The organism is Bacteroidia bacterium (assembly GCA_033391075.1).
Lineage (GTDB): Bacteria > Bacteroidota > Bacteroidia > J057 > J057 > JAWPMV01.
The window spans coordinates 7841568-7899238 of sequence record JAWPMV010000001.1; the positions used below are offsets into that span (position 1 = coordinate 7841568).

The 57671-nt window shown below is 42.6% G+C and carries 49 protein-coding genes (1 of these 49 only partly in view); 32 read left to right on the plus strand and 17 right to left on the minus strand.

Translation table 11 applies throughout. From position 1 onward, the window contains the following. Window positions 1-139: 139 nt before the first annotated feature. A complete protein-coding gene (locus tag R8P61_31160) occupies window positions 140-658 on the minus strand; it encodes a DinB family protein (GenBank protein MDW3651581.1) in 519 nt (172 codons plus the stop codon). A gap of 99 nt (window positions 659-757) precedes the next feature. Here R8P61_31160 and R8P61_31165 point away from each other — a divergent pair, with 99 nt between their 5' ends. Next, window positions 758-2152 (plus strand): oligosaccharide flippase family protein, encoded by a 1395-nt coding sequence (locus tag R8P61_31165; GenBank protein ID MDW3651582.1) that lies wholly within the window; start codon window positions 758-760, stop codon window positions 2150-2152. Window positions 2153-2158: 6 nt separating this feature from the next. Continuing rightward, window positions 2159-3280: a glycosyltransferase gene (locus R8P61_31170; protein MDW3651583.1), complete on the plus strand. Its 1122-nt coding sequence runs from the start codon at window positions 2159-2161 to the stop codon at window positions 3278-3280. Window positions 3281-3365: 85 nt separating this feature from the next. Here R8P61_31170 and R8P61_31175 read toward each other — a convergent pair whose 3' ends face one another. After that, window positions 3366-3824 carry a RidA family protein gene (locus R8P61_31175; protein ID MDW3651584.1) on the minus strand — a complete coding sequence of 153 codons (459 nt, stop codon included), beginning with the start codon at window positions 3822-3824 and terminating at the stop codon, window positions 3366-3368. A 365-nt stretch (window positions 3825-4189) separates the two neighbouring features. Continuing rightward, the gene (gene lysA / locus R8P61_31180) at window positions 4190-5449 is read right to left on the minus strand and encodes a diaminopimelate decarboxylase (protein ID MDW3651585.1); all 1260 of its coding nucleotides are present in this window, start codon (window positions 5447-5449) and stop codon (window positions 4190-4192) included. Between the two features lie 334 nt (window positions 5450-5783). Between lysA and R8P61_31185 the strand changes: the two genes are divergently transcribed. The 5 genes from R8P61_31185 (at window position 5784) to R8P61_31205 (ending at window position 10746) form a co-directional block, all read left to right on the plus strand. Then, window positions 5784-7571 carry an acyl-CoA dehydrogenase gene (locus tag R8P61_31185; protein ID MDW3651586.1) on the plus strand — a complete coding sequence of 596 codons (1788 nt, stop codon included), beginning with the start codon at window positions 5784-5786 and terminating at the stop codon, window positions 7569-7571. Next, the gene (locus R8P61_31190) at window positions 7568-8119 is read left to right on the plus strand and encodes an HDIG domain-containing protein (GenBank protein ID MDW3651587.1); all 552 of its coding nucleotides are present in this window, start codon (window positions 7568-7570) and stop codon (window positions 8117-8119) included. Before R8P61_31185 ends, R8P61_31190 begins: the two co-directional genes overlap by 4 nt. A 325-nt stretch (window positions 8120-8444) precedes the next feature. Continuing rightward, window positions 8445-8768 (plus strand): YegP family protein, encoded by a 324-nt coding sequence (locus R8P61_31195; protein ID MDW3651588.1) that lies wholly within the window; start codon window positions 8445-8447, stop codon window positions 8766-8768. Window positions 8769-9054: 286 nt separating this feature from the next. Next, a complete protein-coding gene (locus R8P61_31200) occupies window positions 9055-9465 on the plus strand; it encodes a DUF805 domain-containing protein (protein MDW3651589.1) in 411 nt (136 codons plus the stop codon). A 129-nt stretch (window positions 9466-9594) separates the two neighbouring features. Next, on the plus strand, window positions 9595-10746 hold the full coding sequence (locus tag R8P61_31205; protein MDW3651590.1) for an aminotransferase class V-fold PLP-dependent enzyme: 1152 nt from the start codon (window positions 9595-9597) through the stop codon (window positions 10744-10746). 235 nt (window positions 10747-10981) lie between these two features. Here the strand turns inward: R8P61_31205 and R8P61_31210 are convergent, their stop codons facing one another. From R8P61_31210 to R8P61_31225, 4 genes are all read right to left on the minus strand, one after another. Beyond that, window positions 10982-13852 carry a CHAT domain-containing tetratricopeptide repeat protein gene (locus tag R8P61_31210; protein ID MDW3651591.1) on the minus strand — a complete coding sequence of 957 codons (2871 nt, stop codon included), beginning with the start codon at window positions 13850-13852 and terminating at the stop codon, window positions 10982-10984. Between the two features lie 62 nt (window positions 13853-13914). Continuing rightward, window positions 13915-14802, minus strand: a complete 888-nt coding sequence (locus R8P61_31215) for a T9SS type A sorting domain-containing protein (protein ID MDW3651592.1) — start codon at window positions 14800-14802, stop codon at window positions 13915-13917. A 157-nt stretch (window positions 14803-14959) separates the two neighbouring features. Next, on the minus strand, window positions 14960-15844 hold the full coding sequence (locus R8P61_31220) for a T9SS type A sorting domain-containing protein (protein ID MDW3651593.1): 885 nt from the start codon (window positions 15842-15844) through the stop codon (window positions 14960-14962). Between the two features lie 165 nt (window positions 15845-16009). Beyond that, complete coding sequence (locus R8P61_31225; protein ID MDW3651594.1) at window positions 16010-16798, minus strand: T9SS type A sorting domain-containing protein; 789 nt, start codon at window positions 16796-16798, stop codon at window positions 16010-16012. Window positions 16799-17115: 317 nt separating this feature from the next. Between R8P61_31225 and R8P61_31230 the strand changes: the two genes are divergently transcribed. The 3 genes from R8P61_31230 (at window position 17116) to R8P61_31240 (ending at window position 19155) form a co-directional block, all read left to right on the plus strand. Next, window positions 17116-17682: a sigma-70 family RNA polymerase sigma factor gene (locus tag R8P61_31230; protein MDW3651595.1), complete on the plus strand. Its 567-nt coding sequence runs from the start codon at window positions 17116-17118 to the stop codon at window positions 17680-17682. Between the two features lie 22 nt (window positions 17683-17704). Next, window positions 17705-18460 carry a hypothetical protein gene (locus R8P61_31235; protein ID MDW3651596.1) on the plus strand — a complete coding sequence of 252 codons (756 nt, stop codon included), beginning with the start codon at window positions 17705-17707 and terminating at the stop codon, window positions 18458-18460. Window positions 18461-18657: 197 nt separating this feature from the next. Next, window positions 18658-19155: an N-acetyltransferase family protein gene (locus R8P61_31240; GenBank protein MDW3651597.1), complete on the plus strand. Its 498-nt coding sequence runs from the start codon at window positions 18658-18660 to the stop codon at window positions 19153-19155. On the opposite strand, the gene R8P61_31245 is transcribed toward R8P61_31240, so the two are convergent. Beyond that, on the minus strand, window positions 19152-19664 hold the full coding sequence (locus R8P61_31245) for a GNAT family N-acetyltransferase (protein MDW3651598.1): 513 nt from the start codon (window positions 19662-19664) through the stop codon (window positions 19152-19154). The genes R8P61_31240 and R8P61_31245 overlap by 4 nt on opposite strands. Before the next feature lie 98 nt (window positions 19665-19762). Then, complete coding sequence (locus R8P61_31250) at window positions 19763-20524, minus strand: nucleotidyltransferase domain-containing protein (protein ID MDW3651599.1); 762 nt, start codon at window positions 20522-20524, stop codon at window positions 19763-19765. A 118-nt stretch (window positions 20525-20642) separates the two neighbouring features. Between R8P61_31250 and R8P61_31255 the strand changes: the two genes are divergently transcribed. The 6 genes from R8P61_31255 (at window position 20643) to R8P61_31280 (ending at window position 27496) form a co-directional block, all read left to right on the plus strand. Next, window positions 20643-20981: a metalloregulator ArsR/SmtB family transcription factor gene (locus R8P61_31255; GenBank protein MDW3651600.1), complete on the plus strand. Its 339-nt coding sequence runs from the start codon at window positions 20643-20645 to the stop codon at window positions 20979-20981. A gap of 46 nt (window positions 20982-21027) precedes the next feature. Further along, window positions 21028-21564 (plus strand): DUF6428 family protein, encoded by a 537-nt coding sequence (locus tag R8P61_31260; GenBank protein MDW3651601.1) that lies wholly within the window; start codon window positions 21028-21030, stop codon window positions 21562-21564. Window positions 21565-21573: 9 nt separating this feature from the next. Beyond that, window positions 21574-22203, plus strand: coding sequence for a hypothetical protein (locus tag R8P61_31265; protein ID MDW3651602.1), 630 nt, complete (start codon window positions 21574-21576; stop codon window positions 22201-22203). Window positions 22204-22308: 105 nt separating this feature from the next. After that, window positions 22309-23715: an MATE family efflux transporter gene (locus tag R8P61_31270; protein ID MDW3651603.1), complete on the plus strand. Its 1407-nt coding sequence runs from the start codon at window positions 22309-22311 to the stop codon at window positions 23713-23715. Window positions 23716-24051: 336 nt separating this feature from the next. Continuing rightward, the gene (gene mutS, locus R8P61_31275; GenBank protein ID MDW3651604.1) at window positions 24052-26649 is read left to right on the plus strand and encodes a DNA mismatch repair protein MutS; all 2598 of its coding nucleotides are present in this window, start codon (window positions 24052-24054) and stop codon (window positions 26647-26649) included. Next, window positions 26639-27496 (plus strand): DMT family transporter, encoded by an 858-nt coding sequence (locus R8P61_31280; protein ID MDW3651605.1) that lies wholly within the window; start codon window positions 26639-26641, stop codon window positions 27494-27496. Before mutS ends, R8P61_31280 begins: the two co-directional genes overlap by 11 nt. On the opposite strand, the gene R8P61_31285 is transcribed toward R8P61_31280, so the two are convergent. Next, window positions 27493-27945, minus strand: a complete 453-nt coding sequence (locus R8P61_31285; protein ID MDW3651606.1) for a hypothetical protein — start codon at window positions 27943-27945, stop codon at window positions 27493-27495. The two genes, R8P61_31280 and R8P61_31285, sit on opposite strands and share 4 nt — an antisense overlap. Before the next feature lie 255 nt (window positions 27946-28200). Between R8P61_31285 and R8P61_31290 the strand changes: the two genes are divergently transcribed. Continuing rightward, window positions 28201-28923 (plus strand): Crp/Fnr family transcriptional regulator, encoded by a 723-nt coding sequence (locus R8P61_31290; protein ID MDW3651607.1) that lies wholly within the window; start codon window positions 28201-28203, stop codon window positions 28921-28923. 114 nt (window positions 28924-29037) lie between these two features. Then, window positions 29038-30042 carry a hypothetical protein gene (locus R8P61_31295; GenBank protein ID MDW3651608.1) on the plus strand — a complete coding sequence of 335 codons (1005 nt, stop codon included), beginning with the start codon at window positions 29038-29040 and terminating at the stop codon, window positions 30040-30042. Here the strand turns inward: R8P61_31295 and R8P61_31300 are convergent. After that, window positions 30017-30931: an alpha/beta fold hydrolase gene (locus tag R8P61_31300; GenBank protein MDW3651609.1), complete on the minus strand. Its 915-nt coding sequence runs from the start codon at window positions 30929-30931 to the stop codon at window positions 30017-30019. The two genes, R8P61_31295 and R8P61_31300, sit on opposite strands and share 26 nt — an antisense overlap. 142 nt (window positions 30932-31073) lie before the next feature. Between R8P61_31300 and R8P61_31305 the strand changes: the two genes are divergently transcribed. Further along, window positions 31074-32327 carry a kelch repeat-containing protein gene (locus tag R8P61_31305; protein ID MDW3651610.1) on the plus strand — a complete coding sequence of 418 codons (1254 nt, stop codon included), beginning with the start codon at window positions 31074-31076 and terminating at the stop codon, window positions 32325-32327. A 109-nt stretch (window positions 32328-32436) separates the two neighbouring features. Here R8P61_31305 and R8P61_31310 read toward each other — a convergent pair whose 3' ends face one another. Next, a complete protein-coding gene (locus R8P61_31310) occupies window positions 32437-33918 on the minus strand; it encodes a Do family serine endopeptidase (GenBank protein ID MDW3651611.1) in 1482 nt (493 codons plus the stop codon). 275 nt (window positions 33919-34193) lie between these two features. Beyond that, window positions 34194-34679 carry an Lrp/AsnC family transcriptional regulator gene (locus R8P61_31315; GenBank protein MDW3651612.1) on the minus strand — a complete coding sequence of 162 codons (486 nt, stop codon included), beginning with the start codon at window positions 34677-34679 and terminating at the stop codon, window positions 34194-34196. A 158-nt stretch (window positions 34680-34837) separates the two neighbouring features. Between R8P61_31315 and R8P61_31320 the strand changes: the two genes are divergently transcribed. Together R8P61_31320 and R8P61_31325 are read left to right on the plus strand one after the other, a co-directional pair. Next, window positions 34838-35401: a MarC family protein gene (locus R8P61_31320; GenBank protein ID MDW3651613.1), complete on the plus strand. Its 564-nt coding sequence runs from the start codon at window positions 34838-34840 to the stop codon at window positions 35399-35401. Between the two features lie 128 nt (window positions 35402-35529). Then, on the plus strand, window positions 35530-36336 hold the full coding sequence (locus R8P61_31325) for a mechanosensitive ion channel (GenBank protein MDW3651614.1): 807 nt from the start codon (window positions 35530-35532) through the stop codon (window positions 36334-36336). Between the two features lie 152 nt (window positions 36337-36488). Here R8P61_31325 and R8P61_31330 read toward each other — a convergent pair whose 3' ends face one another. From R8P61_31330 to R8P61_31340, 3 genes are all read right to left on the minus strand, one after another. Beyond that, window positions 36489-39368, minus strand: a complete 2880-nt coding sequence (locus tag R8P61_31330; protein ID MDW3651615.1) for a T9SS type A sorting domain-containing protein — start codon at window positions 39366-39368, stop codon at window positions 36489-36491. A gap of 278 nt (window positions 39369-39646) precedes the next feature. Further along, the gene (locus tag R8P61_31335; protein MDW3651616.1) at window positions 39647-43024 is read right to left on the minus strand and encodes a M56 family metallopeptidase; all 3378 of its coding nucleotides are present in this window, start codon (window positions 43022-43024) and stop codon (window positions 39647-39649) included. Then, window positions 43021-43407 (minus strand): BlaI/MecI/CopY family transcriptional regulator, encoded by a 387-nt coding sequence (locus tag R8P61_31340; protein ID MDW3651617.1) that lies wholly within the window; start codon window positions 43405-43407, stop codon window positions 43021-43023. Before R8P61_31340 ends, R8P61_31335 begins: the two co-directional genes overlap by 4 nt. Window positions 43408-43746: 339 nt before the next feature. Here R8P61_31340 and R8P61_31345 point away from each other — a divergent pair, with 339 nt between their 5' ends. From R8P61_31345 to R8P61_31355, 3 genes are all read left to right on the plus strand, one after another. Next, entirely contained in the window at window positions 43747-44628 is an 882-nt protein-coding gene (locus R8P61_31345; protein ID MDW3651618.1) for a permease-like cell division protein FtsX, read from the plus strand. Further along, window positions 44621-45025: a DUF3098 domain-containing protein gene (locus tag R8P61_31350; protein ID MDW3651619.1), complete on the plus strand. Its 405-nt coding sequence runs from the start codon at window positions 44621-44623 to the stop codon at window positions 45023-45025. Before R8P61_31345 ends, R8P61_31350 begins: the two co-directional genes overlap by 8 nt. A 152-nt stretch (window positions 45026-45177) precedes the next feature. Continuing rightward, window positions 45178-45987 (plus strand): undecaprenyl-diphosphate phosphatase, encoded by an 810-nt coding sequence (locus R8P61_31355; GenBank protein ID MDW3651620.1) that lies wholly within the window; start codon window positions 45178-45180, stop codon window positions 45985-45987. Here the strand turns inward: R8P61_31355 and R8P61_31360 are convergent. Next, window positions 45984-47171: an aspartate aminotransferase family protein gene (locus R8P61_31360; GenBank protein ID MDW3651621.1), complete on the minus strand. Its 1188-nt coding sequence runs from the start codon at window positions 47169-47171 to the stop codon at window positions 45984-45986. The two genes, R8P61_31355 and R8P61_31360, sit on opposite strands and share 4 nt — an antisense overlap. Before the next feature lie 146 nt (window positions 47172-47317). Between R8P61_31360 and R8P61_31365 the strand changes: the two genes are divergently transcribed. From R8P61_31365 to secA, 8 genes are all read left to right on the plus strand, one after another. Further along, window positions 47318-47878: an RNA polymerase sigma factor gene (locus R8P61_31365; GenBank protein MDW3651622.1), complete on the plus strand. Its 561-nt coding sequence runs from the start codon at window positions 47318-47320 to the stop codon at window positions 47876-47878. Between the two features lie 12 nt (window positions 47879-47890). Next, the gene (locus R8P61_31370) at window positions 47891-48469 is read left to right on the plus strand and encodes a hypothetical protein (protein ID MDW3651623.1); all 579 of its coding nucleotides are present in this window, start codon (window positions 47891-47893) and stop codon (window positions 48467-48469) included. Between the two features lie 149 nt (window positions 48470-48618). Next, window positions 48619-49341: a head GIN domain-containing protein gene (locus R8P61_31375; protein MDW3651624.1), complete on the plus strand. Its 723-nt coding sequence runs from the start codon at window positions 48619-48621 to the stop codon at window positions 49339-49341. An 830-nt stretch (window positions 49342-50171) separates the two neighbouring features. After that, on the plus strand, window positions 50172-52580 hold the full coding sequence (locus R8P61_31380; protein ID MDW3651625.1) for a histidine kinase: 2409 nt from the start codon (window positions 50172-50174) through the stop codon (window positions 52578-52580). Window positions 52581-52750: 170 nt separating this feature from the next. Next, window positions 52751-53518 (plus strand): LytTR family DNA-binding domain-containing protein, encoded by a 768-nt coding sequence (locus tag R8P61_31385; GenBank protein MDW3651626.1) that lies wholly within the window; start codon window positions 52751-52753, stop codon window positions 53516-53518. 70 nt (window positions 53519-53588) lie between these two features. Then, on the plus strand, window positions 53589-54263 hold the full coding sequence (gene rsmI, locus R8P61_31390; GenBank protein ID MDW3651627.1) for a 16S rRNA (cytidine(1402)-2'-O)-methyltransferase: 675 nt from the start codon (window positions 53589-53591) through the stop codon (window positions 54261-54263). 96 nt (window positions 54264-54359) lie between these two features. Continuing rightward, the gene (locus R8P61_31395) at window positions 54360-55196 is read left to right on the plus strand and encodes an inositol monophosphatase family protein (protein ID MDW3651628.1); all 837 of its coding nucleotides are present in this window, start codon (window positions 54360-54362) and stop codon (window positions 55194-55196) included. 46 nt (window positions 55197-55242) lie between these two features. Continuing rightward, window positions 55243-57671: the 5' portion of a preprotein translocase subunit SecA gene (secA, locus tag R8P61_31400; GenBank protein ID MDW3651629.1), read on the plus strand. The gene runs 859 nt beyond the window's last position; 2429 of the gene's 3288 nt are visible here — the first part of the coding sequence; its start codon is at window positions 55243-55245; its stop codon lies off the right edge, out of view.

A 57671-nucleotide genomic window follows, 5' to 3' on the forward strand; every position in this document is an offset into this window, starting at 1 on the left:
TTGCACTCGATAATCCCTTTAATCAAGTTGAGATAAGGGGGGAGCTAAATGTTTTGTGGAAAGAATTCGCGATAAGAGGGCCTTTTTTGGGCTAAGGCCAAGAATATGTGTCACAGATCAAATATCCATGTCTGACTATCTATTCATTTTTAACTTCCAGATTTTGCCCATCATAATAGCCAGTTGAAATATCTTTCCTGGCTTTGACGAAATAGGTGATTTGGCCAATATGCCCTGAAAAGTGCTCAACAATATGGATGAGAATGGAGAGTCCGGTCTCCGAATAGCCCTGTACACTATAAGGCTTGATCAGGATTTCGGGCTTAGTCTGATCCAACACTTTTTCGGCATCTGTCTGTAATTGGTCTAATTTTGAAATGAGCTCAACAGTCGGAATTGGTCCCCTTTCGTCAAATTCCAATTGTCTCTGTCGAGTATCGGCTTCTTCTCCTATAGCACTGATGAGCCATTGACGGACATTGCCACATAAATGCAGAATGAGATTGCCTACACTATTGCTATTCTCATTGGGTCGGTACCAAATATCTTCATCAGATAATAAATCCAGACATTTCTTTGCCCTGGGGATGGACTCTTTGAATAAACGTCTTTTTACTTCTGCGATCATCAAGCTGTGTACCTGTTCCAAAGAATCCATATTTCTTCTATTTGCTAGGTGTATTATTTTCTCCCCTAAGTAAGAAATAATTTCGCAATCGGGGACTATCTTAGCAGGATCAAAACACTTTTTGCAAATATCAGCCTCATCGTTCTGCTCAATTTGCTGATCAAACCTATATGGGTATTGGTCGAAATGGAGATACAGGATGTAGTCGGGCATGAAGCATGGGGTATGTATGCGGCTCTTTTTGCCCTGGGATATTTGTTCCTGGTATTCGCTGATCTGGGGATCAATCCCTACACCACGCAGAAATTGGCTTCCCAACCGGAATTGATGAAGACCCATGCACCGGGCTTACTTTCCCTCAAGATCATCCTGATGTTTTTTTACCCCTTTCTCATGTTGGGAGTAGGTTTGATATTGGGGTATAGAGGAACAGAGCTTTATTTTCTGGCCATCATTTGCCTCATTCATGCAGGTAGTCAATTGATGAGTTTCTTTCGAGCAAACTTTCGCGCCTTGCAGAGATTTCAGATTGACGCCTATCTCTCTGTTTTTGATCGGATTTTTCTATTGCTGCTGGTTCCACTTCTCTTCTATACTGGCATGACGATAGATGGATTTATCTATATGCGGATATTGAGCGTTGGGGTAGGGGCTCTCTTGTTTTACATCTTATTGGTGAGGATGTATGGGAAAATAAAGGCCAGTTTTGATAAAAGTTTGCTAAGGAAGAGCCTGAAATCCAGTATGCCTTTCGCCCTCATGACCCTGCTTTACTCTGTCCACGATAAAGTAGATCAGGTAATGATCGAACGTATGGCTGGCCAATTGGAAACGGGACTCTATGCTGCGGCCTACCGATGGATAGATGCTTTTAGTATGTATCTCTGGATCGTACTTCCCATTTTCTTTGCCCGTTTCGCTTTTTATATAAAAGACAAAAAAGAGCAAGAAGCTTTATTGAGCTTTGGGCAGGCGATAGCCAGTTTGCCGATTATATTTATTTCGATCTTTGGCCTCTTTTATGGAGATAAATTGCTTTTTCTGTTCGACAATAGCAGTCCGGAAGAACTGGAAGTGATGCAAGCTTGTTTGCGCATTCTCTTTATGGCTCTATTGATCAATGGGAGCTTCACCATTTTCAGTACCCTGCTCACCTCCACAGGATATGTGAAATTTGTCAACCAGGTGATCCTAATCAGTATTCTCTTAAACATTGGACTCAATGCCTACTTTATTCCCCAATACGGAGCCATTGCCAGTGCATGGACTACATTACTCAGTTTTAGCCTGGCTAATATTGCCTATGTAGTATATGCGGGTATCCACTTGAATATCTATCTCCCGGTCCGTCAGTTTTTCTTATTGGTCTTTTTGGGAGGCGGCTTATATGGGCTCTTTTATGTATTGGGGGAAATGTCAGATAACTGGCTGCTCATTAGTTGTATCGCAGGAATCATGTATGGTGGTTTGGCTTTTGCACTAAAGTTGATATCTTTTGAGCAAATCCGATCTTTCAAAGTCTGATCTGTTTTGGCTGCACATATCTGTCATATAAGCGTACTGAATCCGGCTCTCCATCCTCGGATCTATTACAAATTGGCAAAGTCCCAACTCAAGATGGGCTACATGCTCAGTATTTATGCTCAGGATGCTGCCGAAGAAGCTTATGAGAAAGATGAAATCAATATTCATCCGGTAAAACCATTTCACAGACTAAGTTTTCAGCGATTTTTTTTTAGCATACTTCATTTCCGCAAACTCAAAAGATTGAGGGCAGATATCTATACCCTCCACAGTCCTCAGTTATTACTGCTGGGAGTTTTGCTGAAATGGACGACGGGAGCAAAGATCATTTACGATGTACATGAAGATTATGCCCTGACCATTCGACAGGTTTCTCATTATCCCGGTTTTTTGGGGAACTTACTGGCTTCCTGTGTTCGACTAATAGAACGATGGGCAGTCAAAAGAATTCATGCGGTGAGCTATGCGGAGGATTGTTATGATGATGTGTTGAAAGCGGGCTGGGAGAAGAAATTTTTCCTGAGAAATAAGTTCTACATGGGAGATAAGGAGGAACTTTCTGAAAAAAAATCAGCCTTTGATTCCTATATGCTCTATACGGGTACTTTTGCAGAGGATTGGGGCATTTTTCGCAGCATCGATCTTTGGGCGAAAATGAATGAGCATAAACCACTTTATTTCATCATGGCAGGGGTCAGTCCTCATAAGGAACTGATTGAAGAGATCAATAAACGAGTAGCCTATACTCCCTATGTGGATCGCTTCATCATGGTAGGGGGGAATGAATATGTTCCTTATGCAGAAATCCTGGACCTCATCCGCAACTGTAGATTTGGAACAGCCCTTTATTCCTTAAAACCTCATATCAAAGGCAAGATGCCCACCAAGTTTTATGAATACATGGTTTTTGATAAACCCCTGATCTATACCAAAGAAGAAAGCTGGGATGCTTTTAATTATGAAGAAAAACTAGGCTTACCATATAGTGGCGTTGAAAGTGGCCGCTACATCTGGCAGATGTTGGAAGCCTGGGAAAAACAGTCTTTCCAACACGAAGCAGAAAGCTACTCCTGGGAAGGAGAAGAATCTGAGTTGAAACGGATGTTGGAGTTTGTAGAGAGGGGATAAAGTTTGGGAGTTTTGTGGTGTTATAGTGCGATAGTTGAATAGTAAGCAAAATGAACTACAACACTAAAACACCACAACACACTCTTTACGCTATCTCAAAAATCGCCTCAATCTCTACCGCCGCTCCCAGTGGTAGGATCATACCCACCGCGCTTCTCGCACCCACGCCAATTTCAGGCCCGAATACTTCCCGCATGCATTCGCTATATCCGTTGATGACCAAATGATGCGATTCGAAGTCCATCGTACTATTGACCATGCCCAGGGTTTTGACCAGCTTTTTGACTCTGCTCAAATCACCGAGATTTTCTTTGAGGGTAGCAATCATAAGCAGAGCTACTATTTTGGCGTATTCCTGTCCTTGCTCAATGGTATATTCTCTTCCCAGTTTCCCTTTTATGACCTTGCCTTCGCTATCCAGAGAAACATGGCCAGATAAGTAGATCCTGTTTCCGGTGATAACGGCAGGTTGGTAGACAGCTCCGGGTTTGGGAGCTTCTGGTAGACTCAATCCGAGTTCTGTGAGTTTTTGTTCTGGAGTCATGGGGCGGTTTTTAACTTGGTTTCTTTTACTTTCTAAACTTAGGATGTTTGGGAGGCTTTTCCTATAATTTTTGAAGAGGAAAATGGGTTCTCTTTCCCCTTTTTTAGAAAAAGGGGGAAAAATCGCAGCGCCCAAAGCCAGCCGCACTTGCCGCCCCGACTCCCGATGGGCACTGCCGGACCATCGCGCTTTGATTTGTCGATAATCTATTGGCACGTGGGAGATGAAACGAGCACTTAGGGGACGGAATATGTGCCGGCCTTCTCTGCTCGTTTCGATTCTTTAGTCCTGAGGGGAACGAAGGATCAGCCAAACTTTTTTCTAAAAAAAGTTTGAACATCCCTCAAGAAAATTCAAAAATAAAATTAGAAGTCTATCTCCTTCTGCCCCTTTAGCAAATCATCAAAGGTCTCTCTTTCTCTGATGAGATGCGCTTTGCCTTCCCAGATCATTACCTCAGCAGGCCTTAGACGGGAATTGTAATTGGAGCTCATTGAAAAGCCATAAGCCCCTGCATTTTTGAGACAGATGATATCGCCTTCACGTACTTCATTGAGTTTGCGATCCCAACCGAAGGTATCCGTTTCACAGATGTATCCCACGACCGTATAGATGCGGGGAGTTCCTTCCGGATTGGAAATATTGAGCATCTGGTGATAGCCATCATACATCATCGGGCGGATGAAATGGTTTAATCCACTATCAACTCCGACAAAGACAGTAGAAGGCGTAGGCTTTATGACATTGGCGCGCATGAGGAAATAACCCGAATCGCTGACCATGTACTTACCCGGCTCAAACCATAGCTCTACTTCCTTGCCATAGTCACGGCTAAAGGCTGCATAGGATTTGCGAAGCTGTTCTCCTATAGAAAAGACATCTGTATGGGCATCATTTTCTTTATAGGCTACTTTAAAGCCACTCCCAAAGTCGATAAACTCCAGCCCCTCGAACTCATGTGCAATTTCAAACATGATCTCAGCGCTCTGGGTATAGCTGCGTGGATCGAGTATGTCTGATCCCGTATGTACATGGAGGCCAATCACACGAATATTCTCGGATTGGATCACCCGCTGCACATGCCGCCTTTGGTATACTGAAATCCCAAATTTAGAATCAATATGTCCCGTCTGAATCTTACTGTTTCCTCCCGCATAAATATGAGGATTGAAACGGATACAGCAGGGAACGCTATCTCCATAGGTATGTCCAAACTGCTCCAGGATAGAGATGTTGTCAATATTAATGACTACTCCTAATTCTACCGCTTGTTGGATCTCTTCAAAGGAAACACAATTGGGGGTGAAAATGATCTCTTTCGGATCAAATCCAGCTTTCAATCCTAGCTTTACTTCCTGAATAGATACGGTATCCAGGCCAGAACCCAGTTTCTTCAAAAGTTTCAGGACATTCAGGTTGCTGAGGGCTTTGGTAGGATATTTCACCTTACAGTTCAATCCTTCAAATGCCTTGACCATCTGTTTATACTGGTGCTCAATCTGAGCGCCATCATAAACATAAAGCGGGTGGCCGAACTGCTGTATAAGTTGCTCAAGGCCCACTCCCTGAATTTGGTACTGGTTGTTTTCCAGTTGAAGTCCGATTTCTTTTGTCAAAACTTCCATGGGTTATACATTAATTATAAGGAGGCGCAAGTTACAGGCTTTTTGGGGGAATTCTTGTATAAATGCTTGCATTTTTTATGGTGTTTGTGTGCTAGGGTGCCAGCCTGTTAGAGCTGGTGAATGATGCTGCCCTCCTCGCTAACACACAAATACCCTAGCACCCAAACACTTCTCCCCTTCCATTAACCCGTTTAATAAATTCTCTCAATCCACTTTTCGTCTTGATAAAGTCTGCTCATCCTCAGTATCTTGAAGCTATCCATTCATTTTTAATAGACAAATAATGCAAGCTCCCGCTCCAAGTACAGATGTTCTTGAGAAAAAATATGTCAGCATGGAAAACCTTCGATTCATTCTATTCGAAGTGTTCCAGGCAGAGAAACTGGCAGAAAATCCCTATTTCTCCGAGTATGATAAAGAATCCATCGAACTGATGGTGGCATCAGCCAAGCAGATTGCAGATACACATATGTTTCCCATTTTTCAGGAGATGGATCAGTTTGGTTCAAATCTGGAAGATGGTGTATTGAAAGTTCATCCCGGATTGAGAGCGATCATTGATGCGATGGGAGAAGGAGGCTGGATCGGTGCTCAGGCTCCAGCGGAAGTTGGGGGGATGCAAATGCCGAGTATGGTCTATATGGCTGCCGAGTTTATTTTCAATGCAGCGAATAATTCGGCTGTTGGATACTCAGGTTTGACAGCAGGAGCGGCTAAACTGATTTATTCTTTTGGTTCGCAAACGCTGATCGATACCTATGTAGATAGAATGTTGGGAGGCGAATGGCAGGGAACCATGGCCCTGACTGAACCTCAGGCAGGAAGTTCACTTTCTGATGTGATCACCAGTGCGACTCCTACGGAGGAAGGCCATTATATGATCGAAGGTCAGAAGATCTTTATCTCTTCCGGAGACCATGATGCGACCAATAATGTCATTCACCTTATGTTGGCCCGTATTCAGGGAGCTCCAGCGGGTACCAAAGGAATTTCTCTCTTTGTAGTGCCAAAATATCGTTTGGATGAAAGTGGCCAATTGGTGGACAATGATGTACAGACGGCTGCTGCGATTCATAAGATGGGGCAGAGTGGGTATTCCAATGTACAGTTGATGATGGGAGAGAAAGGGAATTGCAGAGGCTATCTGGTTGGCGAGCCTCACAGAGGGCTACGCTATATGTTCCAGATGATGAATGGAGCAAGACTTGGAGTAGGAATGAGTGCAACCGGAACAGCCAGTGGGGCTTATTATGCTTCTTTGAAATATGCCTACGAAAGGGCGCAGGGACGCCGTTTGAACAATCGTGATCTGAGCAAACCCCAGGACCTCATTGCACATCATCCGGATGTGAGAAGAATGCTTTTCCTACAAAAAGCTATAGTGGAAGGTTGTTTGAGTCTGGTCATGCAATGTGCGCAATACGCGGATATGATGAAGGTTACCGATGGAGATGAAAAGGAAAGAAATCATTTGCTCCTGGAAATCCTGATTGGTATTGCCAAAACTTATCCATCAGAAGCCGGCAATCGCTCAGTAAGTAATGGCCTTCAAGTATTGGGAGGATATGGCTATGTGAAAGATTTTCCCCTGGAGCAGTACTACCGGGATATGCGTATCATGGCGATCTATGAAGGTACGACCGGCATACAGTCTCAGGACCTGCTGGGAAGAAAGGTGATCCTGGGAGAAGGGCAGATGCTTAAACAACTGATGGTAGAAGTGCAAAAAACTATGAAGGAAGCTGCACAAATTTCTGCTTTGCAAGAGCATGTAGCTACTTTCGAAAATGTATTGAAAAGACTAAATGAAGTAACCCAACACCTGATAGGGATTGCGATGAAAGGAGATAAGGAAATCTTTCTTTCGGATGCCAATCTATATATGGAAGTATTTAGCAATGCGGTGATCGGATGGCAATGGTTGAAGCAAGGAATAGTTGCTGCTAAAGCCCTGGAGAATCCAGGTGAAGCAGTAGAGGATCAGGATTTCTACGAAAGTAAGCTTCATACGCTTGCCTTCTTCTTTGCTTATGAGTTGCCTCGCAATGAAGGCCTCATCAAAAGATTGATGGATCCCAGAATTTATACCGTATTGGGTACTGATAAAGATTTGCTCCGATGATCAGTCGCAAAGAAGCCCAGGATATTTTCGATGAACTCATAGAAAATCCCAGTCTCCGCCGTCATTGCCGGACGGTGGAACTGGTGATGGAAGCCTATGCTAAAAAACTGGGTGAGGATTCGGATAAATGGGCAATCACAGGTTTGCTGCATGACGCAGATTATGAAAAATACCCGGAGGAGCACCCCAAGATTATTGTAGCTAAACTTAGAGAAATGGGGGAAGAGGAAATTGCCTATGCGATCTCGGCGCATTATACCAAATGGGGCGTTTCATATGATCACTTACTAGATAAAGCGCTCCTGGCCTGCGATGAACTTACGGGTTTTATTGTGGCTTGTGCATTGGTTCGACCTACCAAGATCGAAGGGATGAAACCCAAGTCTGTTCGAAAGAAGCTCAAAGACAAAAAGTTTGCAGCCAAAGTAGAACGGGAGGAAATCAATGCCGGAGTAGAAATGCTGGGCGTAGAACTCAGCGAGCATATTGCATTTATTATAGCTGTACTGGAGGAGAATAAGGAGGAGCTAGGATTAATTGCAGAGTAGTATTGTAGTGTTGTGGTGTTTTAGTGTTGTAGTAGGATTGATTATCCAAATTCAACTACAACACTAAAACACCACAACACTTCCCTTTAAAAACTCGAACACCAGAACACCCGCGCACTTCCCATTTTCCTTCTTCTTTCAAAATTTCCGAAAAATGGATGTGACCTAAGAAGAAAAGTCTGTCTAAAGTATTGAATAGCAAAAAAATAGTGAAATATCTGACTGGATATTAGGGTGAGCAGGCTAATCGATAGGAAAAAAAAATATTTTTTGCTAAATAAAGCAGTCATCGGAAATTCGAACCTTTTAATATTTGCTTAGGACTATGTTTGAACTTTATCAAAGCGAGAAAAACGACAAGTACTACTTTCGTCTCAAAGCCAAAAACGGGCAAGTTATTTTGACTAGCCAGGGCTACGCCAGTAAATCTGGTGCCAAGAATGGAATTGAATCTATAAGAAAGAATTCAGGAGACGATGATCAATTTGAAAGAAAAGTGGCTTCTAATGGGAAGCACCATTTCAATTTGACCGCCAAAAACGGTGAGATCATCGGATCTAGTCAGATGTACGCATCTAAAGACGGCATGAATAACGGGATCAAATCTGTTGCAGCAAATGCTCCCGGAGCAGAAGTGAGAGAGGTATAGTCCGACTCGCACACACAGCAAAATAATAACCGACTTCTTTGGGAGTCGGTATTTTTTTTGCTCTATTTTTGCCTGGTTTTATACTAATTAGTTGTGTTAATGTAAAATTTGTGAAAATAATTTGACTTTTTAATTGAAATACCTATCTTTGTACAGCACAATCAATTCAAGCAATGAAAACACAAAGAATCTCTGTATGATGATATTGCTTCCTGTTCGGAATTGATGGATTTGTACAGAGATTCTCATTTAACCAACATCAACCAACCATAAAAGCACAAGACCCATGAATTATTATTTAATGGCCTTCAAGCGCTACGCAGATTTTAGTGGCCGTTCAAGACGAAAAGAATACTGGTATTTCGTCCTCTTCAATTTCCTTATCTATATCCTTCTCTTTGCCGCAGATATGGCAATTATCAGCAATAGTTCCTCAGCAGGATTAGGCATTTTTAGTGGCATTTATGCCCTGGCTACTCTTATTCCTTCTTTAGCTGTTGCAGTGAGAAGATTGCATGATATCGGGAGAAGTGGATGGAGCATTCTTTTTGGCCTGATTCCTTTGATCGGAGCTATACTCTTGCTTATCTGGTATACCACAGATAGCCAGGTAGGTAGCAATGCCTATGGACTCAATCCCAAAGACATAGGGGAGGACCAACTGATAGAACAAATTGGCGGAGCAAGGGCATATTGACTGAGCGAAGTGTCTGGCTGTTGCCTTGGACGGAACAGTCAACACTTATTTTCAATGTATTTCATCCGGGTGAAAGCCCGGATGATTTTTTTTAGGGGCTTTCCTATCTTGCTATTGTAAAATTGACCTATGCAAAATCAGAAAGCTCTCTTTAGCCTCGATCCGGAAGTCCATTACCTCAACTGTGCCTATATGTCTCCGATTATGAAATCGGTCGAACAAAAAGGAATAGAGGGATTGATTCGGAAAAGAAACCCCTATCACCTGGCCCCGGAAGACTTTTTTACTGAAGTGGCTGAAGCCAGGAACCTATTTGCTGAGATGATCAATTGTCGTCCCAGTCAGATTGCCCTTATTCCTTCTGCTTCCTATGGCTTAAGTGCTGCCATCTCCAATATTCCCGCTGAAAGGGGGAATCATGCCCTTACCCTGGATCAGGAATTCCCGAGTGATTTTTTTCCTCTACAACGCTGGTGCGACAAATATGATAAAGAACTTAAATCCATTCGTATCGATGCTCCAGCTGGAAAGCAGGGAGAGGCATGGAATAAGACCATCCTTGAGAGCATTAATGAAGATTCGGCCGTATTGGTCATGTCTTCTGTACATTGGATGAATGGGATTCGTTTTGATTTACAAGCGATAGGAGAGAAATGTAGGGCAAATAATTGCCTGCTAATAGTTGATGGAACCCAATCTTTCGGAGCCTTGCCTATAGATGTGCAGGAATGCAAGATTGATGCCCTGGTCTGTGCCAGCTACAAATGCATGATGGGGCCTTATTCTATTGGACTTGCTTATATGGGCGAAGCATTCAATGAGGGAATTCCTTTGGAAGAAAGCTGGATGAACCGAACCAATGCGATGAACTTCCGGGATCTCACAGATTATGAGGAGCATTATACAGAAGATGCAGGCCGTTATAATGTAGGCGAATTCAGCAATTTTATTTTGGTTCCCATGCTCATTGAAGCATTGAAACAATTGAAGGAATGGCGACCTGATCAGGTGCAAGCCTATTGCCGGGCACTCGTCCAAGCCCTGCTTGAGTATTGTGAAGGGATAGGGGTTCAGCTGGAGAAAGAGGAAAATCGCTCCGCGCATATTTTGGGATTGCAGCTTCCTGATTCCATTGATTCAGAAGAATTACTCAAACGCCTGAAAGCTCGAAAGATCATAGTATCTGTTAGAGGAAGCACCATTCGAGTTTCTCCCAGTGTCTATAACACTCCGGAAGATATTCAGGCACTCATAGACACCATCGAGTCTTGTCGTCAATAAACAGGCCTGCGAAAAAAGGAAAAGCGGTTTCGCCAGAAACCGCCTAACATGAACAATTATATATGTTCTGCTTACTTATACATTGTTGAGGACAACAAAAGAAAGCCGATCCTCCTCAGGAGGATCGGGTCTTGCTAATTGCTGTATATGTACATGAGATTCTTTGCAAATTTTTTGGGCTGTGCATGATCGTGTATGTTTTCTTTAATAAGACGCAAGCCCTCAACTTATCTCATCAACTCAGCTTAATTTTTTTATTTCTTAGGCTAAATACCCAATAAAGGAGCATCGCGGCCAATAAAAGTAGCAGCCACATGCCATAGGTTTTGAAAAAGGGATTCCAAACACTTATGTCCTGACCTGTCAAAACATAGGTTGACCAGAAATAGGGATGGGTCATATCGGGACTTGCGGAAGCCAAAAATTCCAGTTTTGCCGTCTTTAAGGCTCTGGAAGGTTTTTGTCCTTCTTTCAAAAATCTATAGAAAGATTCCGATATGGGAGCAGCAGCACGACCATCAGCTTTCCAAAGACTGGTCATGATACTTTTTGCGCCTGCCATTCTAAAAGCTCTGGCCAAGCTCATGACGCCTTCTCCTTTTTGAAGCTTTCCATAACCCGCTTCACAAGCAATAAGACTCACAATCCGGCTATCTAAAGAAAGAGAGTAAAGCTCATGCACATAGAGTTTCCCATCATCATCTTCCTGTTCTTTGCCAAAATCAAGATAGGCTTTTATCGGATCTTCTACATTTGCATTTCCGTGGACAGCCAGGTGAACGGCTTTGAAATTGTTGGCTTCGGACTTGAAGGTCTTTTCAGAAGCATCCTGATCCAGATAGGTTTTTCCTCCCAGCAATTTTCCAATTTCCTGAGCAGAAGCCTTATTGTGTTTGAGCTGCAAAAGGCCTTCATAATTTGGGGCGAAAGCAGCCAGATCTTGTAGGATTGGACCCTGTCTGTCAGCTTCTTTTTCTATGAGGGAAGCAGCGTGCAGGTATTGGATATGTTGACTTTTGAGTAAATATGGGAGTTTCCTGTAGGCCTGTGCGGGAATGCGGGAGCTAAGTGTTTGCTCCGGGTAGCTACTCAGCAAAACCTCAAATGGAACAAAGGCCAAAGGACCATCAGGAACGATATACCAACTATCATAGATGGCAGAATCGGGAAGGGGAAGCTTTAAAACCTGAAAGAGCTCATGTGCATTTTTACAAAAACCAAGTAATCCTTCCTGAGACATATCCGGTTTGCGGGTATGCGCAGCTGTTTGATCCAGGGCGAGCAAAATTTCATCACTAAGAGGGATGCTTTCAATGGAAATATCCGTCACATTCATTTGGAATCGATAGGCCATATTCTCTCCCCAGAAATATTCGATAAGTAGGCTACGTTCCGGTAAACTTTCTTTAATAAAAGCTGCATCGAGCCGCTTATCATTCAAGTTCTTTTTCCGGTAGCCCGGATATTTCCTGACGACTTCATCTGTCAATTCTTTCTGTTTAGCTTCGAGTTCCGCTATGAGTGTCGTCCATTTTCCTGCTTGTATAGAATCTTGTGCTGACTGTTGCTCAGTATTGGTCAGGCGATTTTTATAATATTCGATGTCCGCTTGCAGTCCATCGAGTTGCTGCTGAACAGAATCTGGTAAAGCTTCAAAAGTAATGGCTCTGGATTCCAGAATTTCTTCGATCAGCAAACGAGATTTTATGGCTTCGGCAAATGAAAAAGCATCCCAAAGATAGCTTTGATCCCGGCTGAGCTTATATAATTCTGTGCTGATCTCTATTCCCAGTTCCACCAAAGAACGGGAGCCCTCGCTCAACTTCAACTTACTTTCCTCGCTTTCCTGAATCGCCTCAATTTCCGGGATCAGATCTATGCCCCTTTCGATATGTCTGTGTGCCAATTCAAGCAGAGATTGCTCCTGAGATGACTGGTAGAGGGTAAATAAACTGAAGGCCTTCAATTCCATCAGTTTGATCATATCCCGGGGAATCTTGATGGCTGTTTTATCCGGAAGGATTTTCCAATCACTACTATCCGGCAAATTTCTACTCAATACACTCACACTTTGTTGAAATGATCCTAGACTTTCCTCCCATAAATTTTGTGCTGCCTGAATTTCTCCTATCCGTTTATACCCTCTGGCAATATCGATCATCAAAGATTTTGCATTCTTCTGCTGCAGCCTGATTTTCTGAGCTTCTTTCAAATGAAAGAGGGCTTTTTCCGGATCAGCCGTTTTGAAGTACATTTCTCCCAGCAATTCTTCTCCCACTTGTTTGTAGGCATTCCCTGCACCTGTTTCGATGGAATTTCCTTTCTGGATAAAGAAAACACAGCTATCATATTTCCCCATGCCCAAATAGGAATTTGCTATCCCATAGTATGAGCGGGCAATTCCGAGAGGGCTGGCGAAACTCAGGCATTTGCGGAAAGCAGAAAGAGAGGACTGCCAGTTTTCTTCCCGGTTTTGTATCCATCCCAGGGCGAGGAAGAGGTTTTGGGCAGAACGATCTGAGATAGAAGCTTCGTTCATGAGAAGTGCTTCGGCTTTTTCATAAAATTCTATCGCTTTCAGGTAATCTCCACCTCTATCGTAGGTGGTAGCTATTTCATAAAGCGAGAGAAAAATAGCTTCGGGATTTCGCTCTTTTTTGTTTTGGTGAATGTCCAGGAGTTCCCGGTAGATTGCCAGGGTTTCCTTGAACTTTCCTTTCTCCCGTAGAAAAAAGGCCAGATTATAATAAGGATCCGTGTATTGGAGGTGATCTTTGTCTAGGCTTTTTTGGGTAACTTCTATTCCTCTTCGGGCATAGGCTTCTCCTTCTTCATAGTTTCCCAGCACCATGTGGATTTGACTTAGGGCATTATGGGAACCTGTATAGCCATTCATGAGCTCATAGTGTTTGAAGAACGGGATCATCTCTTCAAAATGGGCTATGGCTAATAGAGGCTTGCTACGCACCAATACAAAAGCAGTATCATAGCATGAAATTACTGCATCCTTACTAAGGGTATCGCCATTGACTTGTGCTTTTGCGCCAAAGGGTAGTAGTAATGCCAGCAGGATTGCCCAGCTAGTATGTGTAGTTTTCTTGACCATGTTTATGCATATAAGCCCTTATTGAGAAATCTCAATAAGGGCTGAAAATAAAGCTTTATCTCTTAGTATTTCACAATTTTCTTGTTGAATACTTCGCTTCCATTGCTCACGCGTATCAAATAAAATCCGGGACTGAGTGCTTTAGTATTTATAGAACCCAACCACTTATCTGCTCCTGTGAATTTGCTTTGATACTCCAGCTTCAATTTTTCTCCATTCAAATTGTAGACTTCTACCGAAGGCTTGATTCCCTGATTTCCTGGAATGCTTAATTCCACATAGTCTGTGAAAGGATTGGGAGAGGCGTCAAAAGAATCCGATCGATCGATTCCCGTTCTGCTATGGCTAGCTCCTCCCTGGGATGCTGCACCTGGACTAGTATTAGTACATAGTTCAACCGTATAACTTCCCCAGGCTTCTCTTTGAAATCCGTCCCAATGAGGCATAGGATTTGTGAAAATATCCCTTACGAAAAGCTCTAAATTTATCACCATGAGATTTGCTTGAGGATACCCCAAAGGGAGTCCTGTGCTAAAATTAAATGGGATTTCCAGTGTATAGGCATCTATTTGGTTCAGATCAGCCACTTGATAGGTAGCTGAATGCGTCAGGCCTCCGCTTACATAGGGATGGTCTATACTAACTTCTACTCGAATAGCTAGCAGATCTTCAATGGGATCACTCGGTCTATAGGTAATTATTTCATTAAAAATTACCTGATTCGGCATTCCTTTAATGTATAGCACCGGTTGGCAGCCAACATTAGGATCTTTGGGGTTTTTGGGATTTCTGTCAAATTGCTGAGGAGAAGTGTGGGCCCCGTTCCCGGTTCCATGACCATTATCTGTAACGATGATTATCGTCTGAGGAGTTTGGGCATAGAGAGAATTGATCGAAAAGGACAAGAAGACTGCAAAAAAGCAGAGGGTAACATGTGTTATTGTTTTCATGTCATGAGATTAAGTAGCGAACAAAATAAAAATTCAAGTGTATTACAGCCCCTTTATCGTCAAAAGGCCTGCAATAAGCGTAAGCAGAAATTTAGCTTCCTTGTGCTTAATACGATAGGACGTATGAAAGCAAAAAATCTAAACAGAAAAATGAAATTTATTTTTTCAGCAACTTGATTACTTCTGGATCATCGTCAGAAAGCAATTGTATGAGATACATGCCCGGGGGTAAATCTTGGGTAGAGAATGAGCCAATCCATTGACCGTCTCCCATAAACTTAAGGCTTGTTTGCATAGGAAGCTGACGGCCTTGCATATCCATAAGTTTGATTTTTGGTTCTTTACTTTCCGGGGCAGTTATCCGCAATTCGAGGTAGTCCTGAAAGGGATTGGGGAAAGCCTGAAAGCTATCTGAAATATCTTGAGAAATAGAGCTTCTATGATTACCGGCTCCCGGACAAGCATGATGTTGGCCTTGTCTGCAAATCCGGGTGTTGTAGACACCTGCGGATTTAAATTCGAATGTACCAGATGGGAGATTACTCAGGCCTGTGGGGCGAGTGGAGATTTCAATTTGAATTTGCATCCTTCTTCTAATTCTCCTTCTCCTGCGAAGTTCTACCCTAAAGCTGAGCGGGATTTCTATATACTCGGTATTCAAGCCTTTTACTACATTAAGATCCGTTCGGTTAAATACTTCGGTGTAGGTAAAACCTCTGGGAATATTTCGGTGCTGAATCTCTAGCTTTATCTCAATTTGAGAAATAGAAGATACAGGATCGGTTGGGGTATACTGGATAAGGTCATTAAAATCAAGCTGAAACCTCCTGCGCCTATCGGTAGGAATCAATTCCTGACAGGGAGGATTAGTCAAAGCTTCATCAAAAGGCTCAAGTTCATAATCTTCAAACATTTCCCCTTCATTTCCTCGCCCATTATCAGAAGCAATAATAATGGTACGGGGCATTTGGGCAAAGAGAAAGACGGGACTACAAAAGAGGAATAAAAAGAGAACTCTGAGATAGCTTTTTGATATCAACATCAGATACAGATTTATCAGGGGTTTCGAATAAAAAATACCTTAAAAGATAGCTTTTTTTACGCTTGTAAGCAGTTTTTTAGTCCGAACGCGCATTACTTCTGCATCAGAGGTCGAAAAAATCCACATACCCTTTCGGGCATGTGGATCGAGCTCATTGTGTATCGCTTATTCTATGACAAGTCTTTGGCTAAATGTCCTTTCCGAAGTTCTGACATGGAGCAAATAAATGCCGCTGGGAAGTTGTGCTGTAGGAACAGATGAAATCCAGGTATTATTTCCACTGTATTTACTGGTTGGGGAAATAGATTGTGCTTTTCCGGATAGGTCGAAGAGAGTAATCTCGGGCATCTGATCCCCATCTGCAGGAATCTGAAGACTCAGGTAATCCTTTACAGGATTTGGAAATGCAAGGAACTCCATTTCTTGTGCTTCTTCGATCCCTTCCCGAAATCCAATGCCCGATTTTATGCTTTTCAAGCAAATTCTTGCAGGATAAAAGCCAAAGGATCGAAAATCAAAATTGGAGCCATCAACAGCAGGAGTCAAGCCATCGTCGAGTGTAGCGATCTCCAGATAGATATCGAGAGTCGATTCTATGAAATAGAAAGGAAGAATTTCTACCACAAGTTGTAAGGGAATCTCGAGGTATCCATTTGGGTTCACCACCAGGTCCGAAAGTCGGTAAACATGCTCGGCATTATAAGGAACACTTAGCATAGGATCATCTATGCTGACTTTTACCCTTACATAATTTAAAGAGGAAATCGATGAACCTGGCGTATAATATATGATATCATTCACCGTCAGGTCCAGGTTGCGACCGTTTCCATTTCGGCTTAGTGGCTGGCAGGGAACTTCAACTTCCAAATCGTCAAAGGGTTCCGCCTCGTAAACAAAGTTTACTTCTTCATCACCAGTACCATGTCCATTGTCAGACACAATAATAATGGTCATGGGTTGTTGCCCAAACACAGCAGAGCATGTACATCCTAGAATAATGAATGCAAATAGTAGTTGAAAGCAAGTCTTACAAAGATTCATTCTTAAAGTATTAAGCAGAAAACAATAAAAGTTCATGAAAACAGAGTAGCAGTGAATTTTTTTTCCAAATTTCGAATAATGAGTAGCTTCGCATATTGGGAAAAGGAGGAAAACCCTATTGCTCCATTTTTCTCTATCAGACGCAAAGGGGGACTTTATCTCAACAGAAATTCAATTTTTTTTTCCATTTTTAATGTTGGATGAAATTTAAAACAGGCAAATAGCGGAACATGCTTCCATCGGATCAGGACATCATTGACGGTATCAGACAAGGGGGGACGGCCCGCCAAAGACTCGCATCCCAGATTTATAAACAATTTATGGGCTATGTCTATAAAGGTCAGCAACGCTACAAGTTGAACCTGGAAGAGGCGCTGGATGCCTATGCAGATGCTATAACGGGAGTTTGCCGTCATATTGAAGCCGGGAAATTTCGAGGAGAAAGCAAGCTCTCTACTTATCTTTTTAAATCTTTTTCCAACAGATGTGTTGATAAACTCAGAAGGCGCGCGTCTAATGCAAATGTAGAATGGGAAGACCTGACACCGACGATGCCGGACAAGGCTAAAACCATGATACAGGAGCTTGTCGTAAAAGAAGATACGCAAAGACTATTGTCCCTAATGGATGAATTGGGAGAAAACTGCAAAAAGATTCTCGTCGATTCTGAATATTACGGATTCAATATGGAAGAGATCGCAGAGCGTATTGGATTTAAAAATGCTGCCAGTGTATCCAGTATGAAATACAGATGCCTGGATAAATTGAAGAAACTGATCGGCAAGCGGAATAGCTAAGAGAAACACAGCAAAAGATATTATGGCCAAAAAAGACATTTATACTCCTGATCCTGAGCGTATACAATTGTATCTGTCTGGAAATATGTCAAAAGCCGATCAAGTGGCCTTTGAAAATGAGATAGATACGACTCCTCAACTGAGGGATGCTGTTCAGGAAGCTGCCCTTGCCAAATGGACCATACATGCCTATGCCAATCAGGAGGAGATGAAAGCACTGAATGAGCTCTACGAGGATAATGCGCAGAAAGCGAAGCTGATAAACTTGATGCATTATCGCTGGATGGCTGTAGCTGCGGCTATAGCACTTTTGCTGGTAGCTTACTTCATCTTTAAACCTGCTCCCGTCAAAAATATGGAGCAAATCATCGCTTCTTATTATGAGGTACCGGCTTCTCCTGATATCATGGCCATTGATACAGAAGAAGCTTTGAGAAAGGCAGATAAGGCTTATGGTGATCAGGACTGGCAAACAGCTATTGATGCCTATGAGCAGATTCATGAAGACTCTATTTCCAGTTTTCAGATTTCCCGTATAGCATTTTTTAAGGGGATCAGCCAAATGGAATTAGGGAAATGGGAACAGGCTGAAAATTCCTTATCAACTGCAAATCAACATCCAGAGCAAAGTCAATGGTATTTGGCTTTACTTGCTCTGAAAAAAGGAGATCGGGAGAAAGCCAAAGAACGTCTCTCCGCCATCAGTTCCAATGCTGATCATTACTTTGCTTCACAGGCAAATTCCTTATTGGAAGAGCTTGAGGCTCTGAAAGAATAATATCTCTAACATCTATTACATAGAAACCCGGCTTTTCAGTCGGGTTTTTTATTGATATACCTGCCTGGCTTTTGGCTCTATCTATTTCTAAATAAGATGGAATTATCCCTCAGAACATAAACCTCCATTTTTACCCGGACTGAAAGGAAGCGAGAGGAAATTATTATCCTTTACTTTGCTAAAGAAATTAAGGCTAAATGAAGATCCAACTCAGAAAAATGACCGCTACAGACTGGCCCAGGGTAAAAGACATTTACCAAAAAGGCCTGGATTTGGGCTATGCTTCTTTTGAAACGGAGGCGCCTGCCTGGGAAAAATGGGATGCAACACATCTGACTGATTGTCGATATGTAGCAGAAACTTCCGAGGGGATATTGGGTTGGATTGCGTTGAGTAAGGTATCAGCCCGTGAAGTTTATAAAGGAGTTGCTGAGGTCAGTATCTATATCGATCCGGCGCAATCGGGTAGGGGATTAGGAAAGAAGTTGATGGAGAAAGTGATAGAAGAAAGTGAAAAGCGAGGCTTCTGGACCTTGCAATCTGGTATCTTCCCTCAGAATACGGCCAGCATTCACCTACACGAAAAAATGGGCTTTAGAAAAATCGGCTACAGAGAAAAAGTCGCCAAAAGAGTGGGCATCTGGCAAGACAATGTACTTATGGAAAGGAGGAGTAAGAAAGTGGGTTTGGATTAAGGCTTACTTCTTAAATCCTTGGTCAGGTATAAAACGAGCCCATCATCTACTTCTATTTTTGTATGGTAAACGGCTGGCTTTCCATGATAAAACAGTCCCTTTCCATCCGGAACATAGCCTCGCCGGACATACATGACCTGAGCTGCTCCATAATCCGGAGGCATTCCCACACCAATTCCCGCAAAATCTGATATGAGACTCATTCGCCTTTCTGCCTCATCCATCATTGCACTCGCGATTCCTTTCCGATGAAATTTTTGTAGAACATTCAAATCAACGATCTCCGGGATTCCTTGCGATTTGAAAAATGTATAACCTGAAATCCATTGGATGGTCAAATAGCCCGCAAATTCTCCCTCCCATTCTGCTAGAATGATATCTCTTTCGCCCTTTTCTTGAAATTGGAAATATCGTTCGTATTGGCTGGCTGGTTTTTTCCATCCTTGTGCGTTAAAGGCTTGTTCGATAGGCAATGCATCCCCTTCGCTAAGGGCTCTCAAATGGATCATGGAAATAGGTATTGGGTCGAAAGAAAAAATCGACAGAGTTTGTATCTAAGGGAAGAGGTTTTTGATTCCTCCATTGCTTCTTCTTTGTTTTTATATCATCAGGCAAGGTTCAAATTTCCCCTGAAAATCCATTCCCGAGGCCTTGGTCCGCCCAGTCGATCCTCGATATGACTGATAAGTGCAAGCAGGCTTTTCTCTTCATCTCTTCTACAGCTAGCCTCAATGGCTTCTGCCAGGATTCGTCCAAATTCCGGATCATCTTTGCTTAGGAAAGGGATAAGTCGCTTTTTCTTTTGGGGAAATTGTTGTTTTAGCTGAAAATGGAGCTTAATGCAATCCTCAATGATTCCTGCAGCAACGAGCCGAGCTCCCAGCATATCCCCATTATCCAGACAGTCCCAATAGTCTTTTCGCTGATCGTCCAAGCCATACTTGGCCAATTCTCTTTGCACATCTGTGATGGGTTCCGCCTTTTTCTTCAGTCTTGCCCTTGCCTCATTCACCAGTTCGGCTATGACGGGATCTCGCTCCAGGCGACATTCACCATGAGCCATGATATGAGCAGTATGAGGTTTATCTCCTTCTTGTCTAAAATAGGCACGTATTTGCTCGGGGGGATTGTGGAAATACTCAATCTCGACTCCTCCAATCCAGGTATTGCCTCTTTCCCTAAAGTCAATCCCTTCCTTTAGTATCACATATACATCTATGTCAGAATGCTTGTCCAGTCTACCGTGTGCATAAGATCCACTGGCGATGATCCCGATCACTTCCGGATTTTCACTTACTTGATCTATGTAGGTTTTGAGGGCTTTGTCGAAAATTTGTTTTCGCTCTCCCTCCCGACTAGTGTGCTGCATTTGTCTGTCTGTTTGCGTGTAATTTATACTCCTGAACGATAGGAAAGGTTGAGAAAATGAAAAAAAATTGAAACTTAATTCTATTTAATCGTATATTTACGATATATAATGAATTGCAATGGCGATCAATAAAAAACATAGTTTCGAAAGTAGGCAGATTGAGTTGGCAGATTTCGCAAAAGCATTGGCGCATCCTGCCCGCATAGCCATCATTGAAGTATTGATAAAAAGGCAGAGTTGTATATGCGGAGAGATTGTAGAAGAACTGCCTTTATCCCAATCAACGGTTTCCCAGCACCTGAAAGAATTGAAGAAAGTCGGTTTGATTACTGGCGAGATTGAAGGGGTACGGACCTGTTATTGCCTGGACCTGACGGTTTTTGATCAGTTCATTGGACTCTTCCAACACCTCAAAGGAGAGATCGATACCTATAAAGAGAAAATTAATTGTTGTTAAATTTTGCGGCGAATTATATTGCCGCAGCGAAATCATATATACACCTATGAATTGGCAAAGTTTTAAAGATAGCCTATCTGCTCATCCGGAAGCTCCTCTTCAGTTTGAATATGCTTCGGAGCAGTATGTTAGTCCTGCTTATCACATTACCGAAATCAAGCAGGCCCAAATCACCTCTGTAGATTGTGGAGGGAAAATGAATGCGTGGAACGAAGTTGTCGTACAACTTTGGGTTCCCGAAGGCAAGGCTGAAGAAGTACCTATGTCTTCAGCTAAGGCACTCAAGATCATTGATCTGGTAGAGAAAAGTTTACAAATCCACCCGGATGCACCGGTGAAGATTGAATATGGGGACGCTGCTTTCCCCACACGCCAAATGTTGATAGAAGAAATAGGAACCCAGGATGGAGAAGTACGGGTAAGCCTGGTTGCTGATAAAACTCAGTGCAAAGCCAATGATAGAGGAGGGGAGTGCGGTCCTAAGAAAACAGAAAAGCCTAAAGTCGTATTACAAAGCCTGGGGAGTAGCCTGAGTGTCGCCAATGAAGGCGATTGCTGCACTCCCGAGTCGGGCTGTTGTTAATTTATTCCTATGAAACAGCATCTCTTTCCTCCTCTGCTCGAGTTTATGAATGATCGGGCGAAAGAATTTGATCAAATAAGTGCTGAGCGTAAGGTCCTTTTGGGCCAGCTCAGCACTTATCTTTCGACTAAATACCAAAAAGCTGAGACTCCAAAGCTCATTGTTATCTGTACCCATAATTCCAGGAGGAGCCATATGGGGCAAATCTGGCTGTCGGTCGCAGCAGAATATCTTACTTTACCCCATTTAGAATCATATTCAGGAGGAACGGAGGCCACCGCTTTTAACCATCGATCTGTAGCTGCTTTGCAGAAAAGTGGATTGGAGATCCGTACAGAAAATGCCGATAGCAAGAACCCTGTGTATCAGCTAAGTTGGAAAGCAGATATGGATGCTTATCGGGCCTTTTCCAAGAAATTTTCGGATCCTCCAAATCCTGAGCAAGCTTTTGCAGCCATTATGGTATGTACGGAAGCTGATGAAGCCTGCCCTTTTGTTCCGGGCGCTGAATTTCGACTTGCGCTGCCTTTTGTGGATCCGAAAGCTTTCGATGATACTGATTTGGAAGCGGAAAAGTATGAAGAACGGTCCCGGCAAATAGCTCGGGAAATACTTTTTGCACTAAAAGAGGCATCTTAATTTTAGTTTCCCCGTAAGACCCCTTGTACCCACCTCTCATCTGCGCGGCTTTTTGTTTCAAAAAGCTCATGTCTAACGCGTACCTTTGCGCACCTATACACATTTATGTCGGAACCTAAATCTAGCTTTATTAAAGTTTTTGATCTTATTGTTGACGCAATAAGGGGAACAGATGAGGACCTAACCAAAATCAGCATTAATCGTGCGATTATTTTGTTGGCCATTCCCATGGTCATCGAAATGATGATGGAAGGAATCTTTGCTGTGGTGGATGCATTTTTTGTTTCCCGAATCAGTGAAGAAGCCGTAGCAACTGTTGGAATTACGGAAAACGTAATGTCCATCATTTATTCCATTGCCATTGGTGTGAGTATCGCTGCTACTGCCATGGTAGCTCGCCGAACAGGAGAAGGAGATAAAAAAGCAGCAGCGAATACAGCTGCTCAGGCAATTCTACTGGCTGTGGGTTTGGCCGTTTTGATCGGTATTTTTGGAACCATCTTCTCTGAAGATATCCTTCGTCTGATGGGGGCCGAAGACAAAGTCGTCCAACAGGGAGTGGGTTATACCCGCATTATGTTTGGAGGAAATGTGGTCATCATTCTCCTTTTTCTCTTAAATGGGATTTTTCGGGGAATAGGAAATGCAAACATTGCCTTACGAAGTCTGATTGTTTCGAATGGGCTCAACATCATTCTTGACCCTTGTCTGATATTCGGCCTGGGTCCCTTTCCTGAAATGGGAATCGAGGGAGCTGCAATTGCCACCAATATCGGTCGAGGAACCGGAGTTTTATTTCAGCTCTACATCCTCTTCAATGGGAGCGCCATCATCAAATTGCTGGCTTCTGATTTTAAGGTGCAATTGAGCATCATCGGCCGAATGGTGAAAGTAGGAGCTGGTGGAGCCGGACAATACATGATCTCTTCTGCCAGTTGGATTTTTCTGATGATGATTATCACAGATTTCGGAACGCAGGTGGTTGCAGGATATGTAATCGCTATACGGGTGATTATTTTCGCCATACTTCCTGCCTGGGGAATGTCCAATGCCGCAGCTACGCTGGTGGGTCAGAATTTAGGTGCGGGGCAACCCGATCGGGCAGAAAAATCTGTTTGGATAACCGCCATGTATGCCTCCGGACTCTTATTGGTAATATCTTTTATTTTCTTCTTTTTCGCTCCGGAGATCGTTGATTTTTTTGAAGGGGGAGAATTGGCGAAACAAACCGCAGTGGACTGCCTCAAGATTGTTTCCCTGGGCTATTTCATCTTTGGCTTTGGCATGGTCATGTCTCAATCGCTCAATGGAAGTGGAGATACAAAAACTCCTACCTGGATCAATTTCTTTTGTTTTTGGCTCTTGCAGGCTCCATTGGCCTACTATACAGCCATTTATCTGGGATGGGGCGTAACTTTTATCTATTGGTCTGTCTTTTTCTCTTATGTGGTATATGCCATCATATTCGCCATCATTTTCAAGAGAGGAAAATGGAAAGCAATCCAGATCTAGAAAAGCTGGATGTATTATAAATACAGCCCAAAAACAGTCATGGCGAGGGTACCGAAGTGGTCCCCCTGGGATAAATAAAGCCTTTGAATCAAGGAGATTGCCCAGGTCCTTCGCGATGACAGATCTGCTATCTTTCTTATTAAAATTATCCCCCTTCTCACTTTTCCACAGGATGGGGAAAAACTAGCTGTAGTGGACAGATAGATTTTTCTATCTTCGTAAGTTCAATATGAACCACATAGGATATGCCCTGTATATCCTCTCAAACGGAAAGAGACCTTGGCCAGACCACGAAAGAGCGGAACCGCTACCAAAACAAAGAAGGAAACCCCTTTGATGAAGCAATACTATGCCATTAAGGCAAAGTATCCGGGGACCGTTCTTCTGTTTCGGGTAGGAGATTTTTATGAAACATTTGGAGAAGATGCGATAGAAGTTTCGCAGGTATTGGGCATCGTCCTGACCAAGCGAGCCAATGGTGCTGCTTCTCATGTTGAACTGGCAGGTTTTCCCCATCATTCTCTTGATACCTATTTGCCCAAGCTTGTGAGAGCCGGAAAGCGAGTAGCTGTTTGTGATCAATTGGAAGACCCCAAACAGGCCAAGGGTATCGTAAAACGAGGAGTAACAGAACTCGTAACTCCCGGAGTTACTTTCAATGATAAAGTACTGGAGGTAAATAAGAGTAATTACCTCGCTAGTGTATATTTCTCCAGCCCCACAGAATTGGGTCTGGCCTTCGTGGAGGTATCTACCGGTGATTTCTTTTGTTTCTCTGGTAGCCCGGCTTATGCAGATAAAGTGCTTGGAACACTCCAGCCTTCGGAGGTATTGGTACAAAAGAGGGACTATCGGAAGTTTATCGAGACCTTCAATGATAAATACTACCTCAGTCGTCTGGACGAATGGGTGTATCAGGAAGACTATGCCCGAGAGAAACTATTGGGACTACTCAAAACCAATTCGCTTAAGGGTTTTGGAATAGAGAAAGAAACCAGAGGGATCATTGCTGCGGGTTCTGTAGTTCATTACCTGAACGAAACCCAGCAAAAGGAACTGGGGCATATTTCCCGCATCTATCGCTTTGATGATTCTCATTTTGTCTGGCTGGATCAGTTCACGGTAAGAAATCTGGAGTTGATTCGACCCTTACATCCGGACGGCAAAGCTTTGGTAGAGGTACTGGATCATTGTTTGACTGCTATGGGAGCGAGGATGCTCAGACGGGCCCTGCTACTTCCTTTGAAAGATCCCAACCAAATCCAGGGCAGATTGGATGTGGTAGAAACCTATATTCGCCATGCCCTTCCCCTCGGAAGATTGGAAGAACAGTTTGGGCAAATGGGAGATTTGGAAAGACTGGCCTCCAAAGTAGCTACTTTGAGGCTTTCGCCCAGAGAAGCTGCCCTGCTCAGAGATTCTTTCGCCCTCATCCCACACATACAGGATACCCTTAGGGCATTTGGGACAGAAGCACTGATCCAGAAAGCCCAGGCTTTCGAGGATGTACACCCGGCTTTGGAAGTACTCACTTCTCAGTTGATGGATGAAATAGGGGGGAATCTCTCTGATGGAAATGTCATACGCGAAGGAGTATCAGAAGAACTGGATGAACTGAGAAATATCAAGCAGAATAGCCGGGATCTCTTGCTGGCTATGCAGGAGCGGGAAATTCAGCGAACAGGCATCACTTCTCTCAAAATTGGATTCAATAAAGTTTTTGGTTACTACCTCGAAGTAACCAATGCGCATAAGGATAAGGCTCCGGAAGAGTGGATCAGAAAACAAACCCTGACCAATGCAGAGCGCTACATTACAGAAGAACTCAAAGAATACGAGGATAAGATTCTTTCTGCAGAAGACCGCATCCAATCTCTGGAGTTTCAGCTTTATCAGCGTTTTATCCAGATGATGCAACTCCATATCCACACCATTCAGCAAAATGCCAAATTGATCGCTGAGCTGGATATGTTGCTCAGTTTTGCGAAGGTGGCCCAAGCCAATAAGTACTGCAAACCTGAGGTAAACGGAGGGGATCGGATTGAGATCGTTCAGGGAAGGCATCCGGTGATCGAAACTACCATGCCACCGGACAGTCCCTACATCCCCAATGATCTGGTGCTGGACAATGAAGACCAGCAAGTAGTTATCATTACCGGTCCGAATATGGCGGGTAAATCCGCCTTGCTACGTCAAACTGCACTCATTTCGCTTATGGCGCAAATGGGCAGTTATGTTCCCGCAGAAATTGCAAAGCTGGGCATCGTAGATAAAATCTTTACCCGGGTAGGAGCTTCTGATAATATTTCCAGTGGCGAGTCTACCTTTATGGTGGAAATGAATGAGACTGCTCAAATCGCCAATAATGCGACCAATAAAAGCCTCATTTTGTTGGATGAGATTGGGCGGGGAACATCCACCTATGATGGGGTATCGATTGCCTGGGCCCTGGTCGAGTATCTACATGAAACGCCGGCTTGTCAGGCAAAAACCCTGTTCGCTACTCACTATCATGAGCTCAACGAATTGGAAAATCGTCTGCCTCGGGTGAAAAACTACAATGTATCCGTCAGGGAGATAGATGGGAAAATCCTCTTTCTGAGGACCCTTAAGCCCGGAGGCTCTGAGCATAGCTTCGGGATACATGTTGCCGAAATGGCCGGAATGCCCGGACCTTTGGTACAGAGGGCGCAGCAACTCCTCAAACACTTCGAGCAAAACCGGGTTCAGGATAAAGAAAATGCCAAGGCTGTAAAATTCTCTTCCAAGAAGACCATCCAACTCAATATGTTTGAGCTGAAAGATGCCGATACCTTGAAAATTCGAAATATCCTTTCCGGTTTGGACATAGACCGTATGACTCCGGTCGAAGCTTTACTCAAACTCCAGGAGATCAAACAAGCCCTCGTAGAAGAGGAAATGCATGAAAAATAAGGCAGCAATCGCCGTAATTATTGGAGCACTGCTGGCAGGCCTCAGTGGATTCTTTATCAAAAGTGCTGATCTCCCACCTGCATCCTATGCTTTTTTCAGGACTACCGTACCTGCGGTCCTTATGGCTTTATGGATGCTTAGTCAGGGAATTCGTTTTCTGAGGGGAAATTATAAGCTGATGTTGCTGGGATCTGCTTTCAATGCAGCCCGTATGTATTTCTTTTTCATGGCTTATATCATGACCTCCATCGGAAATGCAGTGCTCATTTCCTATACCTGGCCCATATTCGCGACCTTATTGAGTGCCCTGATTCTAAAAGAAACAGTCTCCCGGCGAAATATATTCCTCTTATTTCTGGCCTTTAGTGGCATTGTTCTGGTCTATATCAACAAGCCCTTCTCATTCGAAAATGATGATTTTATTGGCATGAGCGCAGCTTTGGCTTCCGCAGCCCTTTACGCTTGCTCCATCATCATTTTCAAAAAAGAGGCTGATGGCTATACCCGAAACGAATTGCTCTTCTACCAGAACCTGGTCAGCGTATTTGTATTCTTGCCCTTTGTTCTGCTGCAGGAACCTCCGCCTGAGCTTCATGATATCGGAATTGCATCCGCTCATGGATTTTTGTTGGGAACGGTAGGTTTTGCTTTCTTTTTCTATGGACTCAAATACTTGCCTGCATCTACAGCTTCCGGACTCACCTACATAGAGGTCGTAGCGGCCCTTTTGTTGAGTATATTCTGGATGAAAGAGGAATTAACCCTCAATATGCTGGCCGGTGGAGCCATCATCCTGATATCAACAAGTTTGCTGCGTTCGAAGAAGAAGGAAGAGGCAGAAAATTAAATTCTCTGCACCTTTCTACTCAGACTTTTCTTTTTCTTGATCTTTTTGCCTTTGTATTTGGCCTGAAAATTCTCTGGAATTTCTTGCCAAATATGATCTGGAATACCCGGACGGGTCTTGCCATCAAATTCAGGATGAATGAAGTAAAGGGCATCCCAGTAAACCAGGAATAGATCCCATTCTTCTTCCAGAACGAAGTCCATAGAACCTTGTCCTATGGCGTTCATATTTTCATCAAGGATTGTGATGTAGGCATAATTTTCAATCTCGCCATCTAAATATTTTGCCCAGTTTCCCTCTCCTTCGGACTCATGCCAGGAAATCCAGATGTTTTCCGAGTCGCTGATTCCATAATAGCTAAGGTCTCCAAGCAATTGTTGCGATACTTGAAGAAGGAGGTGGGAACCCATGGCTTTCGCCATGCCCATTTCATTGTTTGAGTGATTCATATACTTTCCTATACCCCTGAGATCAATTCTATTGCTGATCTCGTTTTTTGAAATACGTCAATTAAGTATGAGAATGAAAATCTATAGTTTCCTGATTCTAACGAACGAATATTGGAAGTTTTTAAGAGATTTTTAGAAGGGTGTAAATTGGAAGACATTGACTTACAGAAAGAAAGGAGAACTTCGAAAGTTGTGATTGAAATCAGGCATGCGGGCAGGGAAATATGTATATGGGTTTTAGAGAAATTACACCACATGGAAATAGCCAAAATTTGGTACCTCGAGCAATTTGGATTTTTAAGTCGGATCGATAAAAAGGACATTGAATACCTGGCAAAAGAATTGCCTTTGCACCGGGTTTATAAAGGAAATCCTATTTTATTTTCTCAGCCAGAGGAAGGACAAATTTACTTCCTCAAAAAAGGATCCGTAAAAATTGGAAGCTTGCGTGCGGATGGGCGCGAAGATTTGAAGTATCTGGCAAAACAAGGGGATATATTTGGGGAGATGGCCTTACTTAACAGGCAGACTAGCAATGACTTTGCTATTGCTTTGGAAGACAGCCTCGTTTGTCCCATGTCTGTATCTACCATGAATCGATTGATGGATAGAAATCCCGGTCTGCACACGGCTGTTCATCAATTGATGGGCGATCGTATAGAAAAACTTGAGCGCAGACTGGACTCCATTTTATTTAAAAGCTCCCGCGTACGAATTCTGGAATTTGTATTGGACTTTTTCAAGCAATTTGGAAAGGAAGAAGGAGAAGAGATTCGGGTAAAAAATCAGCTGACTCATAGTGATATTGCAAAACTTACTGCAACCTCTCGACAAAGTGTAAATAGTATTTTCAATTATTTGCGGAAAAACAAGATCATCGATTATAATACAGAATGGATCTGGGCAGAGCGCGAAAAGCTTGACTACATCCTACAAGAAATTCAGGGAGAAATACCGGGAGATTTATCTTCGGACTAAAATTTTTTTACATCCTCATCGAACGAAATGAAGGCCAAATCCGTTTGAAGGTTGACATTTCTATTCGGTTTTTCTTTTTATTTTAGGGAAAAGCCCGGAAAATAAGTCATATACATGATGCTCATTACTATCCATGATTTTATGAGAATACTTAGTCGTATATTTTTATTGGGTGTTATTTCCTTATTTCTCGCAGCCTGTGAAGGAGATACGCCAAATTATAATGTAGAACTCGAATTTCAACAATATGTGGACCGTTTCATTGATGAAGCAGCCAAAAGGGGACAAACGATTGATTTCTCTGATTCAGGTTTGTCTATTCAATTCAGAGATGCGGTTTCCAAAGAATCCGGAGGGGTTTGTTATCTCGGGCAACATAGAATAGAAATTGAAAAATTCTTTTGGGATGATGCTAATGATTCTCAGCGTGAGGGTCTGATCTTTCATGAACTGGGGCATTGTGAACTGGATCGCCGACATAGAAATGATCTTCTCTCCAATGGAGAATGGGCGAGTCGCATGCGAGGTGATCCCATTCCTGATGGGCAAACCATTCCTGTAAATTATACCGGGACCCGCCAAGAATATTATACCAATGAACTTTTTGATGAGAATACTCCAGAACCGGAATGGGTGAACTGGAGCTTTGACTATAATGAGTTTGATGAAAGTAAGCGTGTCCTACTGACGGATGTTCCTGAAGTGCGGCGAGAATTTTTAGAGAATCTGGGAACTGCTCCTTCTTTGGATTTTGAACTGGAAGTAGAAGTAAAGTTGGGAGCAAGTGAATCCTGGGTCGGATTCCAGTGGGGCAGCCTGAGTGGATCTCAAGCCATTCAAATTGTTTTCCGAGGGAGTAAACGCTTTTTCATAGGAAGTGGGAATCAGGTATTTGGGGTACTACGTGAAATTGAGCGTTTAGATCTCTTGAATGGTGCAGAAGAATTCAATAAGCTGACCTTACGAAAGGTAGGAGATCTGTATCAAATTTTTGTAAACGAGCAGTTTGTATACTGGTTTGATTATGCACCTCCGGCTACTTCTGATTTTGTTTCTCTGGTTTCTGGTATGACCCGTCCGGAATATAGAAATATCAGGGTGAGTCGTTTGCTTCCATAGTTTTAGCTGAAACCTGCCTTTCCACAAAAGCAAATAGAGTATCTGCAAAGGCCTTTCCTCCTTTGTCGAAAAGATCATTGTGTCCGGCTTCAGGAATGAGGTAGAGTCGCTTATTCTTACTCGCAAGCTGTTCAAATATCCTTTTTCCATGTTTTGGAGAAATATTCACATCCTTTTCACCATGAACGAGAAGGATGGCTTGCTGAATTTCCTGAGCGGATTGGACAGGTTTAACCTGCTCGGGATCGAAATCGGCAATTTCACCGGCTTTCGTCAGTACATAATCTGAATAAGGTTTCCACCGGATAAATGAATAAAGCTCCATTCGATCCAGGACAATATCATCCAATTCAGCAAAGGGGCTCATAATCACTCCAAACTCTATTTCCTGATCTTTGGCTAGTGCCTGAATAGCGACTGCCGCACCCATGGAGTGACCGATAATCCCAATAGGTCCACTTAGTTTTTCCTGAAGGAGTACTTTCATCCGAATCACATCTTCCTTTTCCTCAAATCCAAAGGTGCAGTACGCTCCTTCACTATCTCCATGTGCCTGTGCATCATAGGTTACAGCCAGAAATCCCCGGGCGGCAAATTCAGCAGCCAGGCCATATTGGTGTTCTTTACAACTCCCTATGCCGTGCAATAGAATGAGGCCTCCTTTTATTTCTTCTGTATCAGGGTAAAAGAGTTTGGTAGAAAGTTCAAGGCCTTTCTCATTGTTGATGCTTAAGTCTTCCGTTTTGATTTTTGGATCGTAAACTCCTTCGCGAATAAGGGGCTTATAGGGCTTGATAATAGAATAGGGGAGGACAAACTCGGCCAGGATAAAGGGAGCTACCGCCAGGAAAATTAAGAGGAAAATCAGATAAAGGTATTTCTTTTTCATAGATGCTTATAAGGCATACGACTGCTTTATCTACAGGGTTTAACAATAATAGGATTGGTACAGCGTTATGATATTACGAAAATCGTAATTTACATTCATTTGCTGCTCAGGGATTTATAGCTAAACCTATAAGCCTTGTGATATGAAAACCCTGACCAGCCTCCTGTTTAGTTTGTGTTGCTGTCTTTTTCTGCAGGCACAATGGACAAATCTTTCCCCCACTAATGATGGCAGTCATTCCTGGCATTTTCAGAAACATGAATGCGGGGTAGTGATTGTCGGAGATACGATTTTGCTCGTCGGAGGACGAGGAAGCAAACGAGCCCTGATCTATAATCCTCAGACCAATCATGTAAGTACGGGTTCAGATGGCCCGATCGAATTCCACCACTTCCAGGCAGTTGAGAAAGATGGAATTGCCTATTTGGGCATGGGAATGACCGGCGGTTATCCCAATGAAACGCCGATTGCTAATTTGTATACTTATGATGTCCGTAATGATAGTTGGAATCTGGAATCAGCCATACCTCCTGCTCGAGTGAGAGGTTCAGCCCAGGCAATACTGATCGGGGACTGGATTTATTACTTCAATGGACTGACTGTCGGACACCAAAGTGGTCATGTAAATATGACAGATCGCTACAATGTAGTGACGAAGCAGTGGGAAGTGTTGGCGAATAGTCCACGTGCGAGAGATCATTCAATCGCTTTGTATTACAACAATAAAGTCTATTTGGTTGGAGGCAGGAGGAGCAAAGTAAACCATGGAGGCTTACACTCAGACATGGTAAGCGAAATAGATGTTTATGATATTCCCTCAGATAGCTGGACGACTTTGGGAACTCTTATTCCAACTGATCGGGCTGCACCTATGGCGGCATTCTTAATAAATACTGCAGGTAATGTTCAGTTAAATGTTTGGGGAGGAGAATATGCGGGAGGAACCTATGCTTTGGGAGAGGGCCTTGACCTCGTTTCGGAGAGTTGGGAAACCATTGATCCTTTGACCGGGACTACGCATGCCTCTCAGATTGTTCGGGTTTCAGTCGATACTCTTTACCTAATCGGAGGAGCAATAAATGGAGGAAACAATCGACCCATAACAGATCCTGCCTATGTTCAGCGTTTTGTCAGTGATGTGATCTTTGGGATCACTTTTCCAGAGGAAACTGATAAGATTGATCCAAAGAGACCTTTTCTTTATCAGGTAGATGAAAAATTGTATGTCAATCTTAATGCGAGAAAAATGAGTTTGATAGGACTTGATGGCAAGTCTTTGCATTACCCTCCGGCTTCAGTCTTTGAAATCCCCGATGAACTAAGTGCCGGAATTTATCTGTTTAAGGTGATAACAGATAAAGGAAAGGTAGCGACTCAAAAGATCATGGTGAAATAAACAGGATTAGAAACAAAGAAGGCCTTCCCAAAAGGGAGGCCTTTACTTTGAATCTACTTCTAACCTTAAATATCCACTAAGGATACACTTATGTATTTACACTTTTTTATTACTTTAAATCGAAGGTATAGTAACGTCTTCTGGAAGGATAACTTTCGTATATACCCTCTATGGTTACTACGCCGGCCTGGTCTTCCAGGGCTGCAGTGAGGTCATCTGTATTTTCGATGCGCTCCTCTCCAACCTTGGTGATAATAAAGCCCGAGCGAATATCAGTCAGTCTTTTCAGCGTGCCTACTCCCAGGCTTTTTACTTTTACTCCTCCCTCGATATTCAAACTAGCTGCCCGATTTTCGCTGATATCTTCAAATTCTGCTCCCAGCTTTGCCAGGGTTTTGATTTCTTTCTTTTCAACCGATCCGGTATTTCCGTCTCCATTTCTCAGCACTACATTTATGGTTCTTTCTGCACCTCCGCGATTGACGGTTACCTCTACTTTATCGCCAGGACGATGTGTACCTATGGCTGCCTGGAGTTCTGGAGAAGAACTTACGGCTTTACCGTCTACGGCAGTGATTACATCTCCAATTTTCAATCCGGCTTCTGCTGCTGCCCCATTTGAGGTCAGGCTATCGATATAGATGCCATTTGTCAGATCGAGGTCTTTTTCTTTTGCCAATTGTCCATCCACATTACGGATCAGAACCCCAAGGAAAGCTCTTTGTACCACGCCATATTGCATGAGGTCTTCCATAACCTTGCGGACGATATTGGTGGGTACTGCGAAAGAGTATCCGGAATAAGATCCTGTGCGACTGGCAATAGCTGTGTTGATACCGATAAGATCACCATCAAGGTTTACCAGTGCTCCCCCGCTATTACCGGGATTTACTGCTGCGTCTGTTTGGATAAAGGACTCGATTGCAGAGCGATTTCTCAGGATGTTGATGTTTCTACCTTTTGCACTTACGATACCTGCGGTTACGGTAGAGGTCAGGTTGAAAGGGTTACCAATTGCCAGTACCCACTCTCCAACTCTTACTTCATCCGAATTGGCAAAACTTACTTTCTCCAGGCCTTCGGCTTCTATTTTGATGAGAGCCAAATCGGTTGTTGGGTCTGTGCCGATGACTTCTGCTTTATAATTGCGATTGTCAAAGAGTGATACTTCAATATCATCAGCTTTATCGATCACATGATTATTCGTTACTATATATCCATCCTGGCTGATGATTACTCCAGAACCGGAACCAACACTGGGCTGGGGACTGCGACCTCTACCTCCAAAGTCATCTCCGAAGAAGTCTCTGAAAATATCTGGCACTTGTCCACCACCGCCTCTGCCATCCAGAGAGGTAGATTTTATATGAACTACCCCTGGCATCACTTGCTCTGCAGCGGTAGTGAAATCTGAAGGAGTGGATGAGATCTGGGTATCAAACCTACTATTCAAAGTCGGGAGACTTTGGGTATGTTCGATGGTTACTTTTTGATCATTTTTGAAAAAATACTGATTCACGCCCAGGGTAAGTGCGCTTCCAAAAATACCAGCTGCCATTACCAGGGCAAAAGGACTGAGGGATTTCTTCATCTTTTTCATCTAAGCGTTGAAACATTTAATGGGATAAGAGAAAGATTCTTTAGGTTCTTTTTCTCTTACATTATCAAATACGCTTTTAGCTTCTTAAAAGATTGTTAGGGAGGTGTTAATGTTTTCTTAAAACTTTTGAACCCGCCGCCTCACGCTCACCTTCCCTTGTTCTACAGAACAAAGGAGTGCGCGCGTGCCAAGTAGTATAGAATGCCGGATGCGGGACTTTTCTTTTTTGAGGGGAAGGGACTTGCGGCGGAAGGGTTCAGGAAGGATCACTTTTCCTTTTTCAAAGCAGCCATGGGAGAAAGTCCCCGACTAAAGGCTACCTCAAATGAAATGATGGTATTGGTTCCTTCTACTCCATCCAGCTTGTCGATGCGATCGTAGAGGATGTCGCGAAGGTGAGCATTGTCCCGGGCGTAGATCTTTACCATAAGGTCATACCTCCCAGCGATATTGGCGCATTCTACAATCTCGGGGATTTCTTTTAATGCATTCATAAGTTCTTCTACGCCTTTTTTTCCATGACTCAACATGATCAATACATAGGCTGAAGTACTATAGCCCAGCTTCTCCGGGTCGAGCTTGAAAACAGCATCTCCAAGGATTCCCGCATCCTTCAGTTTATTAACTCTCTGATGCACAAGGGAATTGGAAATGCGGAGCTTTTCTGCTAGCTGAGTAAAGGGGATTTTTGCATTTAAGCCCAGTTCCTGGAGGAGCTCCCGATCGAGATAATCAAGTTGATAGTCCAACATATTTTATTGAAAAATAAAATGTCAAAGTGGTCTTTTTATGTAAATATATAGTAAAAATAACACAAAATACACAAGTATGAATACAATTAGACTTTTTTGGCGTAAAATTGTGCGAAAATTAACCATTAATAATTAGCTATTTAATTAAAAGAAAAACCATGCTTTTTACCTCAACACTTTCTGTTAGTTTGATTCTATTCACAGTTATTGACATTCCTGGTTCTCTGCCAATAATCCTGAATTTGAAAAAGCAGGGTTTGCAGGTTCAGGCGGCAAGAACGACGCTTATAGCAGGCCTACTCATGTTGATGTTCTTATTTTTTGGAACCTCTGTGCTGGATGTTTTTGGAATAGAGGTGGCTTCCTTCGCTTTAGCGGGTTCTCTGATTATTTTTTTTATGGGCCTGGAAATGATTCTGGGGATTAGGTTTTTCAGAGATGAGCCGAGTGCAAGTAGTGGAGCGATTGTTCCTTTGGCCTTCCCCATTATTGCAGGTGCGGGTACCTTGACCACCATATTATCCCTCAAGTCAAAATTTGGGACCATGAGTATTCTGGCAGGGATCCTTCTAAACTTATTGCTTGTTTTTCTGGCATTGCGATCTACAGGATGGCTGGAAAGAAAGATTGGAGATTCCGGTTTAGAAGCCTTGAGAAAAATCTTTGGAATCATCATTATCGCGGTTGCTATTCAGATGTTTCGGAGCAACCTGGGGATCTAATATGAAATTATTGTTAAGTGGGGTGACCGAGCAGAAATTTACGTATCTAAAGGTTGTTCGTTCAGCTAAAATGTTTAATTTCTGAAAGACTTTCACCTTCTCTTTAACTTATTACACTAACAATACTTATGGACTTTTTGAATGATATTTCAACGGATCAGATACTCGACTATGGAACCAAAGCTATAGGCGCTATTCTGGTACTGGTCATTGGATTCTGGATTGCCAACAGGATCGCGAAAATGATTGGAAACCGGATGAGGAAAAACACCAGTGATCCAACTGCTGCTAACTTTATCACGGATATCATGAGTATCCTGCTCAAAGTGCTGGTTGTTTTGACTGCTGCATCCACTATGGGGATAGAAATGACCTCATTTGCTGCAATTATTGCTGCGATGGGTCTGGCTGTGGGTATGGCGCTTCAGGGTAGTTTGTCCAACTTTGCTGGAGGTGTGATGATGGCGATTTTTAAACCTTTTGAAATGGGTGATCTGATCGAAGCTCAGGGACATACCGGAGTAGTTGAGGGATTAAATATGTTTGTAACGACTCTTACAACTCCTGATAGCAAAACCGTAATCCTGCCAAATGGTGCTTTATCAAATGGCGATATCGTAAACTATTCCAAACTTGATCAGCTTCGGGTAGATTTGGTTATCGGAATCGGTTATGATGCAGATATCCAGCAAGCCAGAAATGTGATCATGGAAGTGATGAAAAATGACCCCAAAGTTATGGATAGCCCAGCACCTTCTGTAAATGTTCTGGAATTAGGAGATAGCTCAGTAAATCTTGCAGTAAGGCCCTTTGCTACTGTCGCCAATTACTGGGATGTGTACTTCGGTATTCAGGAAAAAGTAAAAGTAGCCTTGGATCAAGCAGGAATCGATATTCCTTATCCACAGACGGTTATGCACCAGGCTGGAAACTAGATCTACTAGCACATAGAAAAATTCACTTTTCCCTAACAAGTGATTTCCCTTATAGGTCCGCTGTGGCGGACCTTGTTTTTTTGGGGGGGGAGCATGAATGAAATTCCAACCTGATTCGCTAGTAAATTCGAAATTTTCAATGCCTTTCTATTTTACTCTATCCTTAATTTATAGGTATAGGTCTTATTTATTTGAATAAAGTACAGTCCGGGTTTCAAGTGGGGAAGCTTAAGTTGGATTTGTGAACTGCCCGAAGATATTTTCACACTTTCGCTAAAAATCCGCTTTCCCTGAAGGTTTATCCATTCAAGATTCAATTCTCTAATAGATAAAGAATTTACAGAAAGGAAAAGATGATTTTTTACAGGATTAGGAAAAAAGGAAAAATTTGAATGGAAACTATCTTCGATTTGATTGATACTATTGGGATAATACGTTTTCACTATTCCCGGAATACTCCCTAAATTTTCCGGACGGAAATCCGAGAGTGTATTAAGTACAGTATTGGTTCTTATAGGAGGGTTAAAATCAAAATATATATCAGCCCAATTTTTAATTTCTGTAGCTGCTGGCTTTTCAGGAAGTGCGTCTATAAAGAATTGTATGTACCCTTGACTTGCAGCCACATTAACATTGGAATCTGGCAATTGGATATTGTCAAAATAGAAATGAAGGACTGGCTTACCAAATCCTTTTAATTCCATTCTGAAAGGATGTGAGGCACTTCCCAGTCTAAAAGTAGATAGATCTAATGCTGAGGATAACTCATCCCTTATTTCAACAGTAAAAGCTGTATCTGTACCCGTATTTTGGAAGCGAATGAGGTATTCCAACTGGCTTCCCAGAGGTGTCAAACCCAAAGGCCCAATTCCTTGGGGAAAGACTTGTTTATCATTGGGATCATAAGAGCCGATAATTTCCTGGCAATTAACCGCAAATCCCGACTCTGGCCTTCTAAGAGGAGTACTAAATTGCTGGATCATCCCTTTGGAAGTACTGCTATCCAAAGTCGCCGTACATGCCTCCAAAGCTACTGAAACCATAGCATTAGTTGGGTGATTGGGAACCTGATCTACTTCCAGGCGAAAGGTCTGTCCATTTCCTGCTATGTCGAAAACGAGGCTGTCTCCCATATTTAGGAAAAGTTTGCCCGTATCAACCAGAACCGTATCTGCAAATATTCTGTAAGAGGTGGAATCCAGCATATTGGCGGTTCCGTGATTGACTACCGAAAATTTGACGGTATCATTAATACAGTCTCTATCCATAGAAAGAGAAGCGCCAGACCAATTGGCAGCTACCGGAGTGCAATTGTCAGGAGATGAAATCCAGGCTTCAACACATGGAGAGAGTCCTAGTAGCTCGACAGATGAACATGTTTCCTGAACATTCAGGCTGATATTTCCACAAGTATTAGGAGCCAAGGTGGCCAGATCAAAAAGCAGGCTACTATCAGGCTCGTAGACAAAAGGCATATCAGCGGATAGCAACTTTAGGTTAGGCGGGAGATCAACCCAAAGCTGAGTTTGGGTTGCAGAGATAAGCCCTAGGTTACAATAGTTGATGTTTATTCTTCCAGGAAAACAGCGTCTACTCCAAAAACCACCCAATGAATGTGTCAAATCTGGGCAAGGACTAGCCTTTAGCCCTAAGGCTTGCGCATTTGTATTTGAATTATTTACCTGAATACTTGAATCACACAATTCCCAGTCATCCTCAGAATCCAGAATGGATAAAAGATAATTGCCGCTATCCAGGGACATCTTATAATTTCCATTTGAATCCGTTAAAGCATAATAAGGACCAGGTTTAGCTACCACAATCCTGTTTTTCAGGGGAAAATCCTGCGGGTCTTCCAGGCAATTCCCATCTACATCCAGGTAACTATTACCCGTGATTGTGTATCCACCACAGGGACCATTATTCAATACCTCAATTTCATTGCAGCCCGCAGCATTAGCATTGAAGATATTTGCTGCCGTCAGGGAATCCACATTGCTGACATATCTATATAGGCCACAACAATCAGTTAGAGCCGTGTTTGCAGTAATATTAATGCTCCCTCCATAATAAATTATGTTTCTTAACCCCTGTAAATTTTGCAAAGAAGGGTTTAAAGAAATTTCCAAACTCTCATGCAGACTATCCATGCTTGTAAAAGCATCTATCTGAACTAGAGATAGATTATTTCGAATACGAATTTTCCCATAAATATTTTGAACATTTTCAAGTCCTCGCAGACTTGTTAGCATATCATTCTCGGAGATATTTAGATCGATTAGTGAATTTGCGCTAAAATTCCCGATAGAAGTAAGTGAAGACAAAGGAGCAAGATTCCTCAAACTATCATTATCATATATCACTAAAAATCCCCCACAAAATGTCAAATTCGATAAGCCGTTCAAGTCCTTGAGTTGCTGGTTTTGGCCTATTTCAATTCCCCCGCTTAAATAGGTGATCTTAGTTAGGCCATCAATATTTTCTAAAAGGCTATTTTCAGTTAGAATAAGGTTTCTAATCGAATCTATATTTGCTAAGGCATCGAGGTTTTTGATCCTGGCATTTTTCTCTAGTGCAATATCCGATCTGACCCATTTGAGATTTGAGAGGCCATCTATATTTCTAAGGGAATCATATTTGTTAATCCGAAGACTCAGTCCAATTGAATCCAGGTTTCTAAATCCATCCAGGTTTTTAAGGCTATAATTGGGGAAAAAGGAACCTTTTATGGCCATATCCAGAGAACCTCCAATTACCCTAAGATTGCGCAAACCTTCCAATTGGCTTATCGAATTTGGAAAGGTCATATCCAGATTGTTCCGAATTTCAGTGAGACGGTAGAGGCTGTCAAGATTTGTTATTCCAGTGCCTCTAATCGCGACTCTACCGTTTATTTTTGTATAAGGAGGGAATGTATCAATCTGTGTCTGGTTGGTAAACACAATATTTCCATTAAAAGTGCCTTGTGAAAAGCAAGATGTTGATACTGAAAGAAGTAAATAAATCAGTAGAATTAATCGAAAGTGTTTCATGGTTAACGTTTCCTTACTAATACAAATTCCCACAGTTTACCCAAGCCGAAATGGAGGCAATAGCATATATAATTTATAAATAAATATCAGGCTCTCCCTTTCTAAGATAGATTTTACACACAATTATCTTTCCTCTTGCTGATCTTGAGCAGTCGCCTCTGCCGGCTAAGGGATTCTTTGATTAGATATTAGGCGGCCAACTTCCCCATTTGTATTCTTAAAAAAAAAGAGGAAGTCATAAGCTTGACTTCCTCTTTTTGCATAACACGCATGTCTCATTATCTCTCCAGAACCAATCGCTGACTGGCTACAATTCCTTCTGCGGTTTCCAATTGGGCGATATAGATACCATTGGGAATTTTGTTAGCCTTCCAAATGATTTTCTGAGGGCCCGCTTCAAGGATGGCTGCAGGAACTTTATGGATTAATTTTCCTTGTAAATCACGGATGCTGAACTTGACTTCTGTACGGATATTCAGTTCAAAGTCGATATTGAAGGTCTCGGAAGAAGGGTTAGGGGAAACCTTCATTTCTAAAGCCGTAGCAGGTTCAATCTTGAATTTTGTACTCAATTTCTTTGCTATGACCGGACTTGTTTTCCTATTGGTTCGCAAATGGATGATGTCCTTGCTTTCCGTATTTCCACTAAAATCCCTGGCTGCCTCATCTTTTAAAAGATCTATAGTGGCAATAACTTTAGGATCCAGTTGCTGTAGAGACTCCATACTGATTTCTTCCCCATCCAGCCAAATCTCTGGCTTGGTTTCCAGGCCTTCGATTTTTAGGGCAATAGGATTCTTTTCTTCGGCTTTCTGGTAATATTCTTCTTCGTATTCCTCCGAAAGAATCTGCACCGTTTTATACTCCTTTCCATTCAATTCTTCTCCATTACAAATAACAATCCCTCCAATTTTGTCCAGATTCCTTTCTTTTACTTCCTGCGCAATTACGGCGAAGATTTGTCCTTTTCGATACCCCAGAGGTTTGCCATCAAAGAAATAATAATTCTCTGGTCCCTTTGAAAAAAGAGACGCATCTGGATTTACTCCTAAGGACCCTCCTTCTATACTCATCGGTCCCTTTTTTCCGTCAAATGAGATATTACCTTTTATTTCAATTATTCCATCTTCAGACCTCTTTTTTGTGATATTGGGCCTTTCTTTAATCTCTGAAGGATCTTTAAGCCTGACTTCTATTACTTCTACAGATTTTATCTTAAACCTTCTTTCAGCATCCTCGGGATTTAGTTTTATAGCTGTAACTGAGCGGGTATCTATGCCTCTTCTTTTGCAAACTTCCATGATCCCTTCTTTGATATTACCAGGAATAAATCCAACATTCCCTCCTTCATAGATATACATGCGATGTTTTTCATTTCCTTCTGCCTCAAATTTCTGGGCCAGGTATTCCCAGCTAAAAAGCGCATACACATGAAAATCTTTGATTAGCTCTGATTGCTTCATGGGGGGAGGAGGAGGAAGTTGCTCTTCTAGAAAAAATTTTTCAAGATCTCGATTTCCCGTGGTGAAAACCGTAATTTTCCCCAGATCATCATGACTGTTGAAGTGTCCCTCCTTGATCAGAATTTTTGGAATAGTGTTTAAATCTGCTTCGTAGAATCCCAGACTTTTTCCATCCAAATAGACCAGAACGGGTTTTTGAATATTTTCAATGAGTGCTGGTGGACCTGCTTTTACTCCTACTGAAAGGGTCTTTCCATTTTCATCTCGCAACAAATGGTACTGACAGGGAACGCTGCTTGTTGCAACATTGCCATTTTCATTAATCTTGATTTCCAGCAGTTTTCCGTTGTCATCCGTGATGTAGCTTTCGAGCTCTATGTTTGTATTGAGCTGAGAAAGCCAGTCGTCAATAGCTTCTTTTGAGGTCCACGGATAAATATTGAGTTTGTGCATGCTAATTTCATCCGTCCAAAAAGCCTGACCATAGGCATCTGAAATCGCAATTTTGGGTGCCTGACCATTTTCTTTTTTAATGATGATTTCCAGATCTTTAAAATTTCTGAACCCCATTTTGCCGTATTTTCCCTCATGCTCAGAAATTTGAAAAAACTCTGTAATAGTCCCTGCTTCATTTCTGGAAGTAAAAATACGCTTGCCGGTAAGTTCCCGAATATTTTTATTGATTTCGCTTACTTGAAATGGACTGCTGCTGGGTTTAAGACGAAATTCGGCAATGATGGATTCCTGTATTACTTCCTGCCCTTCTGCTGGCGTGTTGGTTTCCCCCAGGGGAGGTCCGACCACTTCTTCTGTGATAGCTTCCAAAGCAAAGGTTTCCATTACGGCTTCTTCCTTCCCTTTACTGGTAAAGCCGAGTTGAAGGGGATTCGTTTGGGAAATATCTATTTGAAATATAAGGGCAGCGAAATTTTCGGCCTTGTATCCTTTTTTTAGTTGTGTTTCCGGATTGAAATAGGAAAGGCTGATCATTTGAAAATTGCCTTCTTCATCCAGCTTAGTATCCAAAACTTCAAGATCAATCCCATATTCTATTTGCATTTCTCTTACAAACAAATCGAGGTCTTCAAGTGAAGCATCTGAAGTGAACATAATGAGTTCTCCCTCTGGAAGTGTTTCCTCGATGTGAGTTTGCGTAAATTCCTGAGATTGAGTATAGGCATAATATCCGCTTCCCAGGATAGCCATGCTTAATAGTAAGGCAGCTGAAAAGCTCTTCCAGAGAGAAGGTCCGGAAGGTGAAGGGGCAAAAAGTCTATGGATACGGGCGGTAAAAGAACCGCTTTTTCCTTTGGCTTGCATAGTCAAAAAATGTTGAGGTGAATGACGAAATAATTGCAGTCGGGTCAGGGCCTCAGCATAGGTAAATGCATCCCCCATGGCCGCTACTGCCATGTCATCACAGCACAGTTCCCGTTCCTTGCGGATCTCGCGAGAGAGCCACCAGACAGCGGGATGATAAAAGAACAGGATCTCAATCAAAGATTGGATCAGATTGAAGAGAAAATCAGCTCTTCGGATGTGGGCAAATTCATGTGCAAGAATAGCTTCAACCTGCTCGGGACTCAATCCTGAAAGCATGCCTACCGGAATCAGGACGAGCGGTTTAAAATGACCGAGAGTTAAGGGTTGAGTTACCAATTCGGATTCCATCAACTGCCAGACACGTTTCAGGCCCAGTTTTCTTGCGATGGTATCCGCACGTTTTTGCCATTCATCGTCGAGGGGAGTGATAGCTGTATGCCGCAATCGATGGACATACCAAAGTCCTCCGCTAAAACGAATGCCCATAATGACTGCTCCCAATATCCACAGCAGGGAGAGCCAGGGGGCTATAGTATCAAAGAAATCCGTCCAGCTTTCCGAGGCTTCTATCGAAATCAAGGCAGCTGGAATATCATCTAGAGTTGGGAGGCTGATCGCCTCTAAGCCAGCCGAAACAGGCAAGGAACTCTCTACCAGTTCGGGGAGTAATTGCCAGAAAGTAATCATGGAGCAAAGGAGGAGCGTGAATATAGCCCCTATTGCAGCCAGGTATCTTTTCTGAGCGCTCGATCTTTTGAGGAATTGCCGGCAGATAGCCCATGCAATAGCGATCAAACTCGCTTGCCAAAGGCTATGAATTAAGGTCCAACCTAAGGCCTGCATCCATGTGTATTCTGTGAGGTAATTCATGATTGACTGTCGTTCTTTTTAGCTTCTAACCATTGCTGTAGTTGTGCCAATTCTTCTTCTGAAGGTTTGCTGTCGCCCAGGGCATGCATAACCAGATCCATGGCTGAACCTTTAAATACATTCTCCTTGAACTGATTGAACAGCCTTTTTCGGATCTTGCTTTCTTTTACCAGGGCTTTGAATTCATGGGATTTGCCCTGTTGACTGACCGCCTCGATCAAGCCTTTCTCTGTCATCCTTTGCATTTGCTTGAGGATAGTCGTGTAACCCACTTCCTTTTTCTCACTCATTACTTCATGTACAAAGCGAACGGTTGAAGGTTCGTGCTCCCAAAGGATTTGAAGAATCTCTAGTTGGGCTTCGGAAGGTTGATGATCGGCCATAATCTGTTTTTAAAATGGGAAGGAAAGGAGAGCTAGCTTCTCCACCTTCCCGTGCTGTGATAATACAAGTATAAACGACAGATGTCGTAATTCCAAATATTTTTACGACAATTGTCGTATATGTAATTATTTTTCTCTTTTCCTCCTTTATTCGCAGACAGATATTTGAACCTTTCTGTATATAAGGTGTATGAGGGGGAAAGCGGCACAGAATTCGTGGGGTTAAGCCTAAAGATGGAATAAGCTATATTTTGTCTCTTTTATTTCATCTGGAAGTACAATTTTCCCTGCACATTCTTTTATCTTTGTTCCATGGCCCAATTTGACCAGAAAAATTCTATGCAGAATTACCTTCGGCGAAAGTCGAGGGGATCCTACATTACCACTACCCTTAGCATAGCACTGGTACTATTCATTCTAGGAGTATTTGCTTCCATCGCTATTTTCGGAAACAGTTTTGCCCGGCAGGCGCAGGATTCTGTGGTTTTGAAAATAGAAATGATGGATGGGATAAAATCTTCTCGTCTGGATGAGTTTGAAATGTTGCTGAAGCGCAAAGATTTTGTCCAATCCTATAAATACGTGAGCAAAGATGAAGCCTTGGAAGGCTGGATGCTAAAGACCCAGGACAAAGTGGAAGCATTGGGAGGAACCAATCCTTTTCCCGCAACCTTTGATGTAAAACTCCAGCCAGAATATATAGCTACAGACAGCCTGGATAAAATACGGGAAGAAATGATCGCGGATAATCTGGTTGCAGAGGTCCACTATCCGATGGAGCGGATTTTTAAAATGAACCAAAATATCAAAACCCTGACCTGGATATTTCTGGGAGTGGGGGTATTGATGATAGCAGTTGTTTTTTATTTGATCTTCGGCACGATACGTCTTTCTATCTATGCACAAAGATTGGCGATCCGGACGATGCAATTAATAGGAGCTTCTGATGGCTTTATCAGAAAGCCTTTCCTCTTGAAGGGCTTGGCACAGGGGCTGGCTTCGGCTTCCATTGCCGGGGTCTTGATTTCTTTATCTTACCAGTTTTTGCGCTGGTTTTTGCAAGGGATGATCCCTCAGGAGGGCCCTTTGTTCAGTCAGGGCTTTATTGGATTATTAGGAGGAATTATGTTATTTGGGCTCCTGTTGGGTTTCTCAGGTAGCTACTTTGCTGTGAATAGATATATGAACAGAAACCTGGATGAATTGATGTTATATGGCTAAGAAATACAAGCCCGTACCGAAGAAAAAATCTACGAAGGGCAAAAAAAATACAAAGGTAGCTGAGACCACAAAAAAGGTATCAGAAAGCAGCCCCAAAAAGGTTGTGAGTACAAGCAGTACGCAAAGCCCACCTAAAAGCAGGAGGACTCGTAGCAGAAAAGCTACAGAAGAAGTGCTCCCTTTTGGAAGGATGAATTACATTCTCCTTTTGATCGGCATTGGTATTATTGGCCTCGGATTCTTCCTGCTCTCCCTGGACGATTTCGTTGATGCGACGGAATTTTCGGTATCTCTGTATGTAGCACCAGTTGTGATCGTTGGAGGATTTATTGAGATTATTTATGCAATTATGTATAAAGATAAATCTCAAACCTCTCCTGCTACCACTGAAGCATAATTTCTGGTAATTTACTCAATCTCGTAAGAGATATCGCAAGAGCTTTTGTTTATTGCCGCCTGTCTGAAAAAGCCACCTTTATAAAGGCCTTTTACAATCTAGCGTTCTTGTTTATTTACCAACAATAGATATTTGTTTCTCTCCATCATCAAATGAGCCTGATTGAATCGATAATCCTGGGAATTATCCAGGGTCTTACAGAATTCTTGCCTGTCAGTAGTAGCGGACATCTCGAACTCGGAAAAGTTATCCTCGGAGTACAATTTGAAGAAAATGCCGTTTTGTATTCAGCTGTAGTACATGCTGCTACCGCCTTAAGTACGATAGTCGTTTACTACAAAGACATTCTCGCAATTATTCAGGATCTGTTTGATTTCACCTGGAATGATTCCACCAAATTTGTAGTTATGGTGCTGGTATCTATGATTCCGGTAGGCCTGGTGTATGTATTTCTAGGAGACTATTTAGACGAACTTTTTTCAGGTAAAATCATGCTGGTAGGCTTTATGTTGCTCATCACAGCAGGCCTGCTTTACGCCTCTTCCCGTTTGGTATCCAAACCGGGAGAACTTACGATAGGCAAAGCATTTACAGTAGGGCTTGCCCAGGCATTTGCCCTGCTTCCCGGAGTATCTCGTTCCGGTTCTACCATTTCTGCCGCTTTGATGCTCGGCATCAAACGGGAGTCAGCAGCCCGCTTTTCTTTCCTGATGGTCATCCCCGTTATTCTGGGTGGAACTATGTTGGAACTTAAAGAATACTTTGAAGCGGAAGCTGCCGGTCATATTGTTGAAGTGGGGAGCGATGCCCTGATTGCAGGATTTCTTGCTGCATTTATTTCAGGACTGATTGCCTGTACCTGGATGATCAAGCTAGTGAAAAATGCCAAGCTGGATTATTTCGCTATCTACTGTGTAATCGTAGGTCTGATTGCCATTACTTACGACCTGGGCATCTTTTAATTTTTGACCACTGTATCTATAGCCTGCAGCAGTATGTCGCAGGCTTCCCTAAGTTCTTCTTCACTAATCGTGAGGGGAGGACAGATGCGCAGTCCATTATCGATGTTGAGGAAACCTATGCTGAGCAAGCCTTGTTTAAGCGCTTCCTTTCGAATGGCTTCACTTTCCTCAAAATCCTTAAAAATTACAGCATACATCAGACCGCTTCCCCTAAGCATTTGAATGGCCGGATGCTGTAGCTTCTCCTTAATGATTTTTTCTAGTGCCGGTATCCTGTCCAGGAGCTTATCCTGCCTGATCTTTTCAAACAGGGCTATTCCCGCAGCACAACTCAAGGGATGGCCGCCATAAGTAGTAAGGTGGCCCAGCACGGGATTGTGTTGGAAGACGGACATGATTTTTTTGCTACTGATAAAGGCACCTAGCGGTAAACCTCCGCCCAATGCTTTTGCCAAAACCAAAATATCGGGCTTGAAATCGAAAAGCTGATGGGCAAACATTTTTCCCGTTCTCCCCAGACCGGTCTGAATTTCATCCAGAATTAATAAGGCACCTACTTGTTCGCATCTTGCTTTGAGTGCCTGGAAGTATCCTGCTTTCGGCAAAATTATCCCGCCCGCACCTTGTATCGCTTCTACAATGACACAGGCAGTTTGTTCATTGATTTTTTTGAACTCTTCTTCCTCATTAAAATGAATGAAACTCACTTCCGGCAATAAAGGCCCATATCCTTTTTTCTTCTTCTCTGCCCCCGTAACACTCATCGCTCCATGGGTGCTCCCGTGATAGGCATTGTGAAAGGAAATGATTTGACTCCGACTCGTATACTTTTTAGCCAATTTCAAAGCCCCTTCAATGACCTCTGCACCTGAGTTTCCAAAATAAACGCAATCAAGTCCTTCCCCCAATTCTTCGGCCAGCATCCCTGCATAACGAGATTGGGGTTCCATGATCACTTCCCCATATACCATAGGATGCAAATAGGCCTTTGATTGCTCTTCTATGGCCTGCAGGATTTCCGGGGCCCCATGTCCAACATTGCTCACACAGATTCCACTGGTAATATCTATCCATTTTTTCTCATTCGGTCCATAGAGAAAAATTCCTTTGGCATATTGAACTTCTATTCCTATGCTTTCCGGGGAGGTTTGAGCGACATGCCGGTAAAATAGCTCCTCATTCATGTTCCAAATTTAGACAAAAGGCAGCATCTCTATTCTGAATTTTTTCCTATTTTGCCTCTTTAGAAAAAAAATCAAAAAATCTTTAGACATGTTCCAACCATCTTCAATGTCGGAAGTCTATTTAAATGAAAGTCATTAACAGTTAGTTGAGCACACTAGACGTACATATTCATGCGGAGCTGGTAGAAGCTTGCAAAAAAGGAGATAGACTGGCACAGTTTAGGCTGTACAAGCTCTATTCTAAAGCAATGTATAATATCTGCACGCGCATTTTGGGAGATCCAGATGCAGCAGAAGATGCCTTGCAAGAAGCATTTATCAGCGCATTTAGAAAGCTCCATACCTTCGAGGGTAGAGCGACATTTGGAGCCTGGCTGAAGAGAATTGTGGTAAACAAATGCCTCAGTATCGTCAGCAGGAATAAAATGTTTACAGAAAGCCTCGATGAAAATATGGAGGTGGTTGAAGAAGTCGAAGACACGGGGAGTGTTTTGGAATCTGAATTAAACGATAAAGCCGTTTATGAAGCGATTAAAAAACTGCCCAATGGATGTCGGGTTATATTTACACTGTATCAATTGGAGGGCTATGACCACCAGGAGATCGCGAATATACTCGGAGTTTCAGTCTCTACTTCCAAGTCGCAATATCATCGAGCGAAAAAACTGCTGAAGGAACAGTTGCAAGAACTTGTCATGCGACACTAACAAAAAGATTTTATGTGGAATGTAATTGAAAAATATATCAAAGAGAATCGGGAGGCCATAGACAGAGATGAGCCTCGTGAGGAGCTCTGGGACCAAATCGCGGCACAGTTGCCGTCGAAGGCACCGTCCCAGGAGCAGGAGCCAGGAGATGTTGCTAAGGTAAAGCCCCTTTCCATTATGATGATCCTGAGGACGGCCGTTGCTGTGCTGATCCTGGGAGCAATTGGAACGGGTTTGTATAACAATTTCGTAGCTGAAAAGCACCTGGAGCTAAAGTCTCTCCAAAGTAGCTTGCTGGATCATAAACAAGTAGATACTTATCCGGATCTGAGAAAGATAGATTCATCTTTCGTTGCAGAAGCCAATCAGCTTCTCAGGGTCATAAATGGATATGATCTGGAACATTATACTTTTGTCAAGCCATTTAGAGAGGAATTGGATGAGCTGGATCGCCTGCACAATATGCAGAAGGATCGATTGGAAAAAGAAGGTCTGAGTAGTGAACTCAAAACTCAGATCAATAATACGTATCACGAAAAACTACTCTTGCTTGAAAAGCTGCTGAGAGCACTCAATGCAGAAGAAAGGTAGAGCAAAGAGAACGTAACATAAAAGATCACGTTTAAAAGAGGGAAGCATGCAACCTATGCTTCCCTTTTTGCTTCTGTTCTTTATAGGAAAAGCCTGTCCCAAAGGCTCTTCGATTTAATTACTACTTAATTAACTCACATACTTTACACATGAAATTAATTCAAACGATCGTCTTGTCTCTGATCTGTATGTTCATGTTTAGCGGTCATGTACACGCGCAGAAAAAGAAAGCTATTAAAGGCAATGGTAACATTGTTAAAGAAAACCGTAACCTCTCCTCTTTTAGCGGAGTTCAGGTAGGAGGTGCTTTTGACGTAGAAATACACAAAGGTAGTGCTCACCAGGCCAGTATAGAAGCTGACGAAAATGTGATGGAACGCATCAAAATGGAAGTCAAAAATGACATTCTTCGTATCAAGATGGATGGATGGGTTCGCAAAGTCAATAAGTTGAAAGTAGTTCTAGTCATGGATGACCTGGAGTACCTTTCTGCTTCCGGAGCTGCTGATGTGGAAGTGGTAGATGACTTTTCTTCCAAGGAGTTTGATCTGCATGCAAGCGGTGCTGCAGATATTTCTCTCAGTGTAAATACAGACAATCTGAAAATAAGCATGTCAGGTTCCTGTGATATTGACCTGGAAGGGAAAGCAGATGATGTACAAATCAGCATGAGTGGAGCTTGTGATCTTGATGCGGATGATATGAAAGCCCGCTCTATCGATATTCAATCCTCCGGTTCCAGTAGTGCAAATGTATACGCATCTGATAGGCTGGTTGCTTCTGCCTCAGGAGCTAGTGATATTAACTGTGAGGGAAATCCTTCCAAAACACAGGTTAAATCATCTGGTGCTGCAGATATAGATGTAAACTGATCTATAAAAGAAATCAAGAAAAGGGCCGGCTTATTAGTCGGCCCTTTTTTTATATCCAGAAACGGTTTTTGCGTCCAATTATCTGCTTGGCATATTATTTGCTCATAATTGGAACAGAGGATCTGACTCATATTACTATACCTGTCAATCCCAATCTTACCATTCTGAAAAAAACGCTTCAGCTTTGTCCAAAGCATGAGGATTTGTTTATTTTATTTCTTACCCTTTATATTTTTAATTACTGGTAATATTAATATTGAATATTGATGTTATTCACATTTTAAATGCATTTGAGTCGGTTTTGCGCTCGCAGATTAAAATTAAAACTTACCTTTTTAAAAACAGTAATTAAAAAACAGTTCACGCAAAGAAAATAACCGTTCGCGCTAAATATCAAGCCGTTCATGCTCTATAAACTCACAGATCGGCCCGAAAGTGCTAATATTGTATTGAAAGGGCGATAATCCTGGATTACAAGAGCAAGGGCTAGGGTTGATTCATCCCACAGTGGATTTGAGTCCCCTAGTTTTTTTTTGGCCTATTTTTGATAAGGAGGCTAAATTTTATGAAAAGGTCGCAGCTTCGATATCAAAAGAAGTTGCGATCTTTTCTTTTGTATAATATGGATTTATCTCTTTTTACCTGCTCCGGGTAAAATTTTATCCAAAAAATTCGTTCTTATATATGAATTAATCTCGATGAATAATGCTTTTGCAGTTTCACCGAATTATGCTAGATTCATTTGCTATAAAACACATGACCCAGTTCGGCCACATTGAAGAACAAAAACCTGTCCTGGGTCACGTACCTATCCATACAAGATTACAGAGATGACGCGACAAAGCTGGGCATGGTATACGATCCTGGGTATTTTCTACATTGGCCTCGTTTGGATGGTCTATGGCTTTTATACTAAAAGTCAGGAAATACGTGCCACCAATGTGGTAGAGGGATTGAATGCCGATTTTGAGGGGAATGACTGGATCACCTGGGAAGATACCCGCAAAGGGGTAGTCGTCAAAAGAATACATCCTCTTTATAAAGGACAGGCCAGTTTTAAAGAATCCAAAGATCAAATCAAAATAGGGGACAGGCTGAGGAAAATCGGGGCCAAGGAAATTTTTAATGCCAGTGTTGCAGATAAAATAGCTGCTGAAAATCCTCCTCCTAAACCAGAAGCCTTTTACCTGGTCCGAACTGATCCTACTCTCTATGAGGAGAATATTTCCATTTTGATGGAAAAAGGCTTTCGCCTGGCTTTCTCTTTTAATGAGATCGGGACCTATTGGTATTTGCTGGGTTGGCTGCTGGGAATAGGTTCTTTTGTGGGCATCATTATGCTCGCCATTCTTTTTCCCTTATTCCGAAGCAATATTAAAGACAATGTTCCGATGGTGGGCTTGGTAGGCAGTGCCTTCATTTTCTTTATGCTTCAAATGATGAGGCACCTGTATTTGGTGATTGAAAATGATCTCTCTTCCACGGGATTTGAAAAACTCTTTGTTCTGCTTTATCCCTTACTGACTTTTATGTATGTGGGCTTCTATTTCCACTTTAAAATCAGTACCCGCAATTCTCTATTTAGTATCCCGACCGTAATCGTTGCGGGCTATCTTATTTATGAAATTTTCAAGATCGTATATATTGAGCAACAGCTCAAGCATTTCCATGACCTCATCGAACAATATGTAGTCATATTCTTTTTGCTACATACCCTGGCAGCAGTTGCTATGTTTCTGCTGGAGAATTGGAGGACAAGAAGTTTGCGCAGTTTCCTCGGTTTAGGCATCATCGGCCTGATCTCGGCTTTGGGACTTGCCTATTATGGTATGCTTGACTATACCAGCGTAAACTGGTTCTATAAAGAACATGCCTTTTTTATCTATTGTCTGCTGCTCTTTTTCCCGCTCGTAAATGCGACTTTTCTGCAACTACAATTTGGTAAAGTCAGCCTGGTAGTTACCCAAAGTATCCAGTACCTGGTTTCTATCATCATGATCCTGGTTCTTTACCTGGTCATTACGCAATTGTATAATTATGTTCATACAGGTATCCAATACCGGCAGATACTTGAATTTGCGACCCTGGTGTTTGTTGTGGTGATTCTTCGCCTGCTTTACCTGGCCAATGAGAATAAATTCAGAAAATATTTTGTTACGCCTCAGCAGGAAAGATTACGCAAGTTCAAAACCTTCATCGCCCGCATCCCACAGTACACCAATTCGGAATTACTAAGGAAGGATTTGATTGAAGAGATGGTGGACTATTTCAATGCGGAAACGGTTCATCTCTGGTGGAATGTAGATCAGCCGGAAAGTGCCGCAGAACAACGATACCATGTCAAGCAGGAAAACATATACAGAGAGTTGATGAATAATAATACGGTTTGGTCCAAAACCAAAGAGATTGCGACCTTCCGTTTGAGTAGCGAATTGGAAAAGTCTGTCCTGGACTCTTCTTATACCCTGATCTGTCCCATCACCATCGATCTGGATACCTATGCCCTTTTGATGTTGGGGCGAAAGAAACGAGGCGTATATAACCTGACGGATTTGGAGCTGATTTCTCAATTGATCCAGCAGACCCAGTTAACTCTGAATGTGCTGCAAATGGTTGTGAGAGAAAAGTCTCTGATTCAGCAGACCTATGAGGCGAACCTGACGGCTCTGCGTTCGCAGATCAATCCACACTTCTTATTCAATACCCTCAATTCTATCGGAGAACTGGTACATGAATCAGCAGATCTGGCGGAAGAAGCTTTGGAAAAGCTGGCTTATATTTTCCGCTATACCCTCAACAAATCCAGTGAGAACTTTGTGAGCCTCTCTGATGAGATGAGTTTGATTCGAACCTATCTGGATTTGGAAAAGGTTAGATTTGGGGAAAGGTTGAACGTACACCTCTCTGTAAGTCCTGAAGTAAAAGATGTGCCTGTTCCTTCTTTCATAATCTCTACTTTGGTTGAGAATTGTATCAAGCACGGGATCTCCAAAATACTGCATAAAGGTCTGGTCTCCGTTGAGGCAAGTAGGGAAGACAACTACCTGGTAGTAGAGGTTGTAGATAATGGACCTGGTATAGATCTTTCACGCATTTATAAAAGTCATGGACTTTCAAATAGCATTGCGCGTTTGGAAAATATATATGAGCTAAAGAACCTCCTGTACTTCGAAAACACCGGTGAAGGGACCTATGTGCGGCTGAAAATTCCGCTTGTAGATCTCCCTCAACTGAAGTAACTTGGTTTCAGGCACGAGTTTTGAAGGGCTCTTTTTAATCTACCCGTTCTTTCCCCAAAATTTTCACGCTCCTATTGTAATATTTGTGTTAATTCCGGATTTAAGATTTCTATTTAAAAGATTTCTTTGCCTCATGCGTTACTTATAGGAATAACTATTATACTTTTCATATGTCAAAATTTCGAGTACTGATCGCTGACGACGAACTTCCTGCACGTAATAAGATGAAGCGCTTGTTGAAAAAGATCAATGAGGTAGAACTGGTACATGTTGCAGAGAACGGGTTTGATGCACTGGAGCATATCCACTCCTTGAAGCCTGATCTGGTATTTCTGGATATTGAAATGCCCGGAATGAATGGCCTGGAGGTAGCTGAAAATATTGAGATGGACGAAATGCCCTCAGTAGTTTTTGCTACAGCTTACAGTGAACATGCGATCAAAGCTTTCGAGCTAAATGCTCAAGATTACCTGCTCAAACCATTTAATGAAGATAGATTAAGGTCAGCCATAGATAAGGTGGCCAGTAACAAATCCGGAACCGTACTCGATAAGAAGAAGATTGCACAGATCCTTAAATCAGAACTGGCTGAGGACATCAAGACTCCTTTCGCCAATAAAGTTCCGATTCCAACCAGAGACCGTTACAAATTGGTAGATTACTCTGAAGTGGTATGTATAGAAGTAGAAGAAAGAAGTGTACGTCTCTTTACCAAAGAAAAATCTTATCTCCTCAATCATACCCTGGATACCTTTGAGCGTAAATTGCCCGGAGATCAATTCTTCCGCATCAACCGCTCCTGTATCATCGGACTGAAACATGTAAAGGAGATTGTTATATGGTTTGGAAACCGCTTCAAGATCATTCTAAGTAATGATAAAGAAGTGATTTCCAGTCGTGAGAAATCAAAGATCCTCAAGCAAGTCCTCAAGTTTTAGGAAAAACGCTTGTAAAAAGACAAATTGCCCGGGAATTTCGATTCTCGGGCAATTTTGCTTTAACAATCCTATGGCACGCATAAGCCTTGTACCTACTCCCGTCGGAAACCTCGAAGATATGAGTTTTCGGGCCGTTCGCATCCTTCGGGAGGCCGACCTCATTGCTGCTGAGGATACCCGTACCTCCGGAATACTCCTCAAGCATTATGAGATAGATACGCCCAAACTTTCTCTGCATCAGCACAATGAGCATAGCAAAGTTCCGCAATTGCTGGACCGGCTGGAAGCAGAAGATCTGCATCTGGCTTTAATCAGCGATGCAGGTACGCCCGGCATTTCCGATCCGGGTTTCCTCCTGGTTAGAGAAGCTGTCGCAAGAGGAATAACCGTAGAAACCCTGCCCGGACCTACAGCTTTTGTTCCCGCTTTGGTAAGTAGCGGGATTCCCTGTGATCGCTTTGTCTTTGAAGGATTTCTCCCGGTAAAGAAGGGACGTCAAACCCGCTTCAAATCATTGGAAGAGGAGAGCCGGACCATGGTCTTTTACGAATCTCCACACAGAATAGAAAAAACGATCCGACAAATGGCCGAATATTTTGGGGAAGAAAGACAGGCATGCATATCGAGAGAAATCAGCAAACTGCATGAAGAACATTTGAGGGGAAGCCTGGCCGAATTAGCCGAAATTTTATCGAAAAGAAGCCTGAAAGGAGAGATCGTAATTGTCCTTGCAGGGAAGTCCTGATACTGCCATATTGACGTGCCTTATGAAATTAAGGCTGGATTTCCAGCCTTGGAACAGATTTCGCATCTTTACAGCAAAATTCCCGAAAATACATCAATGGAATCTATAGATCTAAGCAAAATCGACCTTGAACTTCAGGCGCTTCTAAGGAAAACCGGTAAGTATGTGGTAGATGAATTCAAGCATTTTACTTACAAAGAAGTTAAGTTTAAAGGCGATAATGACCCTTTTACCTATGTAGACGTAACTACGGAGGAGATTGTGAAGAAGGGTTGTGCGGCTTTGATTCCCGGTTCAGGTTTTATCACGGAGGAAACAGCTGCTGAAGAAGGGGAAAATGGATATACCTGGATCATAGACCCCATAGATGGAACTGCCAATTTTACACATGGCATTCCACACTTTTGCATCAGTGTTGCCCTGACATATGAAGGGGAAATTGTCATGGGACATATATATCATCCTGTGCTTGATCAGATGTATGTAGCTATCAAAGGGAAAGGATTTAAGCTGGATGGAGAAATTCAACAGGTAAGTCAAAGAAAAGAGTTAAAAGAAGGCGTATTGGGAACAGGTTTCCCTTATGCTCACCATTCATGGGTGCCAGATTATCTCGGCCTGGTTGCTGACCTTCATCAGGCCTCTCATGGCTTCAGAAGATTTGGTAGCGCGGCTTTGGATTTGGCTTATGTGGCATGCGGGAGACTGGATGGCTACTTTGAATTTCAACTCAATGCATGGGATATCGCTGCAGGAGCTTTGATGGTTGAGGAAGCGGGAGGAAAAATTACTGATTTTGGAGGAGGAGCCGGCTATTTAAATAAGCGGGGAACCATAGCCAGCAATACATACGTACATGAGGATATTCAAAAGGCGATAGCCGCCCGCGGATTTGCCGACAGATTTAAAGAATTAGAAGAGACAAAGAGCTAGTTTAGCAGAACTCCTCTTTGTAAATTGTATCTATATTTCAATAAACATGAAAAGTTTTATTCAGAAGCTTTTTCCCTCGAAAAAAGATAAGGATGTGAAGGCTCTTGAGCCTTACGTAGATAGTGTCGCCGAGGAGTATGAAAAGCTATACAACATTTCCGATGATGAACTTCGTGGAAAAACCCGGGAGTTTCAGGATCGGATCAATGAATACACAGCAGAAATAAGAGATGAGATCAAGGAGCTGGAAAAAGAAGCTGCCGAGATAGAGGAAATCACTGCGAAAGATGAGATTTTCAATCAGGTAGATGAACTCAATAAAGAGCTCTATACCCAAATAGATGAAGTCCTCGAAGAATTGATTCCCGAAGCCTTTGCAGTTGTAAAGGAAACTGCAAGAAGACTTTCAGAGAATGGACAACTCAAGGTTGAGGCAAATGAATATGACAAAGAGCTTGCACAAGACAAGCCCCATATAGTCATAGAAGGAGATCAGGCCATCTGGAAAAATTCCTGGCTGGCTGCTGATGCCGAGATCAACTGGAACATGGTTCACTATGATGTGCAGTTGATGGGGGGAGCCGTACTACATTCTGGTAAAATTGCGGAGATGGCTACCGGGGAAGGTAAAACCCTGGTTGCAACCCTGCCTGTTTACCTCAATGCAATTACAGGCCTGGGAGTCCATGTAGTAACGGTAAACAACTACCTGGCAAGAAGGGATGCCCAGTGGAATGCGCCGATCTTTCAATTCCATGGATTGAGGGTAGATTGTATTGACCAGCATCAGCCCAATTCCGACGAAAGAAGGAAAGCCTATAAAGCTGACATTACCTATGGAACCAATAATGAATTTGGTTTCGACTATCTCCGGGACAATATGACTACGCACCCGGAGTTTTTGGTTCAGGGAAAACATTTCTATGCGATTATAGATGAGATTGACTCTGTACTCATCGATGAGGCACGTACTCCTTTGATTATCTCAGGACCAGTACCTAGAGGTGATCAGCACGAATACAATGAACTCAAGCCGCGTATCGAACGCCTGGTTCGCGAGCAGAAAAAACTTGTCAACAAATACCTGGCTGATGCCAAAAAGAAAATTGAAGAAGGAGATTCTGGTTCTGAAGAAGGAAACGGAGGACTGGATTTATTCAGAGCCTACCGGGGACTTCCCAAAAACAATCCCCTCATCAAGTTTTTGAGTGAACCCGGCTCCAGAGCTATCCTCAATAAAGTTGAAGGCTTTTACATGCAGGACAATTCCAAGCATATGCATGTAGCCGATGATCCGCTTTACTTCACCATTGATGAGAAGAACAACCAGATCGAAATGACCGATCGTGGACGTGAGCTCATCGCTAATGCAGGAGAAGATTCGAATCTATTCGTTCTGCCGGATATTGGAGTTTCATTTGTAGAGATTGATAATGACGAAAGCCTTTCAGATGATGAAAAGCTGAAGAAGAAAGATGAAGTAGCCAGAGATTATGGCGAAAAATCTGAAAGATTGCATGCAATCAATCAACTTCTGAAAGCCTATACCCTCTTTGAAAATGATGTAGAATATATCGTTCAGGACGGTAAGGTAAATATCGTAGATGAACAGACGGGACGTGTGCTTCCCGGTCGTCGTTACTCAGATGGATTGCACCAGGCGATTGAGGCGAAGGAAAATGTGAAAGTTGAAGCTGCAACCCAAACCTTTGCAACGGTTACCTTGCAAAACTATTTCCGGATGTATCACAAACTCGCCGGGATGACAGGTACTGCAGAAACGGAGGAAGCAGAATTTTTCGAGATATATAAACTGGATGTAACGGTTATTCCTACCAACAGACCCATTGCACGGGATGATAGGGATGATTTGGTATATAAAACCAAGCGCGAGAAATTCAATGCGGTAATAGAAGAAGTTCAGATTCTTCAGGAGAAAGGAATTCCAGTCCTGGTAGGTACAACTTCTGTAGAGGTTTCAGAATTGCTGAGTCGTATGCTCAAGCGGGCTCGTATTCCTCACAATGTATTGAACGCCAAGCAGCACCAGCGAGAAGCTGAGGTAGTAGCTGAAGCCGGTAAGCCCGGAGCTATTACGATTGCTACCAACATGGCAGGACGTGGTACTGATATCAAATTGGGAGAAGGGGTAAAGGAAAGAGGCGGACTCGCAATCATTGGTACGGAGCGACATGAATCCAGAAGAATTGACCGTCAGTTGAGAGGTCGTGCAGGACGTCAGGGAGATCCCGGACAGTCTCAATTCTATGTATCTCTGGAAGATGATCTCATGCGCCTCTTTGGTTCAGAAAGAATCTCCAAGATTATGGACCGCATGGGGCTGAAAGAAGGAGAGGTGATCCAACATAGCATGATTTCTCGTTCGATCTCCAATGCACAGAAGAAAGTAGAAGAAAACAACTTCGCCATGCGTAAGCGTTTGCTTGAGTATGACGATGTGATGAATAATCAGCG

What these genes read in the sequence shown, in the direction of transcription:
- R8P61_31225 (MDW3651594.1), bottom strand. Translation starts at nt 16,798, where the DNA reads ATGACCATTATTATTGTGTCTGACAATGGACATGGTACTGGTGATGAA.
- R8P61_31200 (MDW3651589.1), top strand. Translation starts at nt 9,055, where the DNA reads ATGAATTATTATTTAATGGCCTTCAAGCGCTACGCAGATTTTAGTGGC.
- R8P61_31230 (MDW3651595.1), top strand. Translation starts at nt 17,116, where the DNA reads ATGCTTCCATCGGATCAGGACATCATTGACGGTATCAGACAAGGGGGG.
- R8P61_31285 (MDW3651606.1), bottom strand. Translation starts at nt 27,945, where the DNA reads ATGAATCACTCAAACAATGAAATGGGCATGGCGAAAGCCATGGGTTCC.
- R8P61_31370 (MDW3651623.1), top strand. Translation starts at nt 47,891, where the DNA reads ATGTGGAATGTAATTGAAAAATATATCAAAGAGAATCGGGAGGCCATA.
- lysA (MDW3651585.1), bottom strand. Translation starts at nt 5,449, where the DNA reads ATGGAAGTTTTGACAAAAGAAATCGGACTTCAACTGGAAAACAACCAG.
- R8P61_31350 (MDW3651619.1), top strand. Translation starts at nt 44,621, where the DNA reads ATGGCTAAGAAATACAAGCCCGTACCGAAGAAAAAATCTACGAAGGGC.
- R8P61_31175 (MDW3651584.1), bottom strand. Translation starts at nt 3,824, where the DNA reads ATGACTCCAGAACAAAAACTCACAGAACTCGGATTGAGTCTACCAGAA.
- R8P61_31160 (MDW3651581.1), bottom strand. Translation starts at nt 658, where the DNA reads ATGGATTCTTTGGAACAGGTACACAGCTTGATGATCGCAGAAGTAAAA.
- R8P61_31300 (MDW3651609.1), bottom strand. Translation starts at nt 30,931, where the DNA reads ATGAAAAAGAAATACCTTTATCTGATTTTCCTCTTAATTTTCCTGGCG.
- R8P61_31260 (MDW3651601.1), top strand. Translation starts at nt 21,028, where the DNA reads ATGAATTGGCAAAGTTTTAAAGATAGCCTATCTGCTCATCCGGAAGCT.
- R8P61_31205 (MDW3651590.1), top strand. Translation starts at nt 9,595, where the DNA reads ATGCAAAATCAGAAAGCTCTCTTTAGCCTCGATCCGGAAGTCCATTAC.
- R8P61_31310 (MDW3651611.1), bottom strand. Translation starts at nt 33,918, where the DNA reads ATGAAGAAATCCCTCAGTCCTTTTGCCCTGGTAATGGCAGCTGGTATT.
- R8P61_31190 (MDW3651587.1), top strand. Translation starts at nt 7,568, where the DNA reads ATGATCAGTCGCAAAGAAGCCCAGGATATTTTCGATGAACTCATAGAA.
- R8P61_31240 (MDW3651597.1), top strand. Translation starts at nt 18,658, where the DNA reads ATGAAGATCCAACTCAGAAAAATGACCGCTACAGACTGGCCCAGGGTA.
- rsmI (MDW3651627.1), top strand. Translation starts at nt 53,589, where the DNA reads ATGGCACGCATAAGCCTTGTACCTACTCCCGTCGGAAACCTCGAAGAT.
- R8P61_31345 (MDW3651618.1), top strand. Translation starts at nt 43,747, where the DNA reads ATGCAGAATTACCTTCGGCGAAAGTCGAGGGGATCCTACATTACCACT.
- R8P61_31290 (MDW3651607.1), top strand. Translation starts at nt 28,201, where the DNA reads ATGGAAATAGCCAAAATTTGGTACCTCGAGCAATTTGGATTTTTAAGT.
- R8P61_31375 (MDW3651624.1), top strand. Translation starts at nt 48,619, where the DNA reads ATGAAATTAATTCAAACGATCGTCTTGTCTCTGATCTGTATGTTCATG.
- R8P61_31385 (MDW3651626.1), top strand. Translation starts at nt 52,751, where the DNA reads ATGTCAAAATTTCGAGTACTGATCGCTGACGACGAACTTCCTGCACGT.
- R8P61_31185 (MDW3651586.1), top strand. Translation starts at nt 5,784, where the DNA reads ATGGAAAACCTTCGATTCATTCTATTCGAAGTGTTCCAGGCAGAGAAA.
- mutS (MDW3651604.1), top strand. Translation starts at nt 24,052, where the DNA reads ATGAAGCAATACTATGCCATTAAGGCAAAGTATCCGGGGACCGTTCTT.
- R8P61_31335 (MDW3651616.1), bottom strand. Translation starts at nt 43,024, where the DNA reads ATGAATTACCTCACAGAATACACATGGATGCAGGCCTTAGGTTGGACC.
- R8P61_31395 (MDW3651628.1), top strand. Translation starts at nt 54,360, where the DNA reads ATGGAATCTATAGATCTAAGCAAAATCGACCTTGAACTTCAGGCGCTT.
- R8P61_31235 (MDW3651596.1), top strand. Translation starts at nt 17,705, where the DNA reads ATGGCCAAAAAAGACATTTATACTCCTGATCCTGAGCGTATACAATTG.
- R8P61_31320 (MDW3651613.1), top strand. Translation starts at nt 34,838, where the DNA reads ATGCTTTTTACCTCAACACTTTCTGTTAGTTTGATTCTATTCACAGTT.
- R8P61_31330 (MDW3651615.1), bottom strand. Translation starts at nt 39,368, where the DNA reads ATGAAACACTTTCGATTAATTCTACTGATTTATTTACTTCTTTCAGTA.
- R8P61_31295 (MDW3651608.1), top strand. Translation starts at nt 29,038, where the DNA reads ATGATGCTCATTACTATCCATGATTTTATGAGAATACTTAGTCGTATA.
- R8P61_31210 (MDW3651591.1), bottom strand. Translation starts at nt 13,852, where the DNA reads ATGGTCAAGAAAACTACACATACTAGCTGGGCAATCCTGCTGGCATTA.
- R8P61_31215 (MDW3651592.1), bottom strand. Translation starts at nt 14,802, where the DNA reads ATGAAAACAATAACACATGTTACCCTCTGCTTTTTTGCAGTCTTCTTG.
- R8P61_31265 (MDW3651602.1), top strand. Translation starts at nt 21,574, where the DNA reads ATGAAACAGCATCTCTTTCCTCCTCTGCTCGAGTTTATGAATGATCGG.
- R8P61_31255 (MDW3651600.1), top strand. Translation starts at nt 20,643, where the DNA reads ATGGCGATCAATAAAAAACATAGTTTCGAAAGTAGGCAGATTGAGTTG.
- R8P61_31195 (MDW3651588.1), top strand. Translation starts at nt 8,445, where the DNA reads ATGTTTGAACTTTATCAAAGCGAGAAAAACGACAAGTACTACTTTCGT.
- R8P61_31325 (MDW3651614.1), top strand. Translation starts at nt 35,530, where the DNA reads ATGGACTTTTTGAATGATATTTCAACGGATCAGATACTCGACTATGGA.
- R8P61_31315 (MDW3651612.1), bottom strand. Translation starts at nt 34,679, where the DNA reads ATGTTGGACTATCAACTTGATTATCTCGATCGGGAGCTCCTCCAGGAA.
- R8P61_31280 (MDW3651605.1), top strand. Translation starts at nt 26,639, where the DNA reads ATGAAAAATAAGGCAGCAATCGCCGTAATTATTGGAGCACTGCTGGCA.
- R8P61_31220 (MDW3651593.1), bottom strand. Translation starts at nt 15,844, where the DNA reads ATGTTGATATCAAAAAGCTATCTCAGAGTTCTCTTTTTATTCCTCTTT.
- R8P61_31305 (MDW3651610.1), top strand. Translation starts at nt 31,074, where the DNA reads ATGAAAACCCTGACCAGCCTCCTGTTTAGTTTGTGTTGCTGTCTTTTT.
- R8P61_31355 (MDW3651620.1), top strand. Translation starts at nt 45,178, where the DNA reads ATGAGCCTGATTGAATCGATAATCCTGGGAATTATCCAGGGTCTTACA.
- R8P61_31245 (MDW3651598.1), bottom strand. Translation starts at nt 19,664, where the DNA reads ATGATCCATTTGAGAGCCCTTAGCGAAGGGGATGCATTGCCTATCGAA.
- R8P61_31360 (MDW3651621.1), bottom strand. Translation starts at nt 47,171, where the DNA reads ATGAATGAGGAGCTATTTTACCGGCATGTCGCTCAAACCTCCCCGGAA.
- R8P61_31380 (MDW3651625.1), top strand. Translation starts at nt 50,172, where the DNA reads ATGACGCGACAAAGCTGGGCATGGTATACGATCCTGGGTATTTTCTAC.
- R8P61_31250 (MDW3651599.1), bottom strand. Translation starts at nt 20,524, where the DNA reads ATGCAGCACACTAGTCGGGAGGGAGAGCGAAAACAAATTTTCGACAAA.
- R8P61_31340 (MDW3651617.1), bottom strand. Translation starts at nt 43,407, where the DNA reads ATGGCCGATCATCAACCTTCCGAAGCCCAACTAGAGATTCTTCAAATC.
- R8P61_31270 (MDW3651603.1), top strand. Translation starts at nt 22,309, where the DNA reads ATGTCGGAACCTAAATCTAGCTTTATTAAAGTTTTTGATCTTATTGTT.